This is a genomic window from Pseudolabrys sp. (assembly GCF_035943735.1).
Classification (GTDB): Bacteria; Pseudomonadota; Alphaproteobacteria; order Rhizobiales; family Xanthobacteraceae; genus Pseudolabrys.
This window is the reverse complement of sequence record NZ_DASZBV010000027.1, coordinates 1-56,982: the sequence shown is the minus strand read 5'-3', so window position 1 is coordinate 56,982 and position 56,982 is coordinate 1. Positions and strand designations below refer to the sequence as shown.

The following is a 56,982-nucleotide window of genomic DNA, read 5'->3' as shown; positions in this document are numbered from 1 at the left end:
GCGAAGGTCGGAACGTTCTTCGCCATTTCGAGGCGCTCCTGACCGATCGCCGCGAGCATCTTCAACTTCTTCTCTTTCACCAGGCCGACCGCGCTCTGCGGTCCGACGAATGCGCCGGTGACGCGTCCGCCGAGCAGGTCGGTGACCGCCGGCGTCATGCCGCGGTACGGCACCATCAGCGGGTCAATCTTCGCCGCCGTGGAAAACGACAGCGCCGCCAGATGCGGGGTGCTGCCCGGCCCGGCGGTCGCGAGCGAGACATCGTGCCCGGACTTGCGCGCGTTTGCGATGAAGCTTGCGAGATCGCCGGTCTTGCTATCGGCCGGCACGACCAGAACCAGCGTCGAACGCGTCGTCTGTCCGATCATCTCGAAGTCTTTGAGCGGCTCGAAACCCGTATGACCTTGAAAATGCGACAGCACCGCGAACGACATATCGACCGATACGATCGTGTACCCGTCCGGTTTGGCGTGCGCGACATAACTGAAGGCGATCGCCCCGCCCGCGCCGCCCTTGTTCTCCACCACGACGGTTTGATTGATCTCTTTGGACAAGGCGTCCGCAGCCGTGCGGGCGATGAGATCGACCGGTCCGCCGGCCGCGAACGGCACGACCAAAGTGATGGGACGCGCAGGATAGTCATTCGCACCCTGTGCCTTCGCACCGGGCGGAAGGAGCAGCGCGACCAACAAAAGCAATGATAAAACGAGCGGACGGATAAAGCAGATTCGATCGGCTTTCATATGTTTGGCGCTCCCCGTTCGACACGTGGTCGATCAACCTTGATGTACGGAAGCGCGCACGGTGGGTCATGCGCCGGTTTCCGTCGCAAGCTCACAGAAGAAAAAGCCGATCCAACTCTTCGACGCCCTCATGGTCAGCGGGAGTCTGATACAGATCGTACATATCGTTCAGGGCTTTGCAACTGGCCGCCGTTCGGCGGATATGTCGTCGCATAAAACACGATTGGCGATTTCTTTGGCACAAGGCCATGACGAATGGCCGACAGTCGCATAATTTCACACCCAAGCTGCGATTCGCCTGTGCGAGACAGGCTTACGGAAACCTCGCCGGAGAGCCGGTTCATGGAAAAGAAGAAGCCCAAGCCCTTCGGGGTCTTCAAACCGCCACACACTATCTCCAATCCGGATTTCCTGAATCGCGGCTCCGACGCCGGCTTCCGCGAGACCATCTACGCGTATCTGCAGGGTGCCGGGAGACTATCGGCCTGCCGCGAGGCATTCGGCCGAGCGCTGGGATTGACCGGCAGCCAGTTCGCAGTGCTGATCGGCATCGCGTACAGGCAAGGCCCGAGCGGCGTGACAGTACGCGACCTGTCGAAACATATTGCCCTGGCGCCGACGCACGTCACCACGGAAATCGGCCGGTTGATCGATGGCGGCCTCGTGGTCAAGCGGCCGAACGAATCCGACCGGCGCAGTGTGCTGGTGTCCCTGTCGAAAGTAGGCGAAAAGGCCATCGTCGACATCTCACCGTTCGTTCGAATCATAAACGATCTGCTGTTCGCCGACATTTCGGCGAAAGATCTCGCCATCGTCAGCAAGATCGCCCGCAAACTGGTGATCAATTCCGAGCGCGCGATGATTGAACTGTCCCGACACACTTCCCGGAAAGCGAAGCGCGGCACCAGGTGACGCGGGGAGGGACGCAATACGCTGTGTGACCAGTACTCGCCGGGCAGCGAGCGGCCTTGGACCACGAGGTGAATTCCCGCTAGAGGTAGCGGACAGGCTGCCTATCGGAGATGCAGGCCCGCACAATTCTTGCAAGGAAGTCCTCGGTATGAGTGACAGCGCGTCGACCGTCTTGAGTGAACGCGGCTTTCGCGATGCTCTCGGCTTTTTTGCCACCGGCGTAGCCATCATCACTGCGCAGGTCGGCGACGAGAAGCTAGGCGCCACCGTCAGCTCGTTCAATTCCGTGTCGCTCAACCCGCCGCTGGTCTTGTTCAGCCTAACGCGAACGTCGTTCGGCATCGACAAATGGAAGGCCGCGTCGGCTTTCGCGATCTCCATTCTGGACGAAGAGCAGATATCGATATCCAACCGCTTTGCGCGGGCCGGCGGCAACAAATGGTCCGGGCTCGATGTCCGGCACGCTGGAAACGGGGCGCCCTTGCCTCCCGGTGCGATCGTCCACTTTGAGGGCCGCCCCTATGCCGTCTACGACGGGGGCGATCATGAGATCTTCGTTTGCGAAGTCACCGGCTATCATATCCATCACCTGAAACGGCAACCGCTTGTCTTCTACTCGGGGAAATATCGCCATCTCGATCGCCACGACGCGGATCAAGGGCCGCCGCTTGATAATTCGTGGCTTCACGGTTGGTAGAGTACGGACGCGCTTCGGGCCACTCCGGAGCGCGCCGGCCGCCGAGCCATCTGCGCAATCGTCGGTCGGGGGGAAGCTGTGGTGGCGGAGGCAGTCTCGGTCGAACCAGTCTCCTGGCCGAATTCCCTGGTTCGAGAGACTGTCCGTTACCTCGGGATCGAGGTCGATGACACATTCGCAATCGCCGAGCAGGTGAACGCCTGAAGTGTCTGGACAGAGCGGACCTTCATCGCGCTCACGGCAAACGTGAGACGGATCTCCGCTGCGCATCTATAGCCACAACACGCTCAAAGACACTCTCTGCGTCCTCCTCGGGGGATCCCATGAGCGAACAATAGTAACCGACCAGGCGACGCGCGACGAACCGGCGCGCCTCACGCTCCCGCCGCTTCCGTTTGTCGTCGAACTGGAGGATCTGTTCGTTCATCACTGATCCGTGCCGTCCTCTCCGGCCGCCTGCGTATACGAGACGTGACATCCTCTACATTCGAAAATGTGGAGCTCGGCGCGCCTACAGTCTCGTTCGATGAGGCGCGCGAGCTTCATTGGCTCGCCGCAGGCAGGACAGAGCGGCGGCGGCCTTTGCTGAGATGCCATCGCACGCGGTCCCCTTGCGCAGCTCAACGTGGTGCGCGCCCAAGGGTTGCGAGAAATATCTACTGTCCTATTTCTGCGCCCGCGCGCGAGGCCCCTTCTCCAGCTTGTCAGCGCCAACGGTCTGGGTCGCTATCCAAATCACCGGCAATTTGCAGCGCGGGCACTGCGCCGCCTTCGGTAGCCTCGTTGCCAGGGCAAGTCCCCGAATAGCTTGCGATCACGGTGTATCTCTGGCGTCTCTGAGCCCGATGGAACTTGCCGCTTCAGGGGAAGGGGCGGCGTCGCTTGCCAGCGCCATGCGTTGCCGGGGCGTGCCCGGCCGCGAAGGAAAACCCGAAGGCCAGGCCGAGGGTGCAGCCGCAACGCGGCCGCGTACGGCCCGTCCGCTGACGCCGCGCGCCAGGCGCTTCAGCCGTCGAGCGGGGAACTCCCTTTAACAGGTCCCGGGATTCGATGATCAGTCGCTGGTACCAACGTTCAGCGGAATAAATAACGTAAAATTGGTGCCATTGACCGACACCGGCCGCGTTACCTCCGCCCCTAACTGTTTGGCAAGCGCGTTCACTATGCGTGTGCCAAGACGCCTGCTTGTCGCCGGGTCAAATCCGACCGGCAGGCCGGCGCCCTCGTCGCGAACTGAAACTAATATTGTGCTCTTCTGCATGCGAGCGATACGCACCCAGATCAGACCCTCCGATGAGGTTGGGTACGCATATTTGCCTGCATTTAGAACGAGCTCATTGATGACAAGGGCAACAAGGATGGCGCGATCGGCCGCGAACTGGACTTCTTCAGGTGCTTCCAATTGAATCTTGCACGGAGCAACTGCAGTTTCCAAATCGTCAACGACCTCACGCAGATAGGAGATGAGATCAATATTTTCGTAGTCCGCGTTATAGGCGAGACGTTCGTAGGCGCGGCCGACCGCTGAAATTCTAGTGGAAGCTTCGTTCAGGTGGTCCTTTAACTCTCGGTTGTCAGACGCGTTCATTTGAAGTTGGAGCATGCTTGAGACAACCTGGAGGCTGTTCTTGACGCGATGGTTGACTTCCTTGAGCAAAATCTGGTGGCGGGCAAGCGCGGACTGTAACCTGCGCTGATACTGCTGCTGTTCGATCGCCATCCCGAGGATATTTGCAGCACCTTGCAGGAACGCGATGTCCTTCTCGCTGAATTCGCCTTCGGATCTGCTGTCAACCTCAAGAACCCCAAATGGCGAGCCATCACCCTGCAAAATGACGTTCATCGCACGGCGAATACCATGCTCCATGAGCAACTCCGGAGTACGGAATCGCTGCTCATTCTCCAGGTGATTTGAGATGACCGGCTTACCAGTGTGCAATGCATAGCCGGCAGGCGATGCAGAATCGGCGCCGACGGTGGCGTGCCCGACCACGCCCTCGCCCCAGCCGATACCAGCCCGAACAAGAAGTCGGTTATCGGCCGGAATGTATTCCAGGACTTTGCAGTATTCAGCTTCCAAGCCTTCGGCCGTCACCCTGGCGGTGTGGTTGAGCATTTCAACAAAACTCGTGCCTTGAAGGGCGAGCACACCAAGTTCGGCAAGTAGTTCTTGCTGCCGAATTCGCACACCGAGCGCGCGAGCGCGGTGGCCGTCGGATTGATCACCGTTGGGCGTTTGCTCGACGACCGGCGTTTTTGGATCGGAGAGAGGCTTCACAATACGATCCGCTAGCACAGATTGGCAGACCCAAGATAAAAATATCAATGGAACTCTGAAATTCTTGCCGAAATACGCTCTGCGCCGCAGGTGGCGCTGACCTGCGAGTCTCATGCCTACATCACCTGGATCATGTGGACGACCACCGCAGCCCGCCTAGAGACCGCTCCTCGCAATCACGATTTGATTGGTTTGGCCGGCTTGTTGTTGTGTGGCAGCATTTCGTAGCTATGTGTCGCTTCTCAAGCGATTGCAGCCGGCTCATCGACCGCGATCTAAAGAGGCATCGGACCACGTCCAGGGCGTCGCGTCCGGAAGTCAGCATGAATCGCCCTTCAGGATCAGCGCCATGACGGACTCAACACCCAAGACGACTAGTGCAAAACCGACCAAGATCGAACAGCCTTTCCAAGCGACCGCTCAGAACGGCTCGTCGCAAGCAACTGAAGCATTCGGAAAGATGAGGCAAGATGCAGCCGAGTCTACTGAACTGTTCCAGAATTGCTATGTGACTGGGCTTAAGGGTGCCCACGAGTACAATGCGAAGGTAATGGAATTCGCTAAAAGCAATACTGAAGCTGTCGTCAGTTTCGCCAAAACACTGTCGGACGTGAAATCGCCTTCAGAGTTTCTCGCAGCAGCGACCGACTACTCACGCAAGCAGTTCGATTCACTTACCGAACAGACCAGGGACCTTACCGCGCTAGCTCAAAGAGTCACGCTGGCGACCGTGGAGCCTCTCAAGGCCGGCGTCAGCAAAGCTTTCGGCCAGGTGAATTGAGCTTAATTGCTCTACATTTGACCTTCATCGGAGCCCGCGTTCTCGCTCGGGCTGCTCCAGACTGTTGCAGCCGCTTGTTGTCCGGTCGAAGGCTTCCCGGCCGTCCTTAATCTCCGTGGCTCACCACTCGGGCTGCCCATCCACTAAAGCCGGGCGGCTCGGAGGTACGAGGCCGACCGCGGGCTGTGGGCTTTATGAAGGTCGTTGCGGGAACGTAGCGTCTCATTCGGGCATTCGAATAGCAGGAGGACTTCATGCCGCGCCAAAAACTCACGCGCCCTTGAACGCCACAAGAATTTGAGATGCTCCGTGAGAGGTCTAGGACTGGCCGCTCAATCATCGCCATGACCGCACGACTTGACCGCGCGCCGGCTCCCATATCGGGCATGCTCAGGCGGCTGGGCCTTCCCGGCGCGCAGCGGATGCGCGATCGGATGAAGGCTACGCGACGCGCGCAGGCCTCGGCTGCCAGACTCGCAGACACCTGACCTCCTTCGATAAGGCATTTGAAAGCGACTTGCCAGTCTACGTCTGGCTCTGGCCAAAAGCGGACATCTAAGTGTCGTCACGCTCCATCGGCAGCGTCTGCATGGCCTCGAAAAGATCTGTGGCGTTCGCTAGTCTTTGTCGATCGATAACTTTCGGCTGTTCTGTTCGCTTGAGCGTGACCGTCGTCGCCGGCGCCGACTGCCTCATTTTGCAACGACAAATTTCGATGTGCCCCGTCGCGAGAGCACGGTCATCGCCACATCGCTGCCATAGCGATGCATTTGCAAGTCCGCCCGCGATTCTCCAAGGTGCACATTACGAAGAATGACCTCATCAATACAATCGGGTAGCAGAGGATCGCGGAACCGAATCTCATTCTCGGTATGTGCCTGCTCTAAGCCCAAGCACGCGCCGAGAACAGCATATATGGCCGCCGCTGCCCAAGCTTGCGGCGAACACGCTACAGGATACGGCGTGGGTTCGCGCCGAGGACGTCTGATAAGGCCGCAAAATAGCTCAGGCAGACGCCGTAGCTCTTGATGTCTCGCTGCATCAAACAAGCCTTCAAACACGCGTACGGCCTCTGTCTTGAGACCGTACCGGGCGAAGCCGATCGCAATCACCGCGTTGTCGTGAGGCCAGACCGAGCCATTGTGATACGATAATGGGTTATACCGCGGCTCGCCTTGGGCAAGTGTTCGGATACCCCAACCGCTGAAACCATCCCGACCCATGAGGTGGCCGGCCACGCGGCGCGCCCTCTCCGGCGATACTATGCCCGTGAACAGCGCATGCCCCGCATTCGAGGCACGCACCCGACAGGGCCGTTTCTTACCATCGAGCGCCAGGACATACGTTCCCATCTCCTCATCCCAGAATTGTCCCTCGAATCGAACGCGCAATTTTTCGGCGTCGGTCGACAGCCTGAGGGCCAGCTCCGCGTGCCCTAGCCGTTTTGCAAGCTGTGCCCCCGCCCGTTTCGCCGCAAAGACATAGCCTTGAACCTCGCACAAGGCGATTGGCCCTTCAGCGTTCGAACCGTCAGCGTGAAAAACGGAATCTTGGGAGTCCTTCCACCCCTGGTTTGCGAGGCTCTCGCTGCCTCCAGGGTGATACTCGACAAATCCATCGCCATCACAATCGCCGTAAACATCGAGCCAGCGTAGGGCCGCCTCGATATTCGGCCAAATATCATTGATCGTCTTCAAGTCGCCCGTCGTATCCAGGTACATCCCGGCAAGCATCACAAAGAGCGGCGTCGCATCGACACTTCCGTAGTAGCGCCGGAAGGGAACCTCGCCGAGATTGGCCATCTCTCCATGCCGCAGCTCATGAAGAATCTTGCCCGGTTCGGCGTCCGATTTGGCATCGATTTCGACAGCTTGGGTTGCCGCCAGGGTACGCAGCACCCCACGCGCGAGCGACGCATCGGCCCATAACATGAACATAGCGGTGAAGATTCCATCGCGTCCAAAAACCGTGCTGAACCATGGAATCCCCGCGAACGGGTAAGGGCCGTACTCCGTCGAAGTAACGAGCGTGTAGACATCCGACGCCGCGCGACAAACGACCTCATTGAATAACTCGCTCGAGCTCTCAACCGTCGCCATGTCGGAAGTCAGACCGCGCCTGCTTCGCCTGCTGTCGCGATAGGCGCGGAAAAAGTCCGGCACGTTTTGAGGCGCGCCTACGCGCCCTCCAACTTTTTCTTCACCACAAGCGACGGTGACGAAGATCGACGCCGCTCCGCCCGGAGCGAGATCCAAATCGAGCTGCGCGCCATTAGTTTCGAGAACAACCGGGCTCGGAGCGAAGCTGATGAAAGTCCGCCGGCTGATGCCGTCGAGCCCAAAATAATGAAATTCGACGCGATCTGGCCCGATCACACGCGCTGACACGCGACCTCGCGCCTGGCGCCCTACACCTCGGACTTCGAACAGATCATGAAAGTCGGCGTCGAAAAGATAATTAAACCGAAGTCGTCGCGTTTCGGAGGCGAAATTCTTCACCCTCAGTCGCTCGTAAAGTGTCCCTTTCCAGAGAAACTTTGTGCGTTCAACAAAGATGGTCTCCCTTGCGATGTTCTCAGCGCCCGAGTCGAGATCCGGATTTGTAAGATTTACCGACAGCGTCGCCTTATCGTCGTGTGTAGTCGAGCTGAGCAATTCCAACTTTTGTCCCTCAAGACGCAGCTCCAGATAAGAGAGAAACCGGGTATCTCGAAAAAACAGACCCTCTGCAGTACCTGCGCGCCTTCCGAAGTCACCGCGGCTATCAAGAACGGCGAAAGCTTCGCCATCCTTGAGATTGCGTAAGGGACGATCGGTCAAAGAGGTTGTTACGCCGATCTCGTAGTCGGCAGTGTCCCGAGTTACGGCGTCATGCATTGTTGTGTCCATTGGGTACGTCGTCAGAGCCGCACCGGCGACAGCAAAGTCTCCGGGACGCCCCCTACGAGAGAAGGACAATCTTCTGTAAGGCCAGGCGTCTTGCCGTTAGCGATATTTTTGAACTCGGTCACGGCAGAGCCTGCTATGTCCGCGCGGTTGAGCAACTGATCGTATGCCGCTAGATAATTCGCAGCCATCCGGGACGCTGTGAACCGCTCTTCGAATCGAATTCGGATCGAGTTTCGATCCAAGGCCAGGGCCAAACCCAGCGCAGGCACCGCTTCATCTATCGACTCCACCGCAAACCCAGTCACGCCGTCATCAATTACCTCGGCGACTGAGCCACGTCGCCAGGCAACTACTGGCGTCCCCTCACGCATAGCTTCGATCATGACGAGACCGAATGGCTCGGGCCAATCGATTGGAAACAGAAGAGCCATGGCGTCGCCGAGAAACTGTCGCTTCTCATGATCGCCGATTTCGCCGATGAACTCGATCAATGGGTGATCAAGCTGCGGGCGAATGACATGTTCGAAATACTCCTGATCGGCGGGATCAACCTTCGCGGCGATCTTCAGCGGCAGCCCGGCCTTCTTGGCAATCTCTATCGCCCGATCCGGGCGCTTCTCGGGCGCGATCCGGCCGAGGAAAGCTAGATACTTGCGGGCTTTCGTATCGAGAGGAGTGCTTCCGGGCGGTAAACCATGCTGAATCGTGGCCAGCCAATTGGCGCGCGGCAGCGGCCGTCGCTGGCTCGCGGAAATCGACACCAGCGGCATGGCCGGAAAGGCGCTATAGACCGGATGGAAATCAGGCAGATCAAGCCGTCCATGGAGCGTAGTTAGGCATTTGTCCCGGGATTCTCTGAACAGCGGAAACTGCAGCAGGTCGATATGGAAGTGAATGATATCGAATTCGCGTGCCCGGCGGCGCACCTCGTCCAACATGACCAGCAGGCTGGCGGTATGATCTCTAATTCCCCCCAGCCTAAGCCCCTCCGGGACGCTTCGAACGAGTTTCGCCGATGTCTCTGAATCCCCGCTTGCGAACAACGTCACTTCGTGTCCCTGGCACACAAGTTCTTCGGTGAGCCAGGAGACCACCCGTTCCGTACCGCCATAGAGCTTAGGCGGCACAGATTCGGCCAAAGGCGCAACTTGAGCAATTCGCATCGGTTTGTCCCCGGTGATCCATCCATCCCCAGACAGTATTGTCTGGCGGTGCTGGAAATCTCACCGCGGCGTCGGCAACGCCCTTTAACGGTGACAGTCTAGCTACGCGGATCGTTCACACCGGCCGGGCCATCCGAGCCGCAGGCGCCGTGAAGACGGGCTTTCGAAAACGCTTGCGGTTAGAACCGCTCACCCCGCCCGCGTCCGATCCCCACTCGACCAACGTTTCAGAACGGAAAAGCGACCAACCCGGTGTAAATAAAAGTTCCTGCCCGTCCCGGCGCGTTACGCCTAATAGCGCCTCAGCTATCCGAGGTTCACAGCGTTCTCCCCGTGGATTCGTGTCTTTTCGAAAAGCGATGGGCCGCCATCCTGGTCGGCTTATCGACGTTAAGCCGGCTGAGTGCATATAGGACGAGCCCATGTTGTAGGCCCGCGGCGGAGACGCACGCGCGGGCTCTGTCACCGCCGCGACAGCCGCGTGGTTAGGCGCGCCGCCTGCCGTGGGCCGCATCCAGAGACCATCCGCCCTCGCGCCGCTTCGCCAAATGCGGGCTTTTGCTTGGATTCAGGAAATCTCCGGCTCGAAGGGTATCCGTGGTGGGGGATGCAGTCTCAGTCGAACCAGTAGCCTGGCCAAATTCCCGGGTTACATGGAAAAGAACGGGGAAGTTCGCGCCGATTGGTCATATGACCGCCGTCTGGCAGCCGAGAGCGCGCAATCTGATCGTACCTTACGGCCGAATTCCCTAGGCGGGCTAACAGAGAAGCTCAAAGAGGCTAACAGGAAACTCGGCCGCAAAATCAGGGATCGGGTCGTACTGGCCCATCTCGGGCTGATCCGTGGCTCCACGCGACGACTGCTGCCAGCCGCCGCTGATTCGGGCTTTTATCGTTTCAGCTCGCGTCATTCTCGGCCAGTTCAGCCACCTCGATCACGCGGAAGCGGCCGTTATCGTCGCGTGAAATCGCAAGGCGATCGATCATCAGCCGTTGCGCCGTCGGCCGGCCGGCGAAGTCGTTTTTCAGCCATTGCAGCGCCGCTGCCCGGTCAGCGTCAACCGACGGCCCCGTCAGCGACATGTGAAACCGGAAGTCCTCGAACACGTAGGGGTAGCCCCACGTGTCCAACTGCTGCACCTGCCGGTCGCTCAGCGGCGTCCGCAAACGACGATTGCGCTCCTCCTCCGTCATCGGCGCTCGGAAGCGGTCAAATTTCCGAACACAGGCGGCAGCGAGTTGGTTCAAGGGCTCGCACTGTCGAATGGGTACGAGTGCTATGAACGAGCCGATCTTGGCCACCTCGGCCATGCCCGTATCCACGCGCGGTTGCCGCCGCGCGAAAGCATGAACCGCCGCGACCAGATCATCCTCTGTCGCCCCGTTGGCGAGGCGAAAAGGCGCTTTCAAGGTGGCGTGAAAGCCGTATTTGCTGGGCTCCCCCACCGCCTCTGCCCAATTGCAACTGGGCGAGGCGGGGAACGCCACCGCTTCGCCCGTGTAGCAATCGACACCGAGCACGGAGGCACCGAAGCGGTAGAGCTCCGATTCCTGTGGCGGCACGAAATAAATGGCGTAGCGGGTAGCCATCCGACGATCTTCAGTGTAGCCGATCCGGCTCAGTAAGATGCACGATGCGACCTTGCACCAGAGTGGCAACCACATTCGGAGTCGCCAAGCTAGATCCGTCCACAACGATGAGGTCCGCGCGCAAACCCGGCGTAAGCGTTCCGCGATCGTTAAGTCGTGCCGCACGGGCAGCGCTCGCGGCCACGTACGTCCACGCTTGTGTCAGCGGCGCGATCCCGTCCGCCGCAAGTCGAAAAGCCGCAAGCAGCGGAGCAGGATAGTAGTAGTCCGACGCTAGCACGGTGCAGAAGCCGCGCGCGATCATGTCGGCCGCATTGATCCAGCCGACGTGGCTGCCGCCGCGCACAACATTAGGAGCACCAAGCACGATGTCGTCGCCAGCAGCGGTCGCCTCCTCTGCCGTCTCGATCGTCGTCGGAAACTCGGCGACCCGGCAGTCGCGTGCGCGAAACCAGCGCCGCTGCTCGGGGCTCATGTCGTCGTGCGAGAGTGTCGGCACGCCGCCAGCGCGAGCGGCCGCCGCGAGCCGTTCGGTAGCTGCGGGCACCTCCTCGGCGCGGCCGCGCAAGCGCTCGACCAGAGCCGTGAAGTCTTCCGGTGACAGCCCGGCCCGTTCCGCCATCTGCGACAGCTTGCGCACGCGTGGCGGGGTATTCTCCCAGATCATGTGGTCGTTGAACCCGAGCATGTCGATGCGGCGCGCGGCAAGCCAGTCCGCAACCTCGGCTTCGGCGTCGAGGTTGAACGCCTCGTAGCGCAGATGCAGCCGTGTGTCGGCCGCCAGATTGTCTTTCAAGTCCTCGACGGCGGTGACGATAGCGCGCGCATTGTCGATGCTGCGCAGGCCCGGCTCCCATGACGCGGTGACGCCGTGAAAGACCGTGGTGATGCCATTCGCGATGGCCTGCCGGTCGCTGTCCTTCAGGCCCATGGCGGCGGGGAAATGCACGCCGGGACGCGGCATCAGTTGCCGCTCGAATGCGTCGCCATGGATGTCGACGATACCGGGCAGCACGTAGAGGCCTTGCGCATCGAGTGTACGACCTTTGTGCGTATTGGCCCCGAGCGCCGCGATGCGTCCGTCTTCGATCGTGAGCGTGGTTTCGACGAAGGCGCCCCCGGCAAGAACCGAGCCGCCCTGAATGCGGACCGCCTCGCTCATGCGCTTGCGGTCATCAGCGCCGGCCCACCCATCTCCTCGTATTTATCGAGGAATGCCTCGACGCCCAGGGCCCGAAAGTCTCCCAGGGCGCCATGGAGGGCGGCATGCGGCCAGTCCCACCAGGCGAGCGCCAGCATGCGCTCCGCCAAAGCCGCCGGAAAACGCGGCCGCACTATCCGGGCAGGATTGCCGACGACGATGGCGTAGTGCGGCACGTCTCTGGTCACCACGCTGCCGGCGCCCACCACCGCGCCGGTCCCGATCGTGCGGCCGGGCAGCACGATGGCGCCGTGGCCGATCCACACGTCGTGACCGATAACGACGCGATGCCCGCGGCGCCATGCGAAGAAGTCCGCCTCGTCGTGAGCGTCCTCGAAATAGGCCGATGCGCGATAGGTGAAATGCGCCTGGCTCGCACGCTGCATCGGATGATTTCCGGGATTGATGCGCGTCATTGCGGCGATCGACGTGAATTTGCCGATGCGGGCGTAGGCGATATCGCTGTCGTTGACGACATACGAGTAGTCACCCATCTCGACTTCGAGAAGTTTGCTATGCGGCCCGACCTCGGTATAGGTGCCGAGCGTCGATTGCGTGACGGTGGCAGTCGGGTCTATCAGCGGAGTCGTGGATAGCATTTTGTCGGTCATGGCCGATTTCTCCCACACCACGACAGACGTCATTTCGGTGACGGCTCGATGACAGCGCTCAGCTTTCAACAACCAGCGCGACGCGATCGGCTGCGAAGCGGCCGCGCGTCGTGAGCACGGGCTCACCATTGACGGCGACATCGATGCTGTCGACGATCAGGATCGGCCGCTGGATCGACAGCCTGAGGCGGCCGGCGTCGACCGCGTCAGTGAAGCCGGCGGTGACCCGCGTCCATTTACGCCGATAGCCATCGACGCCGTAGTGCTGCAGCATCCGGGTGATCGACCGCGTCACGCGGAAGATCTTGGCGGCGTCGTAGAATCGCTGGCCGCACAGCCAGGTCGTGGCGACAGACACCGGCACGCGGTCAGCCGATCGCAAGATTTCGAGCCGCACCACCTGCGCGCCCGGCGCCAGGCCCAGGCGCGCGGCGATCTCTTCGCTCGCCTCCTCGAGGCGATGCCCCTGCAACCTGCCTTCGGCGTCGTGGCCGGCGGCGGCGACGATTTCCGAGAAACGCGTCCTCTGGCCAATGCGATAGTCGAGCTTGTCGGTGCGGACGTAAGTGCCGCTGCCGCGCTCGGTGCGGACCAGCCCGCGGGCTGCGAGTTCCGCCATGGCGCGCCGCACGGTGTGGCGATTGACGCCGTAGCGTGCCGCAATCTCGCTTTCGCCCGGCAGGCGCGAGCCGTTCTCGTGCTTGCCGACTAGGATCATCTGCTCGAAATCGTCGGCGATGCAGCGCCATAACATGATGCCGCGCGCCAGAAGATGGTGCTTACCGGTAGTTCCGCGCGGCGTTCTTGTGAGCATTGGCGGACTTGTCATCGTGGCGTCATGGGACGCGCTGTAGATGCTTGTCTAGTGCACTAGACAACTTTCCGCAAGCAACCGATGCAGGCCACACAAGATTTGCACACAGCGCGACGCGAAATGATGGCGCTGCTTGCGCAAGGCGACACGGACACGATCGCGCGCGGGCTGGCGGCGTCCGAGCACGATCCGGAGATCGTCGAATTGCGCGCGCCGGAAATCGGATTGGTGATGCTCCGTGGCCGCGTTGGCGGCACCGGCTCGCCGTTCAATCTCGGCGAGGCTACCGTGACGCGCGCGGCCGTGCGGCTCGCGTCGGGAGAAAAGGGCTTCTCTTATATTTTCGGCCGCGATGGGAAGAAGGCGCGGCTGGCGGCGGTCTGCGACGCACTGTGGCAGGCCAGCCATTCGCGGCGCGACATCGAGCAACACGTGCTGCTGCCACTACGCGCCGAACGCGAACGGCGCCTCAAACACGACCGCGAGCGTACGGCCGCGACCAAGGTCGACTTCTTCACGCTGGTGCGGGGCGAGGACGAACGATGAGCGAGCTTGTCTTTCAGACGCAGGACACCTTTCGCGCATTGATGGACGCCACCGCGCGCCCCGGTACGATCAGGATGTTGCAAGGAGCGCACGCGCCACCGCCGCTGATGCCGGTGACGGCGGCAGTGATCTCCAGCCTTGCCGATTACGAGACGCCGTTGTGGCTCGATGCTGGCTTCAGCGATGCACCGGCCGTGCTTGATTGGATCCGCTTCACGGCCGGCGCCCGCATTGTTGAGGACCCGCGTGAAGCCGCCTTCGCGCTGATCTCTAGCGCGCGCGTTCTGCCAGACTTCGGCGTCTTCGCACAGGGCAGTGAAGAATATCCAGACTGTTCGACCACCCTGATCGTCCAGCTCCCACAGTTCAAAGGCGAGGTCATCTCGCTGTGCGGGCCGGGGATCAGGGACACAGGCAGCCTCGCCGTCGCGAGCTTGCCCGATGATTTCACCGCGCGCTGGGCGAATAACCGCGCCCTGTTTCCGCGCGGGGTCGATGTCATCCTGGTGGCCGGAACCGACATCGCCGCCCTGCCCCGCACCGTCCACATCACACGGAGCGCGTGAGCGATGTATGTCGCGGTCAAAGGCGGCGAACGCGCCATCGAGAATGCCCACGCTCTGCTCGCGGATGTGCGCCGCGGCGATCGCGCCGTGCCTGAACTCACGCTGGCGCAGATAGAGCATCAGCTTACCCTCGCCGTCGATCGCGTGATGGGCGAAGGCTCGCTCTATGACCGCGAACTGGCGGCGCTTGCCATCAAGCAGGCGCGCGGCGACGTGATCGAGGCGATCTTCCTGCTGCGCGCTTATCGCACGACGCTGCCGCGCTTCGGCGCCTCGGAACCGATCGAAACCGCCGCCATGGCGATCCGCCGCCGTATCTCGGCCGCGTTCAAGGACTTGCCGGGCGGCCAAGTGCTCGGCCCCACCTTCGACTACACGCATCGCCTGCTTGATCCCTCGCTCGCGACGCAGAGCGACGTGCCGCCGCCGTCCACCGCGCCGGCCGAGGCAGCGCCCTTCCGGTCGGTCACCGATCTCCTGGCAACCGGAGGCCTGATCGAGACCGAGGAGCCGGGCGACGGCGAGATTGGCGACCTCACGCGCGAGCCGCTGGCGTTCCCGGCTGACCGCGACCTTCGGCTTCAGAATCTCGCGCGCGGCGACGAAGGCTTTCTGCTCTCGCTCGCCTATTCGACGCAGAGGGGCTACGGCCGCAACCACCCATTTGCCGGCGAGATCCGTTATGGCGAGGTCGAGGTCGAGTTCTTCGCCGAAGAGATCGGCTTCGCAGTGCCGCTCGGTACGGTTGCCGTCACCGAGTGCCAATCCATCAACCAGTTCACCGGTAGCGCGACCGAGCCGCCGCGCTTTACCCGCGGCTACGGCCTCACCTTTGGCCAGACCGAACGCAAGGCGATATCGATGGCGCTTGTCGATCGCGCGCTCCGCGCTCGCGAACTCGGCGAAGTGACCGGCGCGCCTGCGCAGGATGAGGAGTTCGTACTCAGCCATTCGGACAACGTGCTGGCGACAGGCTTCGTCGAGCACCTAAAGCTGCCGCACTACGTCGATTTCCAGGCGGAGCTCGGATTGCTGCGCAGGTTGCGCGACGAGTTCTTCGCCACCGCGCGAGCGCCGGAAGCCGACGCGCCGATGCAGGACGCCGCCGAATGAACGCGCCGGATTACAATTTCGCTTATCTGGACGAGCAGACGAAGCGGATGATCCGCCGAGCCATCCTCAAGGCGATTGCCATCCCCGGCTACCAGGTGCCGTTCGCCAGCCGCGAGATGCCGATGCCCTATGGCTGGGGCACCGGGGGCGTGCAGGTAACCGCCGCAATCCTCGGCCCCGACGACGTGCTCAAGGTCATCGACCAGGGTTCCGACGACACCACCAATGCCGTGTCGATCCGCAAGTTCTTCAGCAAGACCGCGAGCGTGCGCACCACCACCTCGACGCTCGAGGCGACGGTGATCCAGACGCGCCACCGGGTGCCGGAGACACCCCTCACCGATGAGCAGGTGCTGGTCTATCAGGTGCCGATCCCCGAGCCGCTGCGGTTCCTCGAGCCGCGCGAGACCGAAACCCGCCGCATGCACGCCCTCGCCGAATACGGCCTGATGCACGTGAAGCTGTACGAGGACATCGTGCAACACGGTCATATCGCAACGACCTACGCCTATCCTGTCACGGTCGCTGGCCGCTACGTGATGGATCCCTCGCCGATCCCGAAGTTCGACAATCCGAAGCTGTCCGACTGTCCGGCGCTGCAATTGTTCGGCGCCGGCCGCGAAAAGCGCATCTATGCGATCCCGCCCTACACCACCGTCGTCTCGCTCGACTTCGAGGATCACCCGTTCGAACCCTATCGCCACGACGCGCGCTGCGAGCTGTGCGGCGCCAAAGACAGCTATCTCGACGAGGTGATCACCGACGATAAGGGCAGCCGGATGTTCGTCTGCTCGGACACCGATTACTGCGAGACGCGTCGAGCCGGTGGCCATGGCCCTGTGGAGGGCGCAAAGTGATTGAGGACGCGCCGCTGCTGACCGTCGACGGGCTGACGAAGTGGTACGGCCGCCGCCTCGGCTGCACGAACATATCCTTCGACCTGTACGAAGGCGAAGTCCTGGCGATCGTCGGCGAGTCCGGCTCCGGCAAGTCGACGCTGCTTCAGCTCCTCTCAGGCCAGCTGCAACCGAACGACGGACGCATACTCTATCGTATGCGCGACGAGACCGTCGCCGACCTCTGGCACTTGTCCGAGCCGATGCGCCGCCTGCTGTTCCGCACCGACTGGGGCTATGTCCACCAGGACGCCCAGATGGGCCTGCGCATGGGCATCAGTGCCGGCGGGAATGTCGGCGAGCGGCTGATGGCGGTTGGCTGGCGCAATTACGGCGCCATCCGGGACACCGCTACTGACTGGCTGGCGCGGGTCGAGATCGACCAGGCCCGCATCGACGACACGCCGCGCACATATTCTGGCGGCATGCGTCAGCGCCTCCAGATCGCACGCAATCTGGTGACCGCGCCGCGCCTCGTCTTCATGGACGAGCCGACCGGCGGCCTCGACGTCTCGGTGCAAGCCCGCCTACTCGACCTGCTGCGCCGGCTTGTCTCCGATCTCAACATCGCCGCGATCGTCGTCACGCACGATCTGGCGGTTGCGCGTCTCTTGTCGACGCGGATCATGGTGATGAAGGCCGGCGAAGTCATCGAAGCGGGCCTCACGGATCAGGTACTCGACGATCCGCGCGAGCCCTACACGCAACTGCTCGTCTCCTCGATTCTGCCGGTATGACCATGCACCCGCTCTCGCTTGCCGGCGTTTCCAAGGCCTTCACCGTTCACCTGCAAGGCGGCTTGCGTCTGCCGGTGCTGCGCGATCTTGCTTTCACGGCCCGACCGGGCGAGTGCGTCGTGCTGACCGGCCCCTCCGGCGCCGGCAAATCCTCGATCCTCAAGCTCATTTACGGCAATTACCGCTGCGACGAAGGCGCGATACTAGTGCGTAACGGTAGCGATATCGTCGATATCGCGACGGCGGCGCCGCGGCAGATCCTCGCGTTGCGCCGGCGCGCGCTCGGCTATGTCACCCAGTTCTTGCGCGCCGTGCCCCGCGTCTCCGCGCTCGACATCGTCGCAGAGGCGCTTGATGACGTGCCCCGCGAGGCTGCGCGAGACCGCGCCGCCGCCATGCTCGCGCGCTTCAATGTACCGGAGCGTCTGTGGGGCTTGCCGCCCGCGACCTTCTCCGGCGGCGAACAGCAACGCGTCAATCTGGCACAGGGCCTGCTGCCAGAACGGCCAGTCGTGCTGCTCGATGAGCCCACTGCCTCGCTCGACGCTGAAAACCGCGCCGTCGTCATCGAAATCATCCGCGAGCGCAAACGACAAGGCGTGGCGCTGGTGGCCATCGTGCACGACGAGGCTGTGCGCGATGCAATCGCCGATACTTCCCTCGACGTCACGCGATTCGCCACGGCAACCTGAGCATGACCGATACCAACGCCTTCGTCATTGAAAACGCACGCATCGTGCTCGCCGATAGCATGATCGAGCGCGGTTATGCGGCCGTCGTCGACGGCAACATCGCGGAGGTCGGTGAAGGCATGGCGCCGGAGCGCGGCATCAACTTCGGCGGCGATCTCCTGCTCCCGGGGCTCGTGGAACTGCACACCGACCATCTCGAGTCGCACTATATGCCGCGCCCGAAGGTGCGCTGGGACCTGACTGCGGCGGTCATGTCCTACGACGCGCAGATCGCCACCTGCGGCATCACGACAGTCCTCGACTCGTTGCGCGTGTGGCGCGAGGACGGCGCCGAAGACGTGGACGGCCAGGCGCATGAATTGTCCGCCGCGATCGACGACGCCCGGCTCCGCGGGCTGTTGCGGGTTTCACATTACCTGCACCTGCGCTGCGAGGTACCGATGCCGGACGTCGTCGAAGATGCGTCAGCGCTGATCGACCGTCCCGACATCAAGCTGATGTCTCTCATGGACCACACGCCCGGACAGCGCCAGTTCCGCGATCCCGTCAAGCTGCGCGAATATTATCGGGGCAAGAGCGGCGGCATGACCGACGCCGACTTGGACAGGATGTTCACGCGGCGCTTGGATTTTCATAATCGCTACGCGAGCAACAATTACCAGCAACTGGTGGCACTCGCGGGCAAACACGGCACGCCGCTTGCCAGCCACGACGATACCACGGCGGCGCACGTCGAGCAGTCGATCAGCGACGGCGTCAAGGTGGCCGAATTTCCGACGACCATGGAAGCTGCCACGCGGCTCCACGACGCCCAGGTGAAAGTGCTGATGGGTGCGCCCAATCTCGTGCGCGGCAAATCGCATTCCGGCAATGTCGCCACCGCCGACCTCGCGCGTATCGGCCAACTCGACATTCTGTCATCTGATTACGTTCCCTCGAGCCTCCTGATGGCGGCGCTGCGACTGCCGCACGTCTCCGGCGAATACGATCTGCCGGCGGCAGTGCGCACAGTGTCGAAGACGCCGGCGGAAGTCGTCGGCCTCGCCGATCGCGGGGAGATAGATATCGGCAAGCGTGCCGATCTCTTGCGCGTTCATCTTGACGATGACGATGCCGCCGTCCGCAGCGTCTGGAGCGGGGGGCATCGCGTCGCATGAGCACGGCCGCGCCGCACATCGATCCAGCAACGCCACCGATTGGGCCAGGCAGGCTCGTGCTCGCCGTCGGCCCAAGCGGAGGCGGAAAGGATTCGGTGCTGCGCCACGCGCGCATCGATTGCGCCGGCGACCCATCGATCGTCTTTCCGCGCCGTGCCGTCACCAGACCGGCAAATTCCGACGAAGATCATGAGAGCATCGACGAGGCTCAATTCGACGCGGCCTTGCGCGCGGGCGCCTTCGCGCTTGCCTGGCAGGCGCATGGCCTCTGCTACGGAATCCCGCGCGCGATCAACGACGATATTCGCCTTGGACGCACCGTTGTCTGCAACGTCTCGCGCGGCATCATACGTTCCGCCCGAAAGTGCTACGTACACACCACCTGCGTTCTGATCACCGCGCCAGAAGACATTCTGGCAGCGCGGCTTAGCGCACGCGCGCGCGTATCCGATGGATCGATCGCCGCACGTTTGGAGCGAAACGATATCTACTTCGACATATCCGCGGATGTCGTCATCGACAATGTCGGCAACATCGACCATGCCGTCCAGACATTCGTGAGCATTTTGCGGAGATCAACCAAGGCTTGAACGCATAGATGAATGAGTCGCGCGCCGCTCGAATGCACGAGCGCGGTATTCTATTTCCAGTCGTCATCGTATAGCAGATTTTAAATTCTTGTATGCAGCAAACCATTTCATGCGAGTGTCACGCGCGATTGATACATGCGTTATGCGGCTGGTGATTTTTTTGAGACCATGCGCGCCAGCCGTTGTCTGAACCAACGCTCGCCGCGACTGTCCAGCGGCGCCTTGCAACGAAGCCGACACCTGGAGAGAAGCACGATGAAGCAAACGTATCTGACGACAGCCTTCGCGGTCCTCGCCACCGCGCTTGTGTCGACCGCAGCCTATGCCGAGAACGACAAGGATTGCCCAAACGGCGGTGTTGTCCGTTTCGGCGTCGAGCCGTTCGATACTGCGCCGCGCCTGACACCGATCTACGAGCAAATCGGCAAGCTGATCGGCGAAAAGATCGGCTGCGAAGTGAAGGTCTACGTCGCCACCAACTACAACGCCGAAATCGAAGCCATGCGCAATGACAAGCTCGAGATTGGCGAGTTTGGCCCACTTGGCTACGTGCTCGCGCACCAAGTCGCCAAGGCGGAAGCCGTCGCCGCCTTCAGCAACTCGGAAGGCAAGCCCGACACCTACTGGGCGAGCCTCGTGACCTATCCCAGCTCCGGCATCAAAACTGCGGCCGAGATCAAGGGTCATTCATTCGCGTTCTCCGACCCAGCCTCGACCTCGGGCCATCTGTTCCCGGCTTACGGTTTGGCCAAGGCCGGCATCGATCCTGACAAGGACATCAAGGCGATTTTCGCTGGAAGCCACACCTCGTCCTTCGAGGCGCTCTACAACAAGAAGGTCGACGCCGGCGAGCTTAACAGCGAGCAGCTCGAGTCGGCCAAGCAGCGCGGCCACTACAAGGATGGCGACCTCGTTTTCCTCTGGAAGTCCGATCCGATCCCGACCGATCCGATCACCGTGCGCGGCGATCTGCCTGCCGGCTTTAAGGCGCGTCTTATCAAGGTGCTGCAGACCCTCGACTTGCACGGCCTCGACGAGAAGGACCGCAAGGTCATGGGCATGCATGGCCTCCGTTTCGTCCCACAGACTGATAAGGCTTATGACGGCATCCGCGATCTCGTGAAGACGCTGCACATCGACCTGCAGAAGCTCAGCTGAGCGGAGGCCAACATGCTGCGCGTTCGCAATCTCTCGATGCGCTATCCGAACGGCAAACTTGCTTTGTCCGATTTTGATTTGACCGTCGAGGCGGGCGAACTGGTGGTCGTGTTGGGCGGCAACGGCAGCGGTAAAACGACGCTGCTCCGCTGCGTCACGCGTACGCTGCAACCTAGCAGCGGAGAAATCTGGCTCGGCGAGGTAAACCTCGCCGAGCTCAGTGGCGACAAGCTGCGCCGCGCGCGGATGAAGTTGGCCTTGATTTCGCAGCACGCCAGCCTTGTGCGCCGGTCGAGCGTCCTTGCTAACGTCGCAACCGGATCGCTCGGCCGCCATTTCAATCTGTGGACCGCGCTCGGCCGCGTACCGGCGGATGAACTTGCGGCTGCGCATGGCTATCTCGGTGAGGTTGGGCTGGCCTCGCTGGCCGGCCAGCGCGCTGGCACGCTCTCCGGTGGCCAAGCGCAGCGCGTCGCAATCGCACGTGCATTGGCGCAACGCCCCGACGTCGTCCTCGCCGATGAGCCAGTGGCGAGTCTTGACCCGGAGGCGGCGCAAGAGGTCATGCGCCTGTTGCAGCGCCTCGCGCACACCGAGAAGCTCGCGGTGCTCGCGGTTCTGCATCAGGTCGACCTTGCCTATTCTTTCGCCGATCGCGTTGTCGGCATCCGTGCCGGCCACATTGCCTTCGATACGCCCTGCGCCAGCCTGTCGCGCGAGGCAGTCCAGGGTCTTTACGTCAGCGAGGCGGCATGACAGCTCACATCGCTCCGCTGCCCGCTGCCGCACCGCTCGCCAGCTGGGGCCGCGCTGCGGCTGTCGCGTTGAGGACCGTCCTCATCTTGGCTGGCATCCTCATCGCCATTCAGATGCTGGTCGTCGTTGAGGCGAAGCCGCAGGATCTCATTACCGGCTTTCGCGGCATGGTCGACATTGTTCGTCGGTCCTGGCCGCCGGATTTCTCCAAGCTTCCCGATGTGCTTTGGCCGGCGCTGCAGACGATCGACGTGGCACTGTTCGGCACAGTAGCAGGCGTTATCCTCGCCGTGCCACTCGCGGTACTTGCAGCCGCGAATGTGACGCCCTCCCGCTACGCCTATTACATCGCGCGTGGAGTAATTGGATTCACTCGCGCCGTGCCCGATATTGTATGGGCATTGCTTTTCGTCACGGCGGTCGGCCTCGGTCCATTCCCTGGCGGGCTAGCGCTCGCGGTGCATTCGATCGGCATGCTCGGGCGCCTGTTCGCCGAGACCATCGAGCATATGGACATGGCACCGATCCACGCCCTCGAGCTCACCGGTGCGCGGCGGGTCCAAGTTTTTACGCACGCCATCGTGCCTAGCGTCCTGCCGTCGCTGCTCGGTATCGGTTTATATCGGCTCGACGAGAACATCCGCTCGTCGCTGGTGCTGGGCTTCGTCGGTGCCGGCGGCATCGGCTTCCAGTTGCTCACGGCGATGAACCTATTCCAATACCGCCAGGTGTCGCTGCTGCTCATTGTGATCTTCGCTATCGTGATCATTGCGGAGCGGCTGTCAGCGGCGTTGCGCAATCGGCTGGGATAAACCGGTCTGGACCTCAGGAGGCCTGCTTTGGTTTATGAGCACCATTCGCGTCTTAGCGGAAGCATGTCCGCCCAACCCCAAAGAGCAGACACTTAACGCCCGGCCGCCAAGTCCGCGACGAGCCATAGGGCGACATTGGCGACTTCTTTCGCTTGGCGATCTTTTGATTAAGCGCCTTCGGCTCGCGCTGACCTCGTCATCGAATCCGCGCATTTTCGTGGAAAATGCAGTAACCAAAAGATTGAACGGACGGGACCAGCTTCTTGAAAAGCTGGCTTGGAAATCTCTGACAGAAGTTCGCGACGGTCGATCTCATGGAAAACGGCTGCGCGCCGCAGATGCAGGGCGGCATGCGGGCATGTCGATCGGACGCAGGCCGGACGCCTCGCCGGCTCGGAACGCCCGTGCTATGCTACAATAAAGCTACCGGTCCTAGGAGCCGCGCCATGAAGTCGTTCCTCGCCGCGTGCGTCGTCGCCGTCATCGTCGCCGTCGTCGGCAGCCTCGTGCTCGACAGCGTGCAGAAGCCTGTCGACGAGGCGTTCAAGACCGAGGCCGTACGGCTCGGGACCTAGCCGTCGGCACGACGGCCGGGATACCGCTGCGGACGGCAGCGGCGCGCCCACGATGACGATCGCTATTCCGCCGGCGTAGACGTCACCAAGCCCGGGCCTTTCGGGCTTCGCTCCCGTGCAAGCTCCTCGTCGACCCACAGCGGGTGATGCTCCTTCGCCCAATTCAGGTCGACCGTCCCTTCGCCCATCCCCTCGAACGCGCCTTCCATGCCGAGCGTGCCGAGATAGACGTGGGCGAGGATCAACGCAATGAACAGCATGCCGACCACGCCGTGGAAGACCTCGGCCAGCTCCATGTTGCCGACCGTCAGGCCGCCGTAGAACGGGAAAATGAGCATGTAGCCGCTGATCATCATCGCCACGCCGCCGAGCACGATGAACCAGTAGAGCAGCTTCTGCCCGGCATTGAACTTCCACGCCGGCGCCGGCGATGCATGGCCCTTGCTGAACATGCCTCCGCCCGTCTTCAACCACTGGATATCCGCCCGGGTCGGGAAGTTCTGGCCGATCCACATCAGGAACATCAGCACGACGCCGATGGTGAAGGCAAAGCTGAGATAATTATGTGCGTACTTCGCCCACTGCGACCATGTGCTGAAAGCCTCTGAGGCGCCGGAGGAAGCGAACAGCGTTCTGCCGAATGTGACGTTAAGACCGGTAATGGCCAAGATGACGAAGCAGGTCGCCGTGAGCCAGTGCACGAAGCGCTCGAAGGAATTGAAGCGCACGATGGTGCGGCCCGAACGACCGCCCTCGATCCTGATCGTGCCGCGCCACATATAGAAGATTATCAACAGCACTATCGTGCCGATAATCGCAACGCCGCCAATCCATTGCAAAGTGCCCATGCGGAACTCCTGCCATTCGCGGCCGGCCGGATGCTCGATCACGTATGATTTGGTGTCGGGGATCGTGCCGCGGCCCTGGATCGACTTGAGCTGCTGCAATAGTTGCTGCTCTTGCACCGCGTTTGCGCTCGGATCGACCGAGTTCGGTTGTTGCGCGGAGACCGGTGCCGCCATTGCGACGACGACAATGAGTACCAGCGCACCGGCGATCAGGCGCATATTGGCCAGAGACTTCGCCATGTCATTCACTCCTCTGAAAAGCGCTGTTCTTGCAATCGGGGGCGGCGGGAGGCAGCGATTGGTGCCGCCAGCCGCATCAGGTCGCGACCGTCTCGTGATAGGCCGTCTGCCAGCCCCAGGCGCCGGAGCCGTAGCCGCGCCGCGACACCCGCTCTTTGTAGATCTGCGCAATGACGTCGCCGTCGCCGGCGAGCAGCGACTTGGTCGAGCACATCTCGGCGCACAGCGGCAGCTTGCCTTCGGCGAGACGGTTGGCGCCGTATTTCTCGTACTCTTCCTTCGAACCGTCGGCCTCGGGGCCGCCGGCGCAGAAGGTACACTTATCCATCTTGCCGCGTGAGCCGAAGTTGCCGACCTTCGGATACTGCGGCGCGCCGAACGGACAGGCGTAGAAGCAATAGCCGCAGCCGATGCACAGGTCCTTGTTGTGCAGCACCACCGCATCCGCCGTGGTGTAGAAGCAGTTCACCGGGCAGACCGCCGCGCAGGGCGCGTCGGTGCAGTGCATGCATGCCATCGACACCGAGCGCTCGCCCGGCTTGCCGTCGTTGAGCGTGACCACGCGGCGGCGGTTGATGCCCCACGGAATCTCGTGCTCGTTCTTGCAGGCGGTGACGCAGGCGTTGCATTCGATGCAGCGGTCCGCGTCGCAGAGGAATTTCATTCTGGCCATAGTGCCGCCTCCTTAAGCCGCGCGGATCTGGCAAAGCGTGACCTTCGGCTCCTGCATGCCCGTCGCCGGGTCGTAGCCGTAGGTCATGATGGTGTTGGCGCTTTCGCCGAGTACGATCGGGTCGGTGCCCTGCGGATAGTTGGCGCGCAGGTCGTCGCCGCCGAACCAGCCGCCGAAGTGGAAGGGCATCCAGGCGACGCCCTTGCCGACACGCTCGGTGACCAAAGCCTTCACCTTGGCCTTCGAGGCGTTCTCGGCGCCCGTCACCCAGACCCAGGCGCCGTCCTTGATGCCGCGCTCATTGGCATCCGCCGGGCTGATCTCGATGAACATCTCCTGCTGCAATTCGGCGAGCCACTTGTTCGACCGTGTCTCCTCGCCACCGCCCTCGTATTCGACGAGACGGCCGGAGGAGAGGATGATCGGGAATTGCTTGGCGATGCCCTTCTCGATCGCGGTCTTCTGCACCGTGAAGCCGATGTTCGGCAGGCGGAACTGCTTGGCGTCGGGCAGCGTCGGATACTTCTGCACCAGATCGACGCGCGGCGTGTAGATCGGCTCGCGGTGCACCGGGATCGGGTCCGGCAGGCCGAAGGCATTCATCCGAGCCTTGCCGTTGCCGTAAGGCACGCAGCCGTGCTTCATCGCCACGCGCTGGACGCCTCCGGACAAGTCGGTCGACCATGAAACCGCTTCCGGCGTCGTCGGGTTGACCTTGTTGATCACGGCCAGTTCTTCCGGCGTCAGGTCACCGTCCCAGCCGAGCTTCTTGAGGACGCCGTAGGTAAATTCCGGATAGCCGTCCTTGATCTCCGAGTCCTTCGAGTAGGACCCTTCGGCCAGCATATTGACCTTGCGCGTGGTGCCGTCGGGCAGCTTCTCCTCGCGTTCCACACCAAAGCGGGCCCGGAAGACGCCGCCGCCGTCCATGACGGCGAGGTTGGTGTTGTAGAGCAGCGGCGTCCCCGGATGCTTGACCTCCGGCGAGCCCCAGCACGGCCACGGCAGCCCGTAATAGTCGCCGCCGACTTCCGGATCGTCCTTCGGCGCGCGCAACGTGACTAGGTCGAACTTGGCCTGGTTCTTCATGTGCGCCTTCAGCCGCTCCGGCGATTGACCGCAATAGCCGGTCGACCACGATCCGCGATTCATCTCGCGCAGGATGTCCTCCGCCACCGGCAGATTGTTCTCGACCTTGATGTTCTTCAACATCTCGTCGGCGAAGCCGAGCTTCTTGGCGATGAGGTACATGACCTCGAGATCGTCCTTCGATTCGAAGATTGGCTTGACGATCTGCTCGCCCCACTGGAGTGCGCGGCCGGTATTGACCCGCGAGCCCTTGCATTCGAACTGTGTCGCGACCGGCAGCAGGTACATGTTGTCGGTGCGGCCGGCCTTGACCGCGAGCGAGGCCCAGGTCGTCGGATGCGGGTCGGCGACGACCAGCAATTCGAGCGCCTTGAGCCCCTTCATCGACTCCGGCACGCGCGTGATCGAGTTGCTGGCGTGGCCCTGGACGAACATCGCCTTGACGTTGTCCTTCTGCGCCACCTGGTCCTTCGGCAGCAGCACCGCGTCGAACCAGCGCGTCAGCGGGATGCCGGGCGTCTCCATGATCGTCTTGTTATCGAAACGGCCAAGCAGATAGTTGTAATCGACCTCCCAGACGCGCGACCAATGCTTCCACGCCGCCTCAGTGAGGCCGTAGTAGAACGGCAGTGTCACGATATCGAGGCCGACGTCGGTCGCGCCCTGCACGTTGTCGTGGCCGCGCAGGATGTTGGCGCCCGTGCCCGGTGCGCCGACATTGCCGGTCATCAGCAGGGCGATGCAACTCGCGCGCACGTTGGCGGTGCCGACGGTGTGCTGTGTCTGGCCCATGCACCAGATCAGTGTCGACGGTTTCTCCGTCGCAAACGCCTTGGCGACGCGTTCGAGCTGCGCGCCGGGGATGCCGGTCACCCGCTCGACCTCGTCCGGCGTCCACTTCTCGACTTCCTTCTTCAGATCTTCGAAACCGTAGACCCGCTGCTTGATGAATTCCTTGTCTTCCCAGCCGTTCTTGAGGATGTGCCACATCATCCCGTGCAGCACCGGGATGTCGGTGCCCGGACGCATGCGCACGTATTCAGTGGCATGCGCGGCCGTCCGCGTCAGGCGCGGATCGATGACGATGAAGTTGCCTTTGTTGAGCTCGGCCGACTCCAGCATGTGCTGCATGGCGACCGGATGCGCCTCGGCGGCGTTGCTCCCCATGAATAACAGCGTCTTGGCGTTACGCATGTCGTTGGGGTTGTTGGTCATCGCGCCATAGCCCCAGGTATTGGCGACGCCGGTGACCGTGGTCGAATGACAGATACGCGCCTGGTGGTCGGTGTTGTTGGTGCCCCAGAACGCGCCAAGCTTGCGGAACAGGTAGGAGCCCTCGTTGGTCATCTTGGCCGAGCCGAGCCAGTAGACCGAGTCGCCGCCCGACTTCTGGCGGACCGACATGAGCTTGTCGCCGATCTCGTTGATGGCCTGGTCCCACTTGATGCGGGTCCATTTGCCGTTCTCGAGCTTCATCGGATATTTCAGCCGACGCTCGCCGGACACGAGTTCGCGTACCGAAGCGCCCTTGGCGCAATGCGAGCCGCGGTTGATCGGCGAGTCCCAACTCGGCTCCTGGCCGACCCAGACGCCGTTCGAGACTTCGGCGGTGACCGTGCAGCCGACCGCGCAGTGCGTGCAGATGCTCTTGCGGATCGTGGCGCCAGACGTGAGCGGCCCGGCCTGTGCGGCCTCCGCCTTGCGCACGGTGGTGAGCGGCAGCGCGCCGACCGCGGCGAGTGCGCCGGCGGCAAGGCCCGAGCGGCGCAGGAAGGCGCGGCGATCGACGCCGGTCGACGCACCGGACAGAGCGGTCGTCAGCCTGCCCTGCCGCGCGGTGCGTTCGGATTTGCGGATTAGCACGGGCGTCTCCCTTATTTCTTCGGGTAGCTGTTGACGCGGTAGAAGTTCTTCACGTCCTCGGAGTCGGCCTTGTAGCGGGCCTTGCGTTCCTCCGACGGGCTCTCGTCCGCGTCCGCCTCGGTGGCGAGCGGGGCGGCGGCGGTCACGGCGAGACCGGCGCCAGCGCCGAGGGCGCGCAAGAACTCGCGACGGCCGAATTTGCCTTTGTCACCCTGTTTCATCGCCGGTCCTCCTAATCTTCAAAACGCGTTTCGTCCGCCGCCCTCGTTCAAGGTCATGACGGCAGTGCGAATGCTTCGGTCTCGAGCGCGATCAGCGTGCGTCCGAGCAGTCCGACGCTGCGATAGAAATCGGCAGCCTCGGCGCGCTCGATGTCGGCGAAGAAGCGTCCGATCCACGGCGCCATGTGCTTCTCGAAGATGACGCGGTCGGAGCCTTCCGGCGCCGGCAGCGCGCCAGAGCAGAGCCCGGCCATGATCTCGCAGAGAATGCCGGCGTGATCCTCCGGCTCGGCGACATCTTCCGCGCGCGCGACGCCGATCGTGCTTAGGTCCTCGCGCAGGCGCGCCAGCGGCCGCTCGTGCAGGAAGCCGGTGAGATAATACGAGCCGTACGGCATGACCTCGCCGCGACCGATGCCGATGAACAGCGCGAAGAACTCACGCTCGACATTGTCGGCGCGGACGCGGTCGGCGGCGTCGGCCAGTGCGACGTGTGCAAGCCCGAGGGGGCTCGCCTCGCCGCGCAACTCGCTCAGCCGGGACAGAAGCCCGGCATCCGGCGCCCGCAGCAGCAAGCTCGCGAGCAGCGCATATTCCTGCGCGCGCGCGGCATCAACCTCGTCGATTTCGGAATTCATGATGGCTTCGCGATAGAGGTCGAGGCGCGGGGCCTTGCGCGAGACGCCGGTCGGCGTTTCGATCGCAAGCACACGTTCCGCAGGGACCCGATTCCAATTCGATATCGACGGTTGGGGGATACCGATGTGGCGCACAAGCTCGCTTACGCCGCCGACGGCGTGAATTGCTTGTGCGAGTCCCTGATCCCGCATCGTCTTCGATTCTCTTGAATTGTTCCAAAGAGCGTACTGAGATGCGAATAGGCCGGCAATAGCCTTGACCTATGCTCTGATCGAATGTTCGTGATTTTTACTGCGGCAAGGCGCCGCCGTGCCGACGTGCGGTGACACGCTGCGTCGCAATATCGTCGGCTTGCTGTGCTGCCGTTTCATCATCGCCTTCAGGCGTGCGTTCGTCAGCGACCGAAACCGCCGCCTGACTTATATCAAGAGTTTCATGGCCGCCGGTGGTCGTCTCGGCAATTGGCGCTTCGCCGGTATCCTGTGGGGTGGATTGCGGAACCGGCTCGACCTCATCGTTCTCCGAGCCGAAGAGGCGCTTCGCCAGCGCCTTGATTTCCTCCTCCGATTTGAACGTGCCGAAGCCCGGCACGCCGTCGGGCGCGGTGAAGTCCCAGTCGTTTTCCTGCAAGCCGCGAAAATCCCGGATGGCCGGATCGCTCGTCCAGGCGCGGCGAAGCGCCGCATGCCTGAGTGCAGCCGGAACGCCGGGCTTCATGAACGCCGAGATGTCCGTATCGGCAACAATCTGCTCGAGCGATGGCAGCTTGGAGAGGTCGAAGGCCGGCTCTTCCGCAGCGGGCGCGGCTGGCGCCGGCACCTGCCCGGTCCCAACGGCCACCACAGGGTTGGCTTGCGCATCGGCTTCCGGCGCCACTTCGGCTTCGCGCTTCCTTCGCGACCATCGCTCCAGGAAATTCTCGGGCTCGCTCATTCGACGTCTCCGCCGCGGCTCATCGCCTCCGGATCGGCACGGTCCCGTACGCGCTTGATGAAGGTGCGGTCGACATGATGCTCGGCAACGAAGGCTGCAATCTGCTCCTGGATCGCGCGCGGCATGGCGACCGTCTCGACGATGTCGTTGCCGGCCTCGGTGAAACCCTCGCCTTCGGCCGGATCGGCCGTCACCTTGAACACATGATAAGGCGGTTCGCCGTCGTTCGCGCGCAGCACGACCCAGAGCGCCGGCACGTCGATCAGGAGATTGTTGCCGTAATATTCGGTCTCGGTGCGGTGCAGTTCGATCTCCGCCGCACCGGCATAGAAGGAGACACGATCGGTCTCCTCGCTCAACTTCGTCCACGGCGGCGTGTCCGGCGCACCGGCCAGCACCGCGACCGGCGTCCAGAGATAATCTATCCAGGGCGACGATCCCTTGCGCCGCTCGACGATGACGCCGACGGCAATGCGCGCGAGCGGCGGCGCAATCGTCATGTGACCGCCTCCAGATGCCGCACGGGCAAACCCGTGACGAGGTTCTGCGGCTTCATGCGAATGGTCTTGTCTGGCGCCATCGCCAGGATCAGATACGCCGGCTCGCCGCGCAAATCCTCCCTGACCGCAGCGGCGTCTCGGAAGGTCAGGCGGAACAGACCTACGATGCGCTCCATCGCCGATTGATCGAGCGTCTCGCCCTTCCACACGCGGTCGCCGATCTTCGTAGCTTCGGCATCGAGACCGACATACCAAGCGAGATCAACCTCCTGCATCTCCTTGAGCGCCTCGATTTCGACCGTGACGCCAATGAGATGCGCGATCCAACGCTCCATCACGCGCGCCAGCGCGCTCAATCCTTCCCGGCCCGCAGTGAGATCGAGCGCCATGTCGAAACGATCGCCGCGGTCGAAATAGTCCGCCGCATTGGCGTCACTGATGATGTCGATATTGGCGGCAGCGGGAATGCCCAGCATCGACACCAGCGGCGACACCGGCGCCGGGTTGACCCCGCCAACCGTTTCCTCGTCAGCGGCGATCAGCGCGCCCTCGTGCAAGGTCGCGCGCTGCGGGCGGAAGAACAGTTCCGCCGCGCGCAACACGCGCGCATCTCCGACGCCGTCCAGCGCGTTGCGCAGGATGACGTGCACGAGTTGATTTATGAACAGGGTCGGCACCCGGTGCGCGCCGTCGCGGGCGAGCGCAGCATAGGCGGCCTCGAGGGTCGGATGGCTCAGGAGATGGTCGCGAAAGGCAACGAAAAGCTGCCAGTTCTCACGCGCGTCGGCGTCTGCGATCGCTGTGATCTCGACCTGCGTCACCGGCCGGCGGGGCTCGGCGAGCAGCGACGCATAGAGGCCGCGCTCGGCGGGACAGGCCTCTTCGGGCGGCACGAGTTCGGGCCGCGCCAGATAGACCTTCAGGAAATCGTCGGTGACGACGAGGCCGCCGCCCGCGCCACGGTCGAGCAGGTGGTGCCCGCAGGAGAGCCAGAAGTCGGTCATCTTTTGCGCTGCTCTGCCATACCGACTAGATCTACCGCGTCGCCGGTGTCCTCTTCGCCCTCGACGTCGAAGAAACTGAACGCACGCGCGGGCTTCCTGCCGTTGCGCGGCTTCAGCGTACGAAAAGCCTCGCGCAGTTCGCCGCCATCGAACGACCGATGCACCGCAACGAGCGTGTCGGTCGGTTGGTCGCACAGCGACTCGGCGAAGGCTACTTCCTCTTCGGCCGCTGCATCCGCCTGCTTAAGGCTTGGCGCGCCGAAGTCCGAGACGAGCCGCTGTGCCAGCATGCCGACCAACGCACGACGGTCATCGGCGCCCGCCTCGACGATCTGCACCAAGGTCGACCAGCCGAGCGACGTGACGCCCAGGAATCCACTGCGAAAGGCGGTCCGCGCCCGGCCTTCGAGCGTCGCCGGATCGCGCTGCCAGAAGACGAAAGCGCCGGAAACCGCCCATTCTCCAGGCTCCGCCGGCGGATCGAAGATGAACGTGTCGGACGCATCGAGCCGGATCGTGCGTAACAGTTTCATGCGCGGGGACCCTTCGTCGCCGGGTCGTACCAGGCAGCGCGCGCGAGCGCCGGCACCAGCGCCTCGCGCTCGGTCTCTTTCACCCGCGGCCTGCGCGCCAGGAGATCGCCATTGCCGGCGAGCGAGCGCAGCCCCTCGCCCGAAAGCCGCTCGAGATAGCTCTTCGCGACGACGCCGAAACCTTTCTCCTGCCAGGCGTCGAGATGCATCATCATGTTCCGCGCGAAGCTTTCCACGATATCGGCGGCGCTTGTCTCGCCGAAGCCCTCCTGCGCCAGCGCCGTGGCGTTCGGCGTCAATCCCGGCTCCTCGAGCATCGATTCAGTGCGGATCATGCCGCCGAACACGAGCCAATCCGGCACGTCCTCTTCTCTCGCGTCGCCGGGCCACGCCAGCCGACCGCCGCCGACGAGGCCGAGATTGACCGTCAACGCGCCGGGCCAATGAATCTCGATCAACGTCTCGGGTTGCGCATGCGCGGCCAATGCATCGGCCAGCGCGGCCATGCCGGCGATGAAGGCGCGGCGCGATGTCGCAAGCGGCTCCTCCGGTTCAAGCACCAGCGCGAACTCGGCGAGGTCGAAGCGGCCGACATGCACCAAAGTGCCCGCTCCGGCCTCCGCCGCAATCGACTGCGCATGCGCGAAAGCGTCGCCCAATTCGCGCAGGCGCACGAGCGTGAACGGCGGCGGCAGCGAGAGTTCAGGCGCGGTCGCGCGCAACGGTCTTGCGGAGGCGTCGAGCGGCATCGGCGATGCACCACCTTTGGCAATCGATATTTTCTATTATACCATTGCCGCACGAGAGGCATAATTCATGACCGAGCGTCATATCCTGGTCTGCTCCTGCGAGGACACCATGCCCCAGGCCGCGGCCGCCGTTCGGCGCGCCTGCCCGGGCGCCAAGGTCAGCGAAGGGCGACAATTTTGCCGCACGGAACTCGCGCGTTTCCGCACGGCCGCGCAAGGGGGCGAACCGCTGATCGTCTCCTGCACGCAGGAAGCGCCACTGTTCACGGAGGCGGCCGCGGAACTTGGCGTGCCGACGCCGGCCTTTGCGAATATCCGCGAGACCGCCGGCTGGTCGAGCGACGCGCACAATGCCCTGCCGAAGATGGCGGCGCTTCTTGCTGCGGCGGCGGAGCCCACGCCGGCGACGCCGGTCGTCGCTCTCAAGAGCGACGGCGTTGCGCTGCTCTACGGCAAGGACGACCACGTCATCGAAGCCGCGCGGCTCCTGAAGGAGCATCTCGACATCACCGTACTGCTGACGCCGGGCGGGGACGCTACACCTTTGCGCGTCACTGAGTTTCCGGTCGTGCGTGGCACGATCCGCAACGCCCACGGCGCGATGGGCGGCTTCGTGGTGACAGTCGACAGTTACGCCGCGCCGCAGCCGTCGTCGCGTGACGAACTGATCTTCGGCGACGCGCCCGACGGCGCGGTCTCGCACTGCGATCTCATTGTCGATCTTAGCGGCGGCGCGCCGTTGTTTCCGGCCGCCGATCTGCGCGATGGCTATTTGCGCGCCGACCCGGGCGACGCCGCGGCTGTGCTGCGCCTTGTCCTGAAGGCGCGGGACCTGACGGGCGAATTCGAGAAGCCGCGCTATATCGCCTTCCACGAGGAACTGTGCGCGCATGCGCGCTCGAGCATCGTGGGCTGCCATCGCTGCCTCGACCTGTGCCCGACCGGCGCTATTGCGCCGGCCGGCAATCACGTCGTCATCGATCCGAAGATCTGCGCCGGCTGCGGTCAATGCGCCGCTGCCTGCCCGACCGGCGCCGCCGCCTATGCGCTGCCGGCGGCCGACGCACTGCTGCGAAAGCTGCGGACGCTGCTCACCGCCTACGGTGCGGCCGGCGGCCGCGACCCGGTCGTCCTTTTCCACGATAGTGAACATGGCAGCGCATTGATCGACGCGCTCGCCCGGTTCGGCGACGGTCTGCCGGCGAACGTGCTGCCGGTCGAAGTGAACGAAGTCACGCAGGTCGGGCTCGAGTCCATCGCCGCGGCGTTCGCCTACGGTAGCGCGGCAGTGCGGTTCCTCCGGCGCGCGAAGCCGCGGCACGATATCGCGGGATTGGCCAAGACGATCGCGCTCGCCACACCGATCCTCTCGGGACTTGGCTTCGACGGTCCGCGCGCCGCGACGATCGAGACCGACGACCCCGACGCGCTCGGCGAAGCCCTCCACGCTCTGGCGCCGATGGCGTCGTGCGCCACCGCCGCACGCTTCTTACCGGTCGGCGGCAAGCGGGAAGTGCTGCGTCACGCGCTTCGCGAGTTGCACGGCGTCGCACTGGCGCCACGCGACATCGTACCGCTGCCGGCGGATGCGCCGTTCGGCACGATCGTCGTCGACACCGAGGGCTGCACGCTGTGCCTGTCGTGCGTGTCGGCTTGCCCGACCGGAGCGCTGTCGGACGACCCGGAAAAGCCGATGCTGCGCTTCGCCGAGGATGCTTGCGTGCAGTGCGGCCTCTGCCGTGCGACGTGCCCGGAGAAAGTGATCTCGCTGAAGCCGCAGCTCGATTTTCGCGCGGCGACCGCCCAGGCGCGCGTCATCAAACAGGAAGAACCGTTCGCCTGCATCCGCTGTGGCAAGCTCTTCGGGGTCAGGAGCACGATCGAGCGTGTCGCCGCCAAACTCGAAGACAAGCACTGGATGTATAAGGACTCCAAGGCGCGGCTCGACGTCATCAAGATGTGCGACGACTGCCGCGTCACGGTGATGACGGAAAGCGGTTTCGATCCGCTGGCGCCGGAGCGCCCGCGGCTGCGGACCACCGACGATTATCTGAAGAATTGAGAAGAGCGCCCCTCTCGTCACCACGCCGGCGGGCCGCAGCCGGCTTGTCCGGGGTCAGCGCCGCTCCGTCGTCGCCTTCTGCAGAAAATCGACCAGCGCCCTGCGGTCATCGGCCGAACCGATCGTCTGCTCCGGCATCTTGGTGCCCGGGGTGTAATGCGCCGGGCCGACCTCGAACAGTTTCCCCAGCGTCTCCGGCGTCCAGACGATGTCGAGCTTTTTCAACGCCGGTGAAAAATTGTAGCCAGGCAGAGTCGCGATTCGACGGCCGAAGACGTGCCACAGCGTCGGACCGGCCTTGTTGCCCTCGTCCGGCGTCAGCGTATGGCAGGCGACGCAGGCGCGGAAAACGCGCACCCCGGGATCGTCATTATATGCGGCGAGCGGGTCTCCCTGCCCCGTCACGATGACAGTGTCCATCGGCTCGCCGCTCTCCGCGTTCCAGCGGCGCAAGGTGCGGTCGGCGCCGCCGGTCAGTAACGTGCGACTGTCGGGAAAGAACGCCACGGACCAGACCGGCAGGCCAGGGCCGACCAGAGTGCGTATCACGGTGCGCTTCTCGCGATCGATGATCGCCACCGAACCGCGGATGCCGGCGGCGGCGATCCGCTGGCCGTCGTTCGAGATCGCCAGTGCGATCACGGGCGTCTGCGATGCCGCCACCGCGCCTCTCACTTCACCATTCGACGCGACGAAATACACCTTGCCGTCGGCCCCGGCCGTGACGATTTCGCCGTCCGGCGCGATCACGACTGCATTGAGCGGCGACGGCAGGCTAATGACGTTCGCCGGCCCGCCCGGCAACGGCCAGATGCGCAACGTGGCGTCGTAACCGGCGCTGGCGACACTCTTGCCGTCCGGCGCAAACGCCACGCCATTGACGTTCTGGGAGTGCCCCTCCAGGGCGCGGGGCGCACCGCCGTCGAGCGGCCAGAGCCGCACCGTGCGGTCCCACGATGCCGAAGCCAGCATGTTGCCGTCGGGAGATGCGGCGATACTTGCGACCGGCGCACTGTGACCCGCGAACGTGCGATCCGGCGCGGTCTTGCCATCGCTCCACAGCGCGATCTTGCCGTCGGCGCCCGCGGTAACGGCGCGGTGGTCGGGCAGCCAGGCGACAGCGTTCACCGCCGCGTCGTGGAAGCGCAGCACCTGCTCGGCCACGTTGCGCACGAGCGACCAGCGAATAGCCGATGTATCGAAGCTGCCAGAAATCGCTTCCCTGCCGTCAGCCGAAATCGCAACGGCGCGCACGGGCCCGCCATGTCCGCGCAGCTGCGCATATGCCGACGCACTCACCGCAAGCAGCACAGCCACAAGGCACTTGCGATACACCACCATGTGACACAGCTTCTCACTGAGGAACCAAGGGCGAGCAATTCCGGTCCTCGTCCCCCCATTGTACACGCGCCGGCGTGAGCTTTCGCATGGCCACCCCGCCACTATCGTACTGCCCCACTAAGCCCGCTGCGGGTCGATTGCGTTGAAAAACCTGGCAGTTGCGACGCGGGAAGATGAGTGATTCAGTCTATTGATCTGCAGGACTAACGTCTTTCATGACGTATGTGCCGATTGCCAAGGCACCAATTACTGCGCAAACCTGGGAATACTCAAGGCACCGCAAATCCGCTTCTGCAGGGCCTCAGACGGGGTTCGCATCCGAAGGGAATGTGTGGTGGCGGAAGCAGTCATGATCGAACCTGTCTCAAAAGGCCGTTTCCCTGCTAACAGGGAAAAGAACAGGGATCTCTCTGCAAAACGCCAAACGTCGCCGTCTCCGGCGGTCAAAATTAGGCGTATTTGCTGGGACTTACGGTGGAATTCCCTACGCTACAGAACAGAGAAGTTTTCGGTAGCTAACAGGCAACAGAAACTCCCGATCAGAGATCGGACCGGCCGCTTCTCGACTTAGACGTTAGATCGGGCTCCCCCACTTGGCCTGCCCCATCCCTGCCCGCCCCAATTCCGGTTCGGCCGGCTTGCAGTGCAGCTCGGACCGGATTGTTTCAGGGCAATTAGCGCGCGCAGGTCTGCCTATTTCCGAGAGCGGACACCACCCCGGTTCAGGGGCTTAGTCCGGAACGGGCCATGACCTGCCGTTCCGAGATTGGGCGCGAATAGCAGTTCTACTTCGCACAGCGGACATCACCGGCGGTGTAGTCGCGCCTATGGGCCATAAGCGCCAGTTAGAAGCAGCCCGGTTTGGCTATCCTCGGATTGTCTCCCCATACAGGCCAAGGCATTGACGTTAAAGGAACTCCGTGCGCTGCTCATGTCATTTCGAAAGCTGTCTTGTGACGGGATCGAAGCGACAAGTGGTCGGTCCGCCGGTGATGCGCGGGCGGCCGAGCCCGGTTCACGTGCACAAGAGCCAGCTCTGATCTTGCGACAAATCACGGAGCCCAGCGCATCGCGGAGGACGTCATGCAACTGAATTCGATCTAGGATCGCCTGCATTCTCCTGATTCTTAAAACACAGCGGCGCGGCGGATACTGGTTCTTCGAGGTGGAGCAGAATGCTAGCCATGTTCTGACACGATGCGACCCGCTTTGCCTCTCCCAGAGTCACGCTCCGACATCGAACCCGCAACCAGCTTAGTTGCCATGAGTGCCATCGGCATCGCAGACTTCCTCGACTTTCAAGACGAACGACGCCGGCTGGCTGTCGTCCTTCGGGTCCTGCTATCAAGAACTGTGTCCAACTTCTAAACGGATCAGATCACGCTGCCCTCGCGAAGCCCGGCTCTCGGCTTTGCTGCGGTGTTCCTGCCGGCGCCGGCAAGTTTATTGACGAGATCCGTATCGTTCGCGAGTTCCGCAGCGGCGCCGGTGTAGACGACTTTACCGTCATCGAGCACGTAGGCGCGGTCGGCTATGGACAGGGACAGCGGCGCATTCTGCTCGATCAGCAGGATCGACACTCCCTCCGTCCGCATTCTCTGCACGACCTGCATGACCTCCTTCACGATCAGAGGAGCGAGACCTTGCGACGGCTCATCGAGCAGCATAAGGCGCGGGTTCAAAAGCAGGGGCCGGGCAATCGCAAGCATTTCTTGCTCGCCGCCGGAAAGTTGCCGGCCGAGCTGATTGCGCCGCTCGCTTAATCGCGGAAACAGATTGAAGATGCGATCCAGATTCCAGGGGCCCGGTCGTGCCTGTGGCACCTTGAGATTTTCCATCACCGTGAGATTGCCAAAGATCTTTCGTCCTTCCGGCACGTAGCCGACGCCGAGTGCGGCAACCCGGTGGGTCGGCCACCGTGTAGTAGTCTCGCCCAATATGTCGATTCGACCCATCCGGGCGGGCGTCAGACCCATGAGGCTGCGCACGGTCGTAGTCTTGCCCGCGCCGTTGCGGCCGAGGACCGCCACGATCTCGCCCTCGTTCACCTCGAGCGACACGCCATGCAGGATGTGGCTCTTGCCGTAAAACGAATGAATCTCGCGAGCATTGAGAACGATGGTCATGCGGCGGTCCCCAAGTAGGCGGCGCGCACGCGTGGGTTGGCGGAAATCATGTCCGGCGTGCCGTCCGCCAGGACACGACCCTGGTCGAGCACGGTGATCCGCTCGGCGATACCGAAGACGATGCCCATGTCGTGCTCGATGAACAGTATCGTAACGCCTTTTTCCCTGTGCAACCGGCGTACGAGCTCAACCATCTGGTCGGTCTCGTGGTCGCCCATCCCGGCCGTCGGTTCGTCCAGCAGAAGGAGCCTCGGCTTGAGGCTGAGCGCAAGCGCCAGTTCGACGACGCGCTGGTCGCCATGCGCAAGCTCGCCGACCGCACGGTCCTCCTTGCCGGCAAGGTCGACGAGGCCGATCAACTCCTCCGTACGCGCGATAACATCGGCGCGCGCAGCGCGGCTGAGCCAGGGGCGCGTGTTCAGGCGCGCCGCCGTTTCCACTCCGACGCGGATATTCTCGAAAACGCTGAGGTCGGGCATAATCTCGGTGATCTGGAACGTCCGCACGATGCCCGCGCCCACGCGCCGTACGATGGGTTGGCGCGTGATGTCCTCGCCCGCGAATACGACGCGACCGGAGGTCGGCGGAAACAGACCGCTGATCAGATTGAAAAAGGTGGTCTTGCCGGCGCCGTTCGGCCCGATCACGGCGCGCAGTTCGCCTTCGTTCATCTCGAACGTGACGCCGTCGACCGCCATGAGCGTGCCGAAGTGACGGGACACATTGTCCATCAACAGGAACGGCCCCGCCGCCGGGACCGGCTCGGCAGAACGCCCTATCTGGCTCGCGGGGGCGTTCATGCGACCTCCAGACGGCGGCGGAAAAAGCCGAGCACGCCGGTCGGGAAAACGAGCACGATGAATACGAAGATCATGCCAATGAATGTCATCCAGTTGCCGGTGAGGCTTGACAGGTAGTCCTGTGCGACGACAAAAATAACGGCCCCCAACAACGGCCCGAAGAAACTGCGCATCCCGCCGAGCACGATCATGATCACGAAGTTCCCGGACAGGATCCAATGCAGGTCCTGTGGCGACGTGAAGTTGAAGAGCAACGCGTTGAGCGTGCCGGCGAAGGCGGAGATGAAACCTGCGATCGCAAACGACGCCCAGACATACCGCTCGACGCGAATACCGAGAAATTCCATGCGCCGGCGGTTCTCGCGAATTGCCACCCAAGTATGGCCGAGCGGCGATTGCAGGATCGCCCACATGATCGCCACTGCCACCGTGAAGCAGATCAACACCAGAAAATAGAAGTTGGTCGGGTCGAGCGTGATGACCGTGCTTCCGAAATGGATGTTCTGCCGGCTGAATCCAGCGAGCCCGTCCTCTCCGCCCGTGACCTGATTCCAGCGCACGGCGACGAAATAGAACAACTGACCGAGCGCGATCGTGATCATCGCGAAATAGATGCCGCGGCGGCGCATGACCAGCGGTCCCAGCACGGTCGCGGCGAGGCCGCCGACAAGCGTACCGATGAGAATGGCCAGGGGCGTGCTGGGCGCCAGGTATTTCAGCGTCATCCCGGCCCCGTAAGCGCCGAGCCCGAAATAGGCGGCCTGTCCGAAAGACAAACCGCCGGTGAACCCAAGAAGCAGGTTCAATCCCATCGTCGCAATCGCGTAGATGAGCACCTTCGAGCCGAGCGTCGTATAGCCGCCGATCAGCGGCATCCACCAGGGCAGCGCCGCAAGCGCCAGCCACATCGCCGCAATACCGATTGCCCGGTTCATTCGAACAGCCCTTCCTCGCCGAACAGCCCGCGCGGCCGAACGACCAGCACGATGAGCATCATCAGATAAATCACGGCCTCGCTCGCCGCCGGGTAGTAGGTCGTCGTGATGCCCGCGGCGAGGCCGATGATCAGGCCGCCGACGACGGCGCCGAACAGGCTGCCGACGCCGCCGACGATGATTGCGACGAAGCTCGGCATGATGAGGCTATCCCCCATCGGCGGCGTCAGTCCAAGCACGCCGGCGGCGAGTACGCCGGACAACCCTGCCAGCAGGCAGCCGAAGCCGAAGTTGAGCGCACGGAGCTTGTAGATGTTGACGCCAAGCGCCGACGTTGTTTCCAGATCGCGCGTGCCGGCCCGGATGCGGATGCCGAGCAGCGTATAGCGCAACAGAAGGTAGAGGCCTATTGCCGCCGCCGCAGTGATGCCGATGACAAACAATCGGTAACCGGTGACGAAGAAGTACTCGCTGCTCACCGGAGAATTGATAATGTCGGGGACCTCGAACGGCAGCCCCTGCGGACCCCAGATGGTGCGTACGAGATCCTCGATGATCAACGCCAGGCCGAACGTCAAAAGCAGGCTGTAGAGCGGATCGGCCCGTTTGTAGATCGGCCGGATGAGCGCCCGTTCGACTAGCAGGCCGATCACGCCCGCCAGAATGGGCCCTACGATCAGCGCGCCCCAGAAGCCGAGATATGGAATGAGCGTATAGGCGAGATAGGCGCCGATGACGAGAAACCCGCCATGCGCCATGTTGATAACGGAATTAAGGCTGAGGATCAGCGCAAGGCCGAGCGCCATCAGCGCGTAGAACACGCCCTGGATGAGCCCATTAAAGGCGTTGAAGAGTAGAAGCTCCATCGTGGCATTCCGTCACGGTCAGCGGACAATCTGAAGACTCCTGTGCCGCCCTCGACAGGCGGCACAGGATGAGGAAGCGGCCGTCGCCGCCCTAAATCAGGACTGGTAGTCCAGCTTGCAGCCGGTGTCCTTCACCGACAGCGCGATCTTGTCGCCCGGCACAATGTCCGCGACCTTGAAAAGGTGCGGATAGACGCCGTCCTGGATGATCTGCCCGGGGAATTCGCTCGACATGAGTTGGTGGTCGCCTGCTCGGAAATAGACGTGGTTCGGCTGCAGCTTGACCTCCGGCGGCAGTTCAAGGCCTTCCAGCGCGTGGGCAACCTTGACCGCCTCGACCGACTTCGCCTTGGCAACGCCGAGGGCAAGCGAGTGGAGCCCGGCGTAGCCGAACCATGTGCGTGCGCTCGGATAGGTGCCGTCCGTGTGGGCCTTGCGATAGGCGGCGACCCACTCCTTTACATGCGGCGTGTTCGGCTGATCCCACCACCATTCGAGCGTCCACCACCCCTGCTTGGCGTCTTTCGGCAGAGCGCGGAGCACTTCGAGTTCCGAGAGGCCGCCGCCGATCGGAAATTTCTTCATCAGGCCGAATTGCGCCGCCTGCTTCATCGAGTTCACGAGGTCTTGGCCGTCGCAGAGATTGATGAGCACGTCGGGCTTCGACTGCTGCGCCTTGATCAGGTACGAGGTGAAGTCGGTCGTTCCGAGCGGCGCCAGCGAATTACCGAGAACCGTACCGCCCATCTGCTTGAGCAGCTTCGCGTAGGATTCCTGCAGCGTATGCCCGAAGGCGTAGTCCGGCGTGATGAAATACCATTTGCCGCCGAACTTCTTGTAGAGCGTGGCCGCGAGGCCGGCCGCGAGCATGTAGGTCGTGGTGCAGATGCGGAACGTCGTCCAGTGGCACTGCGACCCGGTCACCGGATCCGTGTGACCGCCGGTGACCATGTAGACCATCTTCTTGTCGTGAGCGACCTGATTGACCGACAGCGCAGTGGCCGACGAGACCGCGCCCATCAACAGATCGACTTTGTCCTGCTCGATCAGCTTGAGGGCCTTCTGCGCCGCAAGGCCTGCGTTTGCATTGTCATCCTCGATCACAAGGTCGACCCGGCGACCGAGCATGCCGCCCTTGGCGTTGATTTCGGCGAGCGCCATCTTGGCGCCCCGCGTCTCGCTCTCTCCCTCAGCGGCGTAGGTGCCGGTGAGCGGATCGTGCATTCCGACCTTGATGGGCGTTTCGCCCAGCGCGTACGTCAGCAGCGCCGGCGAGAACACGGCCGAGCCCGCGAGCGCCGCGCCGCTCTTGACGACGGCGCGACGAGTAAGCCTGATTTTCATGCAACTCCTCCCATTTTTTCTATTGGCGAAAGCGTTTTGCTTTCGAATCTGTGTCGATTATCGGAGCGCCACATTCATTGCGCGGCCAATGACGCGACAATTGAGATGAACACTCGGCAACCAAGTGAAGCTGATCCTGCCTTGCTCGCTCCGAGGAATCTCTATTCCAAAGTATTGACTGAGATTAATGCTTGCAGAAATAAGCCCGTACGCCGACTTGCGCTCAACGCTTCAGGGCAGCCGAAATCGGCACGATCCGAACCGGCAGGTATTGCGCCAGAGTTTGCAGTGCATCCGGGTCCTTAAACTCGATAGACCGCTCGCGGCCCGAGATCAGCTTCTCGGCGCGCAGCTGGTGCATCACGCGATTGACGTGCGGCACACTGAGGCCAAGAACATCGGCCATGATCTCCTGGGAAAACGGTAGTTCGAATTTCGTCGCCTGAGCGCAATTGATCGCCGCCAATCGGGCATGCGTTTCCAACAGAAAATGGGCCACCCGCTCAGTTGGCGTACGCCGACCGACATCCACGATGTGTTCGGCGTAGATCACGGTCTCCTGTACAGCCAGCCAGCTCAGCACCAGCGCGAATTGCGGCCTTTCCAGACAAAGCTGGGCGTACGCCTCGAGATCGCATGCGTTGAACCGGCACTCCGTGAGCGCAAGCACCGAAAAGATCGGCCGATCCAGAAATGTGACCGGAAAGCCGACGAGGTCTCCCGGAAAGGCGATATTGATCACCTGACGCTTGCCATTGCGCAGCAGCTTGTACCGAATCGCGTAGCCATCCGTGATGAAGCAAAGCTTCTTGTATTCATATCCCTCGGCGATGAGCTCGCGCCTTCTCCCAACGACAACCTCCGGCTCCAGAATCTTGCTGAAGGCGTGAATATCCGGCGGCGTGATATTCGCATATCGCGACAGCCGCCACATAAAAGGATTCTGCTCGACGGAAGAGGCCATCGCCAACAATAGGGCCACTTATTGATTGAAATCAATTCTAGGGATCAAACGGATTCTTCTTTCGGTGTCGGCTCGAGTCCGATTATCTGAGAGCACTTACGCGACATCCGGTGGCACCTTGCGTAGGGCCCGCGCTTGCGCGGGCTTTTTTTCGCGGCGCGCGGCGTCCGGTTGATCTGCAGGACAGCCGCCCGCGACCAATAGACGCGTTCCTCGAAGTCGACGAGGTCAGGCGCGAGATGGCGCTTCTGCGCCACCCGGACACCCGCGATCGATCCCGAGTGATGAGCAGGTTGCCGATTGTCGGCGAAGGTTTCGCCATTGACGCCAGCCTGATCGGCGGGCGCGACCGGCCGAAGGGCCTCGCGGTCCGCGAGCTTGCTGGATCGTCTCGGAAAGCGAAATGGTGCCAGGGGCGGAGTCCGCCTACACCTCTTAAGATGCTGGAGGCTAGAACGAATTTCTGCCCGACTTTTCGGTGCTGGAGCCACGCGCCTCTGAAGGGCAATGAGCGCTCGTCCAGTACGCAGAAAATTAGCTCTGGCCGCCTCTGTCAAAGAGCCGATCATTGTTCGGTGACGACCCAGCGGAGAATTGTCTGCACGGCGACGAGACCCGGATCTTCGGCCTTTCTGATCTGCGTCAGCAGTTGAAACCACAAATCGTCGCCGGCACTCTCGATAAATTCGCGGACAGCACCCGTAACGAACTCCGCAGGGCTCATCGACAGATCGGCAGCGCGGTGTGCGATGCTTTCGCTGACTGCCGGATTGAGGGTCGCCAGGACCCCCGCCGTCACGTCCGGCCGATCAAGTTGGGCAATGAGGTCGCCAAGCACTGGTCTATCCTTATCCTGAGGGCGGCGCGCTCCGAGTATGGGTAGGCAGCACACTACTGCACGAGCGGCGAACTCGCGGCATCGAGATCGACCCCAGTGATTTCCGCTCGAGCCGCGAGGACGCTCACATATTGGCGGATCGCTTTTTCCTCGACACGCGTGCGCAGCCGTTCCGCAATCCGCTCGCGTACCACCTCGAACGGCAATAGTTTGCCCGGAATGCTCTGGTCGACGGCTACAATGTGGAACCCGTAGCGTGTCTTGATGATATCGCGCAGGATCCCCGATGCGCCAAACTTGAAAACAGCCTTTTCGAATTCCGGCACGGTGTCCCCCTGCCCGATCTGTCCAAGGTTGCCGCCCTGCTGACCCGACGGGCAATTGGATAATTCGCCTGCCAGCGCCTCGAAGCGGTCCGGCGCGGCCAGCAGTTCGTTCAGCGTCTGCTCGGCCCGCGCCCGCATCTGTGGCACGTTCACCTGCGGCGTGATCTGAAAGAGAATGTGGCGTGCATGGACGAGGTCGCCACTCTGGAACTCGCGCCGATGGCCCTCGTAGTAACGTCGGCACTCTTCGTCGCTTGGCGAGGGTGTGACGACCTCCCGCGCGAGAAGCGTCTCAATCGCCGCATCGACTGTCCCCTCCTCGTCCCCCGTCGTCGCCGGTCCCAACAGGCCGACTTCGATGGCACGTTGCCGCAGAAGCTCGCGCGCGGCGGCAAGTTCCGCCGGCACGCCGGAGGCGACAGCGATTTCGATCCCGTTCACCGTCACCGTCATGAACGAACTGGCTCCTTGGCGCGCGTCTTCGGCGTCCTGACGATCTGATAGGGCCTGAACAGGTACGCGAGTGCGCCGGCGCCGCTCCAGATATGGATCATGCGCGTGAAGGGCGAGACGAGGAAGAGCGTGAAGCCAAGAAGGATATGCAGCTTGTACGTGAGCGGAACGTCGACCATCAGAGCCGCCGATCCAGCGTTAAGCGTCACTACACCCTTGACATAGCTCGTCAGCGTTTCGAACAGCCCGCCATCCATGTGATAGGCGGAGAGCGGCACAGTGAGAAGGCCGAGCAGAAGCTGCAGCCACAGCATGAAGGTGATGGCGATGTCCCATTTGCGGCTGTTCAGCCGGATGCGCGGGTCGGCAAGCCGCCGGTGTATCAAGATGGTCAAGCCGACGATGGCGGTGAATCCGGCGATGCCGCCAATCACCATGGCGAGAAGCTGGTGCGCGACCGGGCTTAGCGCCCAGTCGACCGCCCAGTGTGGCGCGAGGAAGCCGGCGAAATGACCGAGGATAACGATGATCACGCCGTAGTGGAACAGGTTGGAGCCGAGGCGCAGTTCGCGCTTGCGCAGCATCTGCGAGGAATCACTTTTCCATGTATAAGGCTCACGGTCGAAGCGGATCAGGCTGCCGATCAACAGCACCACAAGGCAGATATAAGGATAGACGCCGAAGAGCAGCGTGTTCACGTAGGAATTCGTGAGCATGGGAGGCCTCTTTCCGTCTTACATCGCGGAGCCGCCGCCAGGCGTAGCGGCAAAGGCGGGTTGTTCGACCCAGTCCCTATCGAGCGCTTCCGGCTGCTCGCGGACCGGCTTCACGCCGGCGGCATCGACCGGCTTCTCGCCGGCGATGACGAGAAGCGCCTGTGGCACGGCGGCATAGCGGCTTTGCCTGGCAATCAGCGAGCGCGCGATGGAAGCAAGGATGTGAGCGCAATCGGCGAGCATGTCGCGGGCTTCCGCCATATTGCGCTGACTCAAATATTCAAGCACCACCGGCAGATAATCCGGCAGTTCGGAGGTACTGAGCTCGAAGCCGGCGGCTGCGTAGAGGGCCTTCAAATCGACCATCGCCGTACCGCGGTCGCGGCCGTCACCGTGCAGATGCTCAAAGACATGCAGCGATAGCGCCCGTCCACGGTCGAACAGGTCGACGTAGCGCTCCTCTATGGTCAAGAGTTCTCCCTCGCCAAGTTCATCCATAAGGTCAAGCAGGCCGGCGCGTTCTCGGGCCTCCAAGAGAGCCGAAGACCCGACGACCTCCGCGATTTCCGGCAGCGCCTGACGCATCTCTACGCTCGGATAGGAAAGCAGCGCGCTAAAGGCCTTGAAGATCAGCATGGCACAGCCCTCACGTGTCGAGCGGACGCATCGGATTCAGCTTGCGCCGCCCCATCTTGCCGCCGAAAAGGCTCGAATGCGGCGGCCCGAAATCGCAGCCATTGCCGAAGGTGAAGCCGCAGGAACCCTTCAACCCGTAAGCGTCCTCCGCCTCTTCGCGGTGGCTGGTCGGAATGACGAAGCGGTCCTCATAGTTGGCGATGGAGAGATAGCGATGCATCTCCTCGACCTGCGCCTTCGACAGTCCCGCCTGCGCCAGCGCCGCCTCGCCGTCGCCCTCGCCGAGCTGGCGCTGGCGATAGTAGATGCGCATAGCCAACATCCGTTCGAGCGCCGAGACAATCGGCGCTTCGGCGCCGGCGGTGAGTAGATTAGCGAGATAGCGCACCGGGATGCGCAGCGAACGCACATCGGGGATTTCGCCGACCGTCTCGATCGCGCCGGCGTTGGCGTGCGACTGGATGGGCGAGAGCGGCGGCACATACCAGACCATCGGCAGCGTGCGGTACTCGGGGTGGAGCGGGAAGGCGATCTTCCAGTCTACCGCCATCTTGTAGGTGGGCGACCGCCTTGCGGCCTCGATCCAGTTGTCGGCGATGCCGTCGGCGCGCGCCTGCTCGACTACGGTCGGATCGTGCGGATCGAGGAAGAGCTTGAGCTGCGCCTCGTAGAGGTCCTGCTCGTCCTCCACTGATGCAGCCTCCTCAATTCCGTCGGCATCATAGAGGAGCACGCCGAGATAGCGGATACGGCCGACGCAGGTTTCGGAGCAAACGGTCGGCTGGCCGGCCTCGATGCGCGGATAGCAGAAGATGCATTTCTCCGCCTTACCCGAAGTCCAGTTATAATAAATCTTCTTGTAGGGGCAGCCCGACACACACATGCGCCAGCCACGGCACTTATCCTGGTCGATCAGGACGATGCCGTCCTCCTCGCGCTTGTAGATCGAGCCGGAGGGGCAGGAGGCGACGCAGGCCGGATTGAGGCAGTGCTCGCACAGTCGCGGCAGATACATCATGAAGGTGTTTTCGAACTGCCCGTAGATGTCCTTCTGCACTGCCTCGAAATTGTAGTCCTGCGAGCGCTTATCGAATTCGCCGCCGAGGATCTCCTCCCAGTTCGGGCCCCATTCGATCTTGTCCATCGGCCGGCCGGTGACCAGCGAAAGCGGCCGCGCGACCGGCGCGGTCGGAAGTTCGGGTGCTTGCTGCAAATGTTCATAGTCGAAAGTGAAGGGCTCGTAATAATCGTCGATTTCCGGCAGATTCGGATTGGCGAATATCTTCGACAACAGCGCGAGGCGCCCGCCCTGCTTCGGCACGATCTTGCCGTTCTTCTTGCGCTTCCAGCCGCCGTTCCAGCGCTCCTGGTTCTCCCAGTCCTTCGGATAGCCGACGCCGGGCTTGGTCTCGACGTTGTTGAACCAGGCGTATTCCATTCCTTGGCGTGAGGTCCACACCTGCTTGCAGGTGACGGAGCAGGTGTGGCACCCGATGCATTTGTCGAGGTTCATCACCATCGCGATCTGAGCGCGGATTTTCACGATACGGGCTCCTGCTGGTGGGCCCGGTCCACCGGGTTCGAGTGATCGAGCCACTTGATCTCGTTGAGCTTGCGCACGATGACGAACTCGTCGCGGTTCGAACCCACCGTACCGTAATAGTTGAAGCCGTAGGAGAGCTGCGCATAGCCGCCGATCATGTGGGTAGGCTTGAGCAACGTGCGGGTGACGGAATTGTGAATGCCGCCGCGCTGACCCGTAATCTGCGATCCCGGCACATTTACGATCTTCTCCTGTGCGTGATACATCATGCACATACCTTCCTGCACGCGCTGGCTGACCACGGCGCGGGCGGCGATGGCGCCGTTCACGTTGAAGAGCTCGATCCAATCGTTGTCGACGAGCCCGGCCCTTTTCGCGTCCACCTCGGAAATCCAAACGATCGGCCCGCCGCGCGACAGCGTTAGCATGATCAGATTGTCGGTATAGGTCGAATGGATTCCCCACTTCTGGTGCGGCGTGATGAAGTTGAGGACGATCTCCTTCTCGCCGTTGGAGTGCTTACCGAGCATGGCGTTGACGGTTTGGGTGTCGACCGGGGGCCGGTAGAGCGCGAAGGCTTCGCCGAAATCGCGCATCCATTGATGGTCCTGATAAAATTGCTGCCGCCCCGAGAGCGTGCGCCAGGGGATCAGTTCGGTGACGTTCAGATAGCCGGCATTGTAGGTCTGCTCCTCGCTTTGGATGCCGGACCAGGTGTGCGAGGTGATAACCTTGCGGGGCTGGGCGACAATGTCGCGGAAGCGGATCTTTTCGTCCTCGCGCTGCTTCGCCAGATGGGTGTGGTCGCGGCCGGTCTTTTCGCCGAGCGCCTCCCACCCCTTCACGGCAACCTCGCCGTTTGTTTCCGGGGCGAGATAGAGGATGGTTTCGGCCGCATCGATGTCGGTATCGATGCGCGGCCGCCCCTTTGTCGGCCCGTCTTCTGTTACTGTGCGGTTCAATTCGCGCAGCCCCGCGACCTCGGCGTCTGTCTCCCACTCAACGCCCTTTTCCTCGTTGCCGAGCGTGTCGATTAGCGGCCCAAGCGCTGTGAAGCGCCGCCAGGTATTGGGATAATCCCGCTCGACTACCGTCACCTGCGGAGCGGTCACACCCGGGATCGGCTCGCATTCGCCCTTCTTCCAGTCCTTGACACCGAAGGGTTGGGCAAGCTCGCCCGGCGTGTCGTGCTTGATCGGGGTCAGCACGAGATCCCGCTCGACACCGAGATGGCCTTCGGCGAGTTCGGAAAAGCGTTTGGCTATCGCCTTGTAAGTTTCCCAGTCGCTCTTCGATTCCCAGACCGGATCGATTGCTGCCGACAGCGGATGAACGAAAGTATGCATGTCGGTGGTATTGAGATCGTTCTTCTCGTACCAGGATGCTGTCGGCAGCACGATGTCGGAATAGAGACAGCTTGACGACATCCGAAAATCGAGCGTCACCACCAGATCGAGCTTGCCCTCCGGCGCTGGATCGCGCCAGACGATCTCTTCAGGTTTGACCGCGCCTGTCTCGCCGAGGTCCTTGCCCTGTAGTCCGTGGCTCGTGCCGAGGAAATGCTTCAAAAAATATTCGTGTCCCTTGCCGGAGGAGCCGAAGAGGTTTGAGCGCCAGATGAACAGGTTGCGCGGGAAGTTGACGGGGTTGTCCGGATCCTCGCACGAAAGTTTCAACGCACCCGATTTGAGCCCGTGGGCAACGAATTCGCGCGGTTCGAGTCCGGCCTTTTCCGCTTCGCCCACCAGCCGCAGGGGGTTGCTCGCAAGCTGCGGCGCCGAAGGCAGCCAGCCCATGCGCTCGGCGCGCACGTTTAGATCGATGAAGCTGCCCTTGTAATTGGCCGGATCGGCGAGCGGTGACAGCAGGCCGGACACATCGAGCTTTTCGTAGCGCCATTGGTCGGAATGAGCGTAGAAGAACGACGTGCCGTTCATCTGGCGGACCGGGCGCACCCAGTCGCGCGCAAAGGTCAGCGTCATCCAGCCGGCGAGCGGACGCAGCGCCTCCTGGCCGACATAGTGCGCCCAGCCGCCGCCGGAGACGCCGATCGTGCCGCACAACATCAGGACGTTGATGATGGAGCGATAGGTCATGTCCTGGTGGTACCAATGGTTGACGCCCGCGCCGATGATGACCATCGAGCGGCCCCGAGTCATTTCCGCATTGTGGGCAAACTCGCGGGCCACGCGGATGGCATGTTGGGCGGAAACGCCTGTGATGGTCTCTTGCCATGCCGGCGTGTAGGGCACGTCGTCGTCATAGCCGGACGCGCAAGCGCCACCGAGGCCGCGGTCGAGTCCATAATGGGCGCACATCAGATCGAAGACGCTGGCGACGAGCCCCTCGCCATCGGCCAGCGCCAGCCGCCGCACCGGCACATTGCGGACGAGTATGTCGTTGCCCTGGTCGTTCTCGGCGAAGCGCTGATGCAGTTGCCCGCCGAAATAGGGGAAAGCCACCGCAACAACGTCGTCGCGCCGGTCGAGGGCGCTCAGTGCCAGTCGTATGGGCTCGCCGCTCTCGCCATTCTTTTCCTCAAGATTCCAGCGACCCTCTGGCTCGCCGTCCTTGGGCCAGCGATAGCCCATCGAACCCTGCGGAACCACCGCCGCACCCGTCTCTTCTGAAAAGGCGACCGTCTTCCAGTCGGCGCTGTCGGAATTCGGCGTCTTGCGGGGCGATTTAGCCCCGTCAACGAGATCGCTCTGCCGCAGATAGCGATCCGGCACGAAACGATCGCCGTCCTTCCTCAGCCTCACCAGCATCGGCAGGTCGGTATAGCGGCGTGCATAATCCTCGAAATAAGGCACTTTGCGGTCGATGAAGAATTCCTTCAGCACGACATGGCCCATCGCCATGCCAAGCGCCGAGTCGGTTCCTTGCTTGGGGTGGAGCCACAAATCCGAAAGCTTTGCGACCTCGGAATAGTCGGGCGTGACCGCTACTACCTTGGTGCCGTTATAGCGCGCCTCGGTGAAGAAGTGCGCGTCCGGCGTGCGCGTCTGCGGCACGTTGGAGCCCCAGGCGATGATGTAGCTGGAATTGTACCAGTCGGCGCTCTCCGGCACATCGGTCTGTTCGCCCCAGGTCTGCGGGGAGGACGGCGGCAGGTCACAATACCAGTCGTAGAAGGACAAAAGCGTGCCACCGATCAGGCTGAGGTAGCGCGCGCCGGAGGCGTAGGACACCATCGACATAGCCGGGATCGGCGAGAACCCGACGACGCGGTCGGGTCCCCATGTCTTGATCGTATGGACATTCGCCGCAGCGATAATCTCGGTGGCTTCATCCCAACTCGCGCGCACGAAGCCGCCACGCCCGCGTATCGCCTTGTAACCTGTGGCCTTCTCTTTATCGCCGACGATCGAGCCCCATGCCTCGACCGGCTCTAATGTCCGGCGCGCTTCCCGCCATGCCTTGATCAGCCTGCCGCGTATCAGCGGGTATTTGATGCGGCTGGCGCTATAGAGGTACCAGCTATAGGAAGCGCCGCGGGAACAGCCGCGCGGCTCGTGGTTGGGGATACCGGGACGGGTGCGCGGATAGTCGGTCTGCTGCGTTTCCCAGGTGACAACACCGCTCTTGACGTAGATCTTCCAGCTGCAGCCGCCGGTGCAGTTCACGCCGTGGGTCGAGCGCACGATTTTGTCGTGCTGCCAGCGCTGCCGGTAGCCCTCCTCCCACATGCGGTCCTCGTCACGCAATTCGCCGAGGCCGTCGGCAAAGGGTTCGCGTCGCCGAGAGAGGTAGGTGAGACGTTCGAGGAAATGGCTCATATGGCAGCTCCTTCCCAGAATCTATCGTGGCGTCTTGGCGATGGTCGTTCCCGTTGTCTCGCCCATCACCGGTGCGCGCCGCACCTCGGTTAGATAGTTCAAGATGAGTGACACCCAGACGATGCCGTAAAGCAGCATGAAGCAGCTCGAGTTGATGCCGAGCCGGCCGAGGATGGCCCCGAATATGATCGGCAGAAGAAAGCCACCAAGGCCGCCCATCATACCGACGATGCCGGATACTGCCCCCATATTTTCCGGAAAATCGTCGCCGATATATTTGAAGGTCGAGGCCATGCCGCAGGCGAAGGCAATGCCGAGCACGAAGAGCAATACCGTGAAGAACCAGATCGGCAGGGCGATGCCGAAGCTGGCCGGGCCGTTGATCGTATGGATGGTAAGATCCATCCTAGGATAGGAGAGCAGGAACAGGCAGATCCAGGCGATCCACATCACCCACCAGGTGACGTTGTGTGCGCCTAAGCGGTCGGACAGCCAGCCGCCAAAGGCGCGGAAGACACCGGCCGGTAGCGCGAAACAGATGGCGAGCAGGGATGCCTGGGTGATGCTGAGCCCGTATTCGGACTTGAAATATTGCGGCATCCAGATCGACAGCGCCGTGAAGCCGCCGAAGACGACCGAATAATACTGGCAATATTTCCACACGCGCGGATTGCGTAGCACCGCGAGCTGGGAGAGCATCGACGGCGAGTTTGCGGCGCGCGCGGGATCGGGCGCGGAAAAACCCCAGAAGATCACGGCTGTGATGATTAACGCGATGGCATAGACCTTCGGCACCATCTGCCAACCATAGGCATCGATCAGCCATGGCGCCACGAACATGTTGAGCGCGGCGCCCACCGTGCCGGCGCCGAAGAAGCCCATGGCGAAGCCACGCTTCTCCTTCGGGAAAAGACGCGCCACATAAGGCGTGCCGACCGAAAACGAGGCACCGACCAGGCCGAGCGCAAGGCCGAGCAGCAGGAAATGCCACAGCGCCGTGGCGTAAGAGGAAATCCAGACCGGCACAGCGCAGCCGATGAGCAGAACCAGCATCAACCGGCGGCCGCCGATCCGGTCGGTCCAGATGCCGAGGGGCAGCCGGAACAGCGCTCCCGTGAGAACCGGAGTCGCGGTGAGCAGACCGAACTCGACCGAGTTGAGGCCAAGTTGCTCGCGGATCGGAATGCCGGTCACGGCGAACATCATCCATACCGCGAAGCAAATGATAAACGCCCAAGTGCTGACGAACAGGACGGAGAGGCTTCGCGACCTCGATGCCTTCGTCACAGAATCACCATCCGACATGCCGATGGCCTCCGTTCACCGCATCTCAAGGGCAAGATGTCGTAGGGAGAGTATGCCTCGATTTGATCTTGAGCAAATGGAAGATTGATGGACATGTGCCGGTGGCGCGCATATTGCGGCCGATGTGTAGGCCGGCTCGGTCAATAAGATCGATCATCTGGGTTGCCGCATGGATCGTCTCATTTTGATCAACATCGCTTTGACGTGCACACGCCTCAGTCTGCGAGGCGATCGCAATCGCACACGCGCTGGCTAGCCAATTCCGAGATGAGATTTTGCGGCTGCCATCATCATCTCGGGCGTCCAGCCGGGATTGTAGGTCAATTCGACGTCGATTTGCGTAACACCCTGTATTTCAGCGGCGCTCCGGCTTGCGCCACTCTTTAGATAGTTGGCAGCGGGACACCCGAGCGTCGTCGTTGTCATCGTAATATGGACGGCCTCGCCCTTGGGAATTTCAGGGAGCACGCTCGTGCACGCCGCGTCGGCGCCGCAAAGGCGCTGCCGATCACGGTCGCGCCCGCGATGGCCAGAACTTTCGCAAGCTTCACGTCTCGCTCCTCTTCCTTAGCCTGAGTGACGGCTGCGCCGGATGCGCGGCGTCCCTCAACGAGGCATATGTGCGACTGATCTCGCGAGTTTTCTTTGCGCTAGCGCAAAGTAGCGGAGCTGCTCGTGAATAAAGATGCTCTTAGAATACATTTTTTATCACTCAGAGGCCTCCGTCATGATCCCGCTACCGCCGAAACTCGATGACTTGAGCTTCGCTTTGGTCGCGAAGCTCCGCGGGCACGGACATCTCTGCAATGTCCTCACTCATGTCGGCTCGGGCAATTGGCACGCGATCGAACAGGCAATCGCGACGATCCTCCGCCCGCGCGCTAGGGCGGCCCGCCTAGGTGCGATCGGTCGCAACATCGTGGAACTCATTGCAGACGGGCGCGGGATTACCGGACCGATTATGCGATCCGCGTTCTTCGATACTGTCACCTGCGAGGCAGGCGCGCAGGAAGCAAAACGCATCAAGAGAAAGATTGCGGCCCTACGCGAACGCATGCGTAGCGAAAGCCGCCGGCCGGATAAGCGCGACCTGAAACAACCGACAGCAAGCAGCGTCGAATACAACCTACTCACCAAAGCGCCGGCGCCGGAAACTCGGGGGCTGAGCAAGGCCGCCTAAAGCGAGATCATGAATGACCAGCAACAGCCGGATCCGATCGCAGGCCGGCGATCAAGCAAGCAAAAGCAATCGCTTAAAGGAGAAGAGTATATGCCCCAGTCCTCACCGAGCGAGATCGACGTCCGCAGCCTCGTGCCAGCGCAGCGGCACAGAAGGATCTTCGAGCTGATCAACGAGCTCGCAATCGGCGGCACCTTCGTTCTCGTCAACGATCACGATCCGAAACCGCTCTATTACCAACTCGAAGCCGAGTATCCGCACCAATTCTCATGGACCTACCTCGAACGCGGTCCCGAAATATGGCGCATCGAGATCGGTCGTCAGCGAAAGGCCGCTTGACCTCCGTTGCTTGAGGGGTTGGTGGTCAGTCCACCGACCCCCAACCCCTAAAGGCTTCCGCGATGATGGGCGCGACACTCTCCCGCTGGTCGATGTCCTACTTTGCCGTCGGCTTCGTTTGTCTTCTAAGCAGCGAAGCGCTGATGATGGCGGGCTTCGGATTTCCGGCTACCGCCCTTGCCGCACCCGACACGCTGGTCCTCGTCCACCTCGTTGCAATCGGCTGGCTGAGCCTGCTGATGCTTGGCGCGTTGTTTCAGTTTGTGCCGGTGCTCATCGCGAAGCCGCTGTACAGCGACACGCTGCCGCTGCCGACCCTCGCTTTGCTCGTGACCGGATTGGCTGCGTTGCTAACGGGATTTTTGCAGCTTGGAAGCAGCATTCCCGGTCCAAGCCCCTCCTTTCCCGCCGCGGCCGTCTTGCTCGGATGCGGGGTCACGCTGGCACTCTGGAATCTAGGACGGACGCTTTGGCCGGCGCGCCCGTTGCCGCTTCCGGCACGGTTCGTCGCCACTGGCCTGCTGTGCGCCGGGGCGGCTACAGCACTCGGAATCGTCTTTGCGCTGGTGCTGGGCGGAGTGGCGGGCGACCCGAAGCTTGTCAACATCACCGCGTATGGAATTCCCGTACACGCAATAGCCGGCCTCGCTGGTTGGCTGACATTTACGGCCATTGGCGTCAGCTATCGCCTGTTGGCCATGTTCATGCTGGCGCCGGAAGGCGACACCGCGCGATCGCGCGCCGTCTTGTATTTCGCCGCGGTGGCGTTGACTCTCGCCATCCTGGGCGGCACGGCCGCGATCTGCCTGGGCCGGGGTCTCAACACCGTACTTATCGTTGCGGCAGTGTTCGGGGTTTGCTCACTGGGCCTTTATGGCATCGACGTCTTGCACCTCTATCGGGCCCGCAAGCGCCGCACCATCGAACTGAACGCGCGCATGGCAGCCGTCGCGCTCGCCAATCTCGGCGCAGTCGTGCTCCTGGCGATCGCTCTCATCATGCTCGGCCAATTCGAGGCACAGATTGGCGCCGTCGTCTTCCTGGCGACCTTCGGCTGGCTCACAGGTCTTGGCTTGGCGAAGCTCTATAAGATCGTCGCCTTCCTGACCTGGCTGGAGTGCTACGGGCCGGTCCTCGGCAAGGTAGCCACGCCCCGCGTCCAGGACCTCGTCGTCGAGACCCGCGCGACAAAATGGTTCTGGCTCTATTTCGCCGGCGTCTGGACCGCGACGGCGCTCTTGCTGCTGACCGCACCGGCGGGCTTCCGTGCCTCAGCGGCCCTGATGTTCATCGCAACCATCGGCATCGGCATCGAACTCGTGCGTACACGTCTGATGGCCGACGTGAAGCCGGAAATGCGCCAGTCGTACCCGACGCGGCGCCCGCCGCTACCGGCGTCACAGCAAGCTCGCTGAGGAGATGATCATGACAAATTTCGTGGAAGTGGATGTGCGGCCGACGCTACGAGCCGGCGGCGAACCATTCGGAGAGATTATGGCGGCCGTGAGTGGTCTCGCGCCGGGCCAGGGCTTGAGACTCTACGCGACGTTCAAGCCGACTCCGCTGCTTCATGTGCTCGGCTCAAAGGGCTTTGTCCATGAGGCCCGGGAAATCGAAGGCGGAGACTGGGAGGTGCTTTTCACTCCGACCGGCGTGGCGGAGGAGGCAACCGAGGCGACGCTTACTTCAGACGATGGGCAATGGCCGAACCCGGTTCGTCACCTCGACAATCGCGACCTCGACCCGCCTGAACCGATGGTCCGCATCCTCGCCGCAGTCGAGACCATGAGGCCGGGAGAGGTACTCTCCGCCCTGCTCTGCCGCGAGCCGGTGTTTTTGTTTCCACAGCTCGCGAAACGCGGGCACACATGGCGCGGCGGCTTCGAACCCGATGGCGCAACATACAAAGTGCTGGTGCGGGCCGGACGACGGGAGGTCGCATGACCGATTCTGGCCGCGAAGAACTGGGCCGCCGCATCGAGGATGCGCTGCGGCTGGTCATAGATCCCGAGCTCGGCTGTAACATTGTCGATCTCGGACTGGTCTATGTCATCGGTGTGAATGACGGCGGCGGAGCTCGCATTCTCATGACAACGACCACGCGCGGCTGCCCGGCGTCTTCCTTTTTGAAGGATGGTGCCCGGCAAGCAGCAGTCGGTGTGCCCGGCGTGACGTCGGCGGATGTCACGCTCACCTACGATCCGGCCTGGACGCCGGACATGATGAAAGCCTCGGCCCGCGAGCAACTCGGCTTTGGCCCGGATAACGACCCGTGACTCAGCGTCCGACCTTGCGCGGCCAGCCGGATTCGATGCCGCCCCATCTGGTGGACGTCCTGTTGGCCAGCCCGACCGCGTTGGCCGCTTCGGGGCGAACCAGACTTCCTGTCGGGTGGCCGGAGAGGCACGCGCCGCCCTGCGTGAGAATTCACCGGCGGAGTGGCAGCGCTTCAATGCATTTCTGCACCGGTTCGCACGAGAGACACCATATTATTAGCTCAAATGAGCGCGGCAGCAACGCAATTGCGCTCGTGGGCGGCCTGCAATATTCGCGAGCGTACTATCCTCTCAATTCCACTGCACGCCACAAACTAGACCTCACGGGCATCCATGATCCAGTTCGGCTCTGGGTCAAATTGCGCCCCCCCGAATCATGGGCGTCGCTAACATCCCGCTTCGACGTTCACTCAATTTTACTTGAACTGGCGTCTTGAACAAGGCTGACCTGCCACTGAACTTTCATCCAGCGGCGATTAGAGCCTCGGCCAATGTTACGCCTTTCGGCGCGGTGAGTGTACCGGCATAGGCAGCCGGCGTTTTGTAGCCAAGCGAAGAATGCGGCCTCGCGGTGTTGTAGTCGGC

Annotated in this window: 54 protein-coding genes (1 of these 54 only partly in view); 21 read left to right on the top strand and 33 right to left on the bottom strand. The window is 62.5% G+C overall.

Annotated elements, in window-relative coordinates; genetic code table 11:
* On the bottom strand, nt 1-743 hold the 5' portion of the coding sequence (locus tag VGV41_RS20720) for a tripartite tricarboxylate transporter substrate binding protein (protein ID WP_326866028.1). Its footprint begins 259 nt before the window's first position; the window shows 743 of its 1,002 coding nt (coding positions 1-743); its start codon is at nt 741-743; its stop codon lies beyond the left edge, outside the window.
* Between the two features lie 342 nt (nt 744-1,085).
* Between VGV41_RS20720 and VGV41_RS20715 the strand changes: the two genes are divergently transcribed.
* Complete coding sequence (locus tag VGV41_RS20715) at nt 1,086-1,655, top strand: MarR family winged helix-turn-helix transcriptional regulator (RefSeq protein WP_326866027.1); 570 nt, start codon at nt 1,086-1,088, stop codon at nt 1,653-1,655.
* Nucleotides 1,656-1,803: 148 nt separating this feature from the next.
* Complete coding sequence (locus tag VGV41_RS20710; protein ID WP_326866026.1) at nt 1,804-2,352, top strand: flavin reductase family protein; 549 nt, start codon at nt 1,804-1,806, stop codon at nt 2,350-2,352.
* Between the two features lie 1,054 nt (nt 2,353-3,406).
* Here the strand turns inward: VGV41_RS20710 and VGV41_RS20705 are convergent.
* On the bottom strand, nt 3,407-4,744 hold the full coding sequence (locus VGV41_RS20705) for a sensor histidine kinase (RefSeq protein WP_326866025.1): 1,338 nt from the start codon (nt 4,742-4,744) through the stop codon (nt 3,407-3,409).
* 235 nt (nt 4,745-4,979) lie between these two features.
* On the opposite strand from VGV41_RS20705, the gene VGV41_RS20700 reads away from it, so the two are divergent.
* Nucleotides 4,980-5,411 carry a phasin family protein gene (locus VGV41_RS20700; RefSeq protein WP_326866024.1) on the top strand — a complete coding sequence of 144 codons (432 nt, stop codon included), beginning with the start codon at nt 4,980-4,982 and terminating at the stop codon, nt 5,409-5,411.
* Between the two features lie 692 nt (nt 5,412-6,103).
* On the opposite strand, the gene VGV41_RS20695 is transcribed toward VGV41_RS20700, so the two are convergent.
* The 6 genes from VGV41_RS20695 to phnF all read right to left on the bottom strand — a co-directional run bounded on the left by VGV41_RS20695 (nt 6,104) and on the right by phnF (nt 13,678).
* A complete protein-coding gene (locus VGV41_RS20695) occupies nt 6,104-8,287 on the bottom strand; it encodes an amylo-alpha-1,6-glucosidase (RefSeq protein WP_326866023.1) in 2,184 nt (727 codons plus the stop codon).
* A gap of 23 nt (nt 8,288-8,310) precedes the next feature.
* Nucleotides 8,311-9,462, bottom strand: a complete 1,152-nt coding sequence (locus VGV41_RS20690; protein ID WP_326866021.1) for a glycosyltransferase family 4 protein — start codon at nt 9,460-9,462, stop codon at nt 8,311-8,313.
* Between the two features lie 897 nt (nt 9,463-10,359).
* Nucleotides 10,360-11,052 carry a DUF1045 domain-containing protein gene (locus tag VGV41_RS20685; RefSeq protein WP_326866020.1) on the bottom strand — a complete coding sequence of 231 codons (693 nt, stop codon included), beginning with the start codon at nt 11,050-11,052 and terminating at the stop codon, nt 10,360-10,362.
* A 10-nt stretch (nt 11,053-11,062) separates the two neighbouring features.
* A complete protein-coding gene (locus VGV41_RS20680; protein ID WP_326866019.1) occupies nt 11,063-12,214 on the bottom strand; it encodes an alpha-D-ribose 1-methylphosphonate 5-triphosphate diphosphatase in 1,152 nt (383 codons plus the stop codon).
* The gene (locus VGV41_RS20675; protein WP_326866018.1) at nt 12,211-12,864 is read right to left on the bottom strand and encodes a chloramphenicol acetyltransferase; all 654 of its coding nucleotides are present in this window, start codon (nt 12,862-12,864) and stop codon (nt 12,211-12,213) included. Before VGV41_RS20675 ends, VGV41_RS20680 begins: the two co-directional genes overlap by 4 nt.
* 58 nt (nt 12,865-12,922) lie before the next feature.
* Nucleotides 12,923-13,678, bottom strand: a complete 756-nt coding sequence (phnF, locus tag VGV41_RS20670; RefSeq protein WP_326866015.1) for a phosphonate metabolism transcriptional regulator PhnF — start codon at nt 13,676-13,678, stop codon at nt 12,923-12,925.
* A gap of 81 nt (nt 13,679-13,759) precedes the next feature.
* On the opposite strand from phnF, the gene phnG reads away from it, so the two are divergent.
* The 12 genes from phnG (at nt 13,760) to VGV41_RS20610 (ending at nt 23,276) form a co-directional block, all read left to right on the top strand.
* Nucleotides 13,760-14,224: a phosphonate C-P lyase system protein PhnG gene (gene phnG / locus VGV41_RS20665; protein WP_326866014.1), complete on the top strand. Its 465-nt coding sequence runs from the start codon at nt 13,760-13,762 to the stop codon at nt 14,222-14,224.
* Entirely contained in the window at nt 14,221-14,790 is a 570-nt protein-coding gene (phnH, locus tag VGV41_RS20660) for a phosphonate C-P lyase system protein PhnH (protein WP_326866012.1), read from the top strand. The genes phnG and phnH overlap by 4 nt, the downstream gene beginning before the upstream one ends.
* A gap of 3 nt (nt 14,791-14,793) precedes the next feature.
* Complete coding sequence (locus tag VGV41_RS20655) at nt 14,794-15,903, top strand: carbon-phosphorus lyase complex subunit PhnI (protein WP_326866011.1); 1,110 nt, start codon at nt 14,794-14,796, stop codon at nt 15,901-15,903.
* Nucleotides 15,900-16,760, top strand: coding sequence for an alpha-D-ribose 1-methylphosphonate 5-phosphate C-P-lyase PhnJ (locus VGV41_RS20650; protein ID WP_326866010.1), 861 nt, complete (start codon nt 15,900-15,902; stop codon nt 16,758-16,760). Before VGV41_RS20655 ends, VGV41_RS20650 begins: the two co-directional genes overlap by 4 nt.
* Nucleotides 16,757-17,536, top strand: a complete 780-nt coding sequence (phnK, locus tag VGV41_RS20645) for a phosphonate C-P lyase system protein PhnK (protein WP_326866009.1) — start codon at nt 16,757-16,759, stop codon at nt 17,534-17,536. Before VGV41_RS20650 ends, phnK begins: the two co-directional genes overlap by 4 nt.
* Nucleotides 17,533-18,228, top strand: coding sequence for a phosphonate C-P lyase system protein PhnL (gene phnL, locus VGV41_RS20640; RefSeq protein ID WP_326866008.1), 696 nt, complete (start codon nt 17,533-17,535; stop codon nt 18,226-18,228). Before phnK ends, phnL begins: the two co-directional genes overlap by 4 nt.
* Nucleotides 18,229-18,230: 2 nt before the next feature.
* Nucleotides 18,231-19,385 (top strand): alpha-D-ribose 1-methylphosphonate 5-triphosphate diphosphatase, encoded by a 1,155-nt coding sequence (locus VGV41_RS20635; protein WP_326866007.1) that lies wholly within the window; start codon nt 18,231-18,233, stop codon nt 19,383-19,385.
* The gene (gene phnN / locus VGV41_RS20630) at nt 19,382-19,975 is read left to right on the top strand and encodes a phosphonate metabolism protein/1,5-bisphosphokinase (PRPP-forming) PhnN (protein WP_326866006.1); all 594 of its coding nucleotides are present in this window, start codon (nt 19,382-19,384) and stop codon (nt 19,973-19,975) included. Before VGV41_RS20635 ends, phnN begins: the two co-directional genes overlap by 4 nt.
* A gap of 255 nt (nt 19,976-20,230) precedes the next feature.
* Nucleotides 20,231-21,133: a phosphate/phosphite/phosphonate ABC transporter substrate-binding protein gene (locus VGV41_RS20625; protein WP_326866005.1), complete on the top strand. Its 903-nt coding sequence runs from the start codon at nt 20,231-20,233 to the stop codon at nt 21,131-21,133.
* 12 nt (nt 21,134-21,145) lie between these two features.
* Nucleotides 21,146-21,889, top strand: coding sequence for a phosphonate ABC transporter ATP-binding protein (locus VGV41_RS20620; protein WP_326866004.1), 744 nt, complete (start codon nt 21,146-21,148; stop codon nt 21,887-21,889).
* Nucleotides 21,886-22,701 (top strand): phosphonate ABC transporter, permease protein PhnE, encoded by an 816-nt coding sequence (gene phnE / locus VGV41_RS20615; RefSeq protein ID WP_326866003.1) that lies wholly within the window; start codon nt 21,886-21,888, stop codon nt 22,699-22,701. The genes VGV41_RS20620 and phnE overlap by 4 nt, the downstream gene beginning before the upstream one ends.
* A gap of 446 nt (nt 22,702-23,147) precedes the next feature.
* Nucleotides 23,148-23,276 (top strand): hypothetical protein, encoded by a 129-nt coding sequence (locus tag VGV41_RS20610; protein ID WP_326866002.1) that lies wholly within the window; start codon nt 23,148-23,150, stop codon nt 23,274-23,276.
* Nucleotides 23,277-23,338: 62 nt separating this feature from the next.
* On the opposite strand, the gene VGV41_RS20605 is transcribed toward VGV41_RS20610, so the two are convergent.
* The 10 genes from VGV41_RS20605 to VGV41_RS20560 all read right to left on the bottom strand — a co-directional run bounded on the left by VGV41_RS20605 (nt 23,339) and on the right by VGV41_RS20560 (nt 32,568).
* A complete protein-coding gene (locus VGV41_RS20605; RefSeq protein WP_326866000.1) occupies nt 23,339-24,364 on the bottom strand; it encodes a formate dehydrogenase subunit gamma in 1,026 nt (341 codons plus the stop codon).
* Nucleotides 24,365-24,440: 76 nt separating this feature from the next.
* A complete protein-coding gene (fdh3B, locus tag VGV41_RS20600) occupies nt 24,441-25,037 on the bottom strand; it encodes a formate dehydrogenase FDH3 subunit beta (RefSeq protein WP_326865999.1) in 597 nt (198 codons plus the stop codon).
* 12 nt (nt 25,038-25,049) lie between these two features.
* Nucleotides 25,050-27,947 (bottom strand): formate dehydrogenase subunit alpha, encoded by a 2,898-nt coding sequence (locus VGV41_RS20595; protein WP_414705189.1) that lies wholly within the window; start codon nt 27,945-27,947, stop codon nt 25,050-25,052.
* A 53-nt stretch (nt 27,948-28,000) separates the two neighbouring features.
* The gene (locus VGV41_RS20590; RefSeq protein WP_326865996.1) at nt 28,001-28,210 is read right to left on the bottom strand and encodes a twin-arginine translocation signal domain-containing protein; all 210 of its coding nucleotides are present in this window, start codon (nt 28,208-28,210) and stop codon (nt 28,001-28,003) included.
* Nucleotides 28,211-28,263: 53 nt separating this feature from the next.
* The gene (locus tag VGV41_RS20585; protein ID WP_326865995.1) at nt 28,264-29,040 is read right to left on the bottom strand and encodes a molecular chaperone TorD family protein; all 777 of its coding nucleotides are present in this window, start codon (nt 29,038-29,040) and stop codon (nt 28,264-28,266) included.
* Nucleotides 29,041-29,137: 97 nt separating this feature from the next.
* Nucleotides 29,138-29,782 (bottom strand): DUF3306 domain-containing protein, encoded by a 645-nt coding sequence (locus tag VGV41_RS20580; RefSeq protein ID WP_326865992.1) that lies wholly within the window; start codon nt 29,780-29,782, stop codon nt 29,138-29,140.
* On the bottom strand, nt 29,779-30,282 hold the full coding sequence (locus VGV41_RS20575) for a DUF3305 domain-containing protein (protein WP_326865990.1): 504 nt from the start codon (nt 30,280-30,282) through the stop codon (nt 29,779-29,781). The genes VGV41_RS20580 and VGV41_RS20575 overlap by 4 nt, the downstream gene beginning before the upstream one ends.
* Nucleotides 30,279-31,286, bottom strand: coding sequence for a DUF6352 family protein (locus tag VGV41_RS20570; RefSeq protein ID WP_326865988.1), 1,008 nt, complete (start codon nt 31,284-31,286; stop codon nt 30,279-30,281). Before VGV41_RS20570 ends, VGV41_RS20575 begins: the two co-directional genes overlap by 4 nt.
* The gene (locus VGV41_RS20565) at nt 31,283-31,819 is read right to left on the bottom strand and encodes a DUF6505 family protein (protein WP_326865987.1); all 537 of its coding nucleotides are present in this window, start codon (nt 31,817-31,819) and stop codon (nt 31,283-31,285) included. Before VGV41_RS20565 ends, VGV41_RS20570 begins: the two co-directional genes overlap by 4 nt.
* Nucleotides 31,816-32,568, bottom strand: a complete 753-nt coding sequence (locus VGV41_RS20560) for a biotin/lipoate--protein ligase family protein (RefSeq protein ID WP_326865985.1) — start codon at nt 32,566-32,568, stop codon at nt 31,816-31,818. The genes VGV41_RS20565 and VGV41_RS20560 overlap by 4 nt, the downstream gene beginning before the upstream one ends.
* A gap of 67 nt (nt 32,569-32,635) precedes the next feature.
* On the opposite strand from VGV41_RS20560, the gene VGV41_RS20555 reads away from it, so the two are divergent.
* On the top strand, nt 32,636-34,630 hold the full coding sequence (locus tag VGV41_RS20555; protein ID WP_326865984.1) for a 4Fe-4S binding protein: 1,995 nt from the start codon (nt 32,636-32,638) through the stop codon (nt 34,628-34,630).
* A 54-nt stretch (nt 34,631-34,684) separates the two neighbouring features.
* Here the strand turns inward: VGV41_RS20555 and VGV41_RS20550 are convergent, their stop codons facing one another.
* From VGV41_RS20550 to VGV41_RS20485, 14 genes are all read right to left on the bottom strand, one after another.
* Nucleotides 34,685-35,971, bottom strand: a complete 1,287-nt coding sequence (locus VGV41_RS20550; RefSeq protein ID WP_326865981.1) for a c-type cytochrome — start codon at nt 35,969-35,971, stop codon at nt 34,685-34,687.
* A 1,373-nt stretch (nt 35,972-37,344) separates the two neighbouring features.
* Nucleotides 37,345-38,097: an ABC transporter ATP-binding protein gene (locus VGV41_RS20545; protein WP_326865980.1), complete on the bottom strand. Its 753-nt coding sequence runs from the start codon at nt 38,095-38,097 to the stop codon at nt 37,345-37,347.
* A complete protein-coding gene (locus VGV41_RS20540) occupies nt 38,094-38,897 on the bottom strand; it encodes an ABC transporter ATP-binding protein (RefSeq protein WP_326865979.1) in 804 nt (267 codons plus the stop codon). The genes VGV41_RS20545 and VGV41_RS20540 overlap by 4 nt, the downstream gene beginning before the upstream one ends.
* A complete protein-coding gene (locus tag VGV41_RS20535; RefSeq protein ID WP_326865978.1) occupies nt 38,894-39,772 on the bottom strand; it encodes a branched-chain amino acid ABC transporter permease in 879 nt (292 codons plus the stop codon). Before VGV41_RS20535 ends, VGV41_RS20540 begins: the two co-directional genes overlap by 4 nt.
* Before the next feature lie 56 nt (nt 39,773-39,828).
* Nucleotides 39,829-40,698 (bottom strand): branched-chain amino acid ABC transporter permease, encoded by an 870-nt coding sequence (locus tag VGV41_RS20530; protein WP_326865976.1) that lies wholly within the window; start codon nt 40,696-40,698, stop codon nt 39,829-39,831.
* 96 nt (nt 40,699-40,794) lie between these two features.
* On the bottom strand, nt 40,795-42,042 hold the full coding sequence (locus tag VGV41_RS20525; RefSeq protein ID WP_326865975.1) for an ABC transporter substrate-binding protein: 1,248 nt from the start codon (nt 42,040-42,042) through the stop codon (nt 40,795-40,797).
* Between the two features lie 223 nt (nt 42,043-42,265).
* Nucleotides 42,266-43,006, bottom strand: coding sequence for a Crp/Fnr family transcriptional regulator (locus VGV41_RS20520; protein ID WP_326866504.1), 741 nt, complete (start codon nt 43,004-43,006; stop codon nt 42,266-42,268).
* A 565-nt stretch (nt 43,007-43,571) separates the two neighbouring features.
* A complete protein-coding gene (locus tag VGV41_RS20515; RefSeq protein WP_326865973.1) occupies nt 43,572-43,844 on the bottom strand; it encodes a hypothetical protein in 273 nt (90 codons plus the stop codon).
* Nucleotides 43,845-43,897: 53 nt separating this feature from the next.
* The gene (locus VGV41_RS20510; protein WP_326865972.1) at nt 43,898-44,623 is read right to left on the bottom strand and encodes a peptidylprolyl isomerase; all 726 of its coding nucleotides are present in this window, start codon (nt 44,621-44,623) and stop codon (nt 43,898-43,900) included.
* On the bottom strand, nt 44,620-45,339 hold the full coding sequence (gene narI / locus VGV41_RS20505) for a respiratory nitrate reductase subunit gamma (RefSeq protein ID WP_326865970.1): 720 nt from the start codon (nt 45,337-45,339) through the stop codon (nt 44,620-44,622). The genes VGV41_RS20510 and narI overlap by 4 nt, the downstream gene beginning before the upstream one ends.
* A gap of 18 nt (nt 45,340-45,357) precedes the next feature.
* On the bottom strand, nt 45,358-45,975 hold the full coding sequence (gene narJ, locus VGV41_RS20500; protein WP_326865969.1) for a nitrate reductase molybdenum cofactor assembly chaperone: 618 nt from the start codon (nt 45,973-45,975) through the stop codon (nt 45,358-45,360).
* 10 nt (nt 45,976-45,985) lie between these two features.
* Nucleotides 45,986-47,518 (bottom strand): nitrate reductase subunit beta, encoded by a 1,533-nt coding sequence (narH, locus tag VGV41_RS20495; protein WP_326865967.1) that lies wholly within the window; start codon nt 47,516-47,518, stop codon nt 45,986-45,988.
* On the bottom strand, nt 47,515-51,297 hold the full coding sequence (locus VGV41_RS20490) for a nitrate reductase subunit alpha (RefSeq protein ID WP_326865965.1): 3,783 nt from the start codon (nt 51,295-51,297) through the stop codon (nt 47,515-47,517). Before VGV41_RS20490 ends, narH begins: the two co-directional genes overlap by 4 nt.
* 21 nt (nt 51,298-51,318) lie before the next feature.
* Nucleotides 51,319-52,602, bottom strand: a complete 1,284-nt coding sequence (locus VGV41_RS20485) for a nitrate/nitrite transporter (protein ID WP_326865963.1) — start codon at nt 52,600-52,602, stop codon at nt 51,319-51,321.
* Between the two features lie 727 nt (nt 52,603-53,329).
* Here VGV41_RS20485 and VGV41_RS20480 point away from each other — a divergent pair.
* The 5 genes from VGV41_RS20480 to VGV41_RS20460 all read left to right on the top strand — a co-directional run bounded on the left by VGV41_RS20480 (nt 53,330) and on the right by VGV41_RS20460 (nt 56,397).
* Nucleotides 53,330-53,782 (top strand): hypothetical protein, encoded by a 453-nt coding sequence (locus tag VGV41_RS20480; RefSeq protein ID WP_326865962.1) that lies wholly within the window; start codon nt 53,330-53,332, stop codon nt 53,780-53,782.
* Between the two features lie 90 nt (nt 53,783-53,872).
* Nucleotides 53,873-54,121, top strand: a complete 249-nt coding sequence (locus tag VGV41_RS20475; RefSeq protein WP_326865961.1) for a DUF2249 domain-containing protein — start codon at nt 53,873-53,875, stop codon at nt 54,119-54,121.
* A 62-nt stretch (nt 54,122-54,183) separates the two neighbouring features.
* A complete protein-coding gene (locus tag VGV41_RS20470) occupies nt 54,184-55,536 on the top strand; it encodes a hypothetical protein (protein ID WP_326865959.1) in 1,353 nt (450 codons plus the stop codon).
* 10 nt (nt 55,537-55,546) lie between these two features.
* A complete protein-coding gene (locus VGV41_RS20465) occupies nt 55,547-56,065 on the top strand; it encodes a DUF2249 domain-containing protein (RefSeq protein WP_414705177.1) in 519 nt (172 codons plus the stop codon).
* Complete coding sequence (locus VGV41_RS20460) at nt 56,062-56,397, top strand: metal-sulfur cluster assembly factor (protein ID WP_326865958.1); 336 nt, start codon at nt 56,062-56,064, stop codon at nt 56,395-56,397. Before VGV41_RS20465 ends, VGV41_RS20460 begins: the two co-directional genes overlap by 4 nt.
* Before the next feature lie 462 nt (nt 56,398-56,859).
* Here VGV41_RS20460 and VGV41_RS20455 read toward each other — a convergent pair.
* On the bottom strand, nt 56,860-56,982 hold a 123-nt coding region (locus VGV41_RS20455; RefSeq protein ID WP_326863328.1), incomplete at its 5' end, for an integrase core domain-containing protein.

Bases quoted from the DNA above. Each gene is read 5' to 3' on its own strand.
- phnE (WP_326866003.1), top strand. From the start codon at position 21,886: ATGACAGCTCACATCGCTCCGCTGCCCGCTGCCGCACCGCTCGCCAGC.
- VGV41_RS20555 (WP_326865984.1), top strand. From the start codon at position 32,636: ATGACCGAGCGTCATATCCTGGTCTGCTCCTGCGAGGACACCATGCCC.
- VGV41_RS20650 (WP_326866010.1), top strand. From the start codon at position 15,900: ATGAACGCGCCGGATTACAATTTCGCTTATCTGGACGAGCAGACGAAG.
- VGV41_RS20530 (WP_326865976.1), bottom strand. From the start codon at position 40,698: ATGGAGCTTCTACTCTTCAACGCCTTTAATGGGCTCATCCAGGGCGTG.
- VGV41_RS20540 (WP_326865979.1), bottom strand. From the start codon at position 38,897: ATGAACGCCCCCGCGAGCCAGATAGGGCGTTCTGCCGAGCCGGTCCCG.
- VGV41_RS20565 (WP_326865987.1), bottom strand. From the start codon at position 31,819: ATGAAACTGTTACGCACGATCCGGCTCGATGCGTCCGACACGTTCATC.
- VGV41_RS20490 (WP_326865965.1), bottom strand. From the start codon at position 51,297: ATGAGCCATTTCCTCGAACGTCTCACCTACCTCTCTCGGCGACGCGAA.
- VGV41_RS20705 (WP_326866025.1), bottom strand. From the start codon at position 4,744: ATGAGACTCGCAGGTCAGCGCCACCTGCGGCGCAGAGCGTATTTCGGC.
- narI (WP_326865970.1), bottom strand. From the start codon at position 45,339: ATGCTCACGAATTCCTACGTGAACACGCTGCTCTTCGGCGTCTATCCT.
- VGV41_RS20480 (WP_326865962.1), top strand. From the start codon at position 53,330: ATGATCCCGCTACCGCCGAAACTCGATGACTTGAGCTTCGCTTTGGTC.
- VGV41_RS20690 (WP_326866021.1), bottom strand. From the start codon at position 9,462: ATGCGAATTGCTCAAGTTGCGCCTTTGGCCGAATCTGTGCCGCCTAAG.
- VGV41_RS20575 (WP_326865990.1), bottom strand. From the start codon at position 30,282: ATGACGATTGCGCCGCCGCTCGCGCGCATTGCCGTCGGCGTCATCGTC.
- VGV41_RS20605 (WP_326866000.1), bottom strand. From the start codon at position 24,364: ATGGCGAAGTCTCTGGCCAATATGCGCCTGATCGCCGGTGCGCTGGTA.
- fdh3B (WP_326865999.1), bottom strand. From the start codon at position 25,037: ATGGCCAGAATGAAATTCCTCTGCGACGCGGACCGCTGCATCGAATGC.
- VGV41_RS20625 (WP_326866005.1), top strand. From the start codon at position 20,231: ATGAAGCAAACGTATCTGACGACAGCCTTCGCGGTCCTCGCCACCGCG.
- VGV41_RS20470 (WP_326865959.1), top strand. From the start codon at position 54,184: ATGATGGGCGCGACACTCTCCCGCTGGTCGATGTCCTACTTTGCCGTC.
- VGV41_RS20620 (WP_326866004.1), top strand. From the start codon at position 21,146: ATGCTGCGCGTTCGCAATCTCTCGATGCGCTATCCGAACGGCAAACTT.
- VGV41_RS20475 (WP_326865961.1), top strand. From the start codon at position 53,873: ATGCCCCAGTCCTCACCGAGCGAGATCGACGTCCGCAGCCTCGTGCCA.
- VGV41_RS20485 (WP_326865963.1), bottom strand. From the start codon at position 52,602: ATGTCGGATGGTGATTCTGTGACGAAGGCATCGAGGTCGCGAAGCCTC.
- VGV41_RS20570 (WP_326865988.1), bottom strand. From the start codon at position 31,286: ATGACCGACTTCTGGCTCTCCTGCGGGCACCACCTGCTCGACCGTGGC.
- VGV41_RS20520 (WP_326866504.1), bottom strand. From the start codon at position 43,006: ATGGCCTCTTCCGTCGAGCAGAATCCTTTTATGTGGCGGCTGTCGCGA.
- VGV41_RS20465 (WP_414705177.1), top strand. From the start codon at position 55,547: ATGACAAATTTCGTGGAAGTGGATGTGCGGCCGACGCTACGAGCCGGC.
- VGV41_RS20700 (WP_326866024.1), top strand. From the start codon at position 4,980: ATGACGGACTCAACACCCAAGACGACTAGTGCAAAACCGACCAAGATC.
- VGV41_RS20560 (WP_326865985.1), bottom strand. From the start codon at position 32,568: ATGCCGCTCGACGCCTCCGCAAGACCGTTGCGCGCGACCGCGCCTGAA.
- VGV41_RS20710 (WP_326866026.1), top strand. From the start codon at position 1,804: ATGAGTGACAGCGCGTCGACCGTCTTGAGTGAACGCGGCTTTCGCGAT.
- VGV41_RS20460 (WP_326865958.1), top strand. From the start codon at position 56,062: ATGACCGATTCTGGCCGCGAAGAACTGGGCCGCCGCATCGAGGATGCG.
- VGV41_RS20695 (WP_326866023.1), bottom strand. From the start codon at position 8,287: ATGCATGACGCCGTAACTCGGGACACTGCCGACTACGAGATCGGCGTA.
- VGV41_RS20675 (WP_326866018.1), bottom strand. From the start codon at position 12,864: ATGACCGACAAAATGCTATCCACGACTCCGCTGATAGACCCGACTGCC.
- VGV41_RS20525 (WP_326865975.1), bottom strand. From the start codon at position 42,042: ATGAAAATCAGGCTTACTCGTCGCGCCGTCGTCAAGAGCGGCGCGGCG.
- VGV41_RS20715 (WP_326866027.1), top strand. From the start codon at position 1,086: ATGGAAAAGAAGAAGCCCAAGCCCTTCGGGGTCTTCAAACCGCCACAC.
- VGV41_RS20685 (WP_326866020.1), bottom strand. From the start codon at position 11,052: ATGGCTACCCGCTACGCCATTTATTTCGTGCCGCCACAGGAATCGGAG.
- VGV41_RS20580 (WP_326865992.1), bottom strand. From the start codon at position 29,782: ATGAGCGAGCCCGAGAATTTCCTGGAGCGATGGTCGCGAAGGAAGCGC.
- VGV41_RS20655 (WP_326866011.1), top strand. From the start codon at position 14,794: ATGTATGTCGCGGTCAAAGGCGGCGAACGCGCCATCGAGAATGCCCAC.
- phnL (WP_326866008.1), top strand. From the start codon at position 17,533: ATGACCATGCACCCGCTCTCGCTTGCCGGCGTTTCCAAGGCCTTCACC.
- VGV41_RS20550 (WP_326865981.1), bottom strand. From the start codon at position 35,971: ATGGTGGTGTATCGCAAGTGCCTTGTGGCTGTGCTGCTTGCGGTGAGT.
- VGV41_RS20590 (WP_326865996.1), bottom strand. From the start codon at position 28,210: ATGAAACAGGGTGACAAAGGCAAATTCGGCCGTCGCGAGTTCTTGCGC.
- VGV41_RS20635 (WP_326866007.1), top strand. From the start codon at position 18,231: ATGACCGATACCAACGCCTTCGTCATTGAAAACGCACGCATCGTGCTC.
- phnF (WP_326866015.1), bottom strand. From the start codon at position 13,678: ATGCTCACAAGAACGCCGCGCGGAACTACCGGTAAGCACCATCTTCTG.
- VGV41_RS20680 (WP_326866019.1), bottom strand. From the start codon at position 12,214: ATGAGCGAGGCGGTCCGCATTCAGGGCGGCTCGGTTCTTGCCGGGGGC.
- VGV41_RS20585 (WP_326865995.1), bottom strand. From the start codon at position 29,040: ATGCGGGATCAGGGACTCGCACAAGCAATTCACGCCGTCGGCGGCGTA.
- phnH (WP_326866012.1), top strand. From the start codon at position 14,221: ATGAGCGAGCTTGTCTTTCAGACGCAGGACACCTTTCGCGCATTGATG.
- VGV41_RS20510 (WP_326865972.1), bottom strand. From the start codon at position 44,623: ATGACGGTGACGGTGAACGGGATCGAAATCGCTGTCGCCTCCGGCGTG.
- VGV41_RS20535 (WP_326865978.1), bottom strand. From the start codon at position 39,772: ATGCCGCTGATCGGCGGCTATACGACGCTCGGCTCGAAGGTGCTCATC.
- VGV41_RS20545 (WP_326865980.1), bottom strand. From the start codon at position 38,097: ATGACCATCGTTCTCAATGCTCGCGAGATTCATTCGTTTTACGGCAAG.
- narJ (WP_326865969.1), bottom strand. From the start codon at position 45,975: ATGCTGATCTTCAAGGCCTTTAGCGCGCTGCTTTCCTATCCGAGCGTA.
- phnN (WP_326866006.1), top strand. From the start codon at position 19,382: ATGAGCACGGCCGCGCCGCACATCGATCCAGCAACGCCACCGATTGGG.
- phnG (WP_326866014.1), top strand. From the start codon at position 13,760: ATGCAGGCCACACAAGATTTGCACACAGCGCGACGCGAAATGATGGCG.
- VGV41_RS20610 (WP_326866002.1), top strand. From the start codon at position 23,148: ATGAAGTCGTTCCTCGCCGCGTGCGTCGTCGCCGTCATCGTCGCCGTC.